Here is a 57671-nt window from a genome sequence, read left to right as displayed (position 1 = left end):
GGCTACAACTTTACGATCGTTGGCCTGCTTGAATCGCAGGGCAGCTCGCTTACGGGCTCGAATGACGAGAAAATATTAATTCCCGTAACGACGGCTCAAAAAATATTTCAAACAAGCGGTGTATCTACCATTAACCTAATCGTGTCAGATACAAAGCTGATGGATAGGACCGTTACGGGGATTGAAGCTGTTCTCTATGAGAAATTCCGAGGGAATGAGAATGCGTACCGGGTGCTTAATCAAGAAGAAGCGATGGAGACATTGAATTCGGTTAATGAAACGATGAATAGGCAGCTTATATATGTAGCAATCATATCGCTTATCGTTGGCGGAATCGGCATAATGAATATCATGCTCGTGTCAGTAACGGAACGGACGCGTGAAATTGGCATTCGCAAATCATTGGGAGCTAAGAAGCGTGATATTTTATTTCAATTTCTGGTAGAGGCGGTTTGCATAAGCGGTCTTGGAGGCGCACTCGGCATTGGTCTTGGTTATATCGCCTCTTTTACTATCGGAATGGTAATGAAGACAGAAACGGAGGTTCCAATAGATACCGTATGGCTGGCTTTTGTGTTCTCTGCTTTCGTCGGTGTCATATTCGGCTACTTGCCTGCGAATAAAGCGGCAAGCCTGCGGCCAGTTGACGCCCTTCGCCATGATTAGACGTTTAACGGTTCTACCCTATCATTCGCGCTCATAGAATGTACCATCAGGACCGGTTTAAGAGAGAGGGACTCCTCGCTAGCGGATTCTTATAAACTCTCCCCCGGCCAAGGTGGAAGGAGAGCTCATGAAGCGAAGGATAGGGATGTATTCAATAGTTTCGTTGATCAGTCGAGTGCGGACAAGCAGAGGGCTGGCTTTGTTTGCTGTAGGCGCAATGCTGGGAGCCTCTGTGCTGCTAGTGAGGCTTTCGCTGAATGAGCTCCGGGGCGCGCAAGCCGCAAGGTACATAACGGAGAATCATTTGGCGGAGAAGGATACACAAGCAGAGTCTTCTATTAATACTCCGAAGGACACCGAGGAGCGGCAGACTACTTCTAAAGAAGCCAATCCGCAGAAGACGAATCCAGCTGCAGGCGGTCAATCGAATGCGGAGACGCCTGCGATACTCGATCGTCTCGTGGTCCGTGTCTATATGACAGAGGAGAAACGAATTGAGCGTGTACCGCTCGAAACCTATGTCCGCGGCGTTGTGGCTGCGGAAATGCCAATCGGCTTTGAGCTGGAGGCGCTAAAGGCGCAAGCCATTGCCGCGCGTACGTATATGATACGGAGAATCGTTCAAGGCAATGACAGCGGGGTTCCGGTTGAAGGCGCAGATGTGACGGATACGATTGAGCACCAGGTTTATGTCTCTGTCGCGGATCTCGCCAAAAAATGGCCAAAGGCAGAACAGAAAACAAACATGAAAAAACTGAATGATGCGGTTGCAGAAACGAGAGGCAAGATCATTACGTATAAAGGTGATCCGATCGAAGCAACCTTCTTTTCCACCAGCAACGGGTATACCGAAAATTCGGAGGACTATTGGAACCAGGAGATTCCTTATTTGCGAAGCGTGGCAAGTCCATGGGATGAAGCCATTTCACCGCGATATAAGGAAACGGTAGAGCTGCCGCTAAAAGAGTTTTACAAGAAGCTCGGAGTTGCAAAGAAAAGCTCTGCCAAATCAGCTATTCGTATAGTAGAGAAGACCGCTGGCAATCGGATCAGCAAGATAGTGATAGGAGGAGCAACCTTTACGGGGCGGGAAGTGAGAGAAAAGCTCGGTCTCGCATCCTCTCAATTTACTTGGAATATAAAAGGCAGTTCGATATGGATTACCACCTACGGATATGGGCATGGCGTAGGTATGAGCCAATGGGGAGCGAACGGTATGGCGCAATCAGGGGCGAGCGCTGAGGAAATTTTGGCGCATTACTATTCTAGCGTTCAAGTGGAGCAAGCTTCAAAGCTTTCGGAACAGCTCGCCAGTCACTCTTAATTTAAACTCTTTCAATATTTCATTATCACCTCACGTATAAACCTAGCAGATCTGGTAACAATGGCTAGTGAGGTGATAGAAAATGAATGATCAAAATCAAAGTAAACCGAAGCAAAGACCAGAAGAAACTCCCAAAACCGTTCTGGGAGGAACGTCTGCCGCCAAATCTAGCAGTGGATGGAAGAGCCTTTTTGCAAAGCGATGGGTATCTCCAGCAATCTTCATGGCCGCGGCAGCAATTATCGTAACCTTAATGTGGATCTATCAGGGAGCGGATCAAACGAGTCCTACAACAGGAAAAGCCGTTACTACTGAAGATTCAAAAGAGGGTACGACTGAAACGCAAGGCAAGGATGATCAAGCGCAAGAAGTTATCGCAGGCAATGAATCAATTAAATGGCCGCTGGCTGACAGAGCCGCACTTCAAGTAGAACTGCCGTTCTATGACGAAAAAGCAAGCGATGAAGAACGCGAGGCTGCTCTCGTTCAAGTAGGAGAAACCTTCTCCCCGCATATGGGAATTGACTTCGTTGACCCAAGCGGTAAAACCTTCGACGTGCTGGCTGCACTATCGGGTAAAGTCACTTATGTAAAGGCTGAACCGACGAATGGCAATGTCATTGAGATTACCCATGAAGGCGGCCTTGTAACGGTTTACCAAAGCGTAACCGATGTTGCGGTTGAAGTGGGCGATGATGTTACGCAAGGTACCGTGATCGCAAAAGCTGGACGCAATGACTTGGAACGCGACCTTGGCATTCACCTTCATTATGAAACACGCAGCAACGGCAAGCCGGTTAATCCAAGCTCGCTAATCACGGAGTGAAAATTTCAAAAATAGGACTTTAGACGTACAGGCAGGGAGTAAATCCCTGCCTGTTTTACGTTTTTCTGAAAAATATTTCACATTCCGGCTTGTCAGGCTTGACCATAACGAATATATACGTGACCTACTCATATAATGTACCAAACTATCTCGAGTAGGGAGGCGGGAACGTGCACGATTACATCAAGGAGCGAACCATTAAAATAGGCCGCTGCATCGTGGAAACGAAGCACACGGTGCGAACGATCGCCAAAGAGTTCGGTGTATCCAAAAGTACGGTGCACAAGGACTTGACTGAGCGGCTTCCTGAAATAAACCCCGATTTGGCCGATCAGGTTAAGCACATTCTCGAGTACCACAAATCCATTCGGCATCTGAGGGGAGGAGAAGCGACCAAGATCAAATACAAGAAAACGAGCACGAAGAAGCGTGAGGTACTCGCTGCCGGGAAACTGTGAAGTTTTTTCTCGAATTATAGAGGAAATTTGTCTTTTTTGGCGAATAATAAACGTTAGCGGTTTCAGTGTCAAGGGAACCAAACGTACGTTTTGTAATTATTATTCGTTGGGGGACTTAAGCCTTATGTTGAGCAAGGATATCGGGATCGATCTTGGTACAGCCAATGTATCCATTCATGTGAAAGGTAGAGGCGTCGTGCTCGATGAGCCTTCAGTCGTTGCGATTGAAAGCGATACGAAGCGCGTGCTGGCCGTAGGTGAGGAAGCGCATCGCATGGTAGGCCGGACGCCAGGCAACATCATAGCGATTCGACCGCTGCGCGATGGTGTTATTGCGGATTTTGAAATTACGGAAATCATGCTAAAAGCATTTATTGACCGTGTCGAGGGACGGAAATGGTTTAGCCGTCCCCGAATACTGATTTGTGCGCCAACCAATATAACCTCAGTAGAGCAGAAAGCAATTCGTGAAGCTGCGGAACGCAGCGGTGCCAAGGAAGTTTTTCTTGAGGATGAGCCGAAAGCTGCCGCGATAGGGGCTGGAATGGATATCTTCCAGCCTAGCGGCAATATGGTTGTTGACATTGGCGGGGGCACGACAGACGTGGCCGTTCTTTCTATGGGCGACGTTGTCACTGCCTCCTCCATTAAGGTTGCGGGGGACAAGTTCGACGATGCGATCATGAAGTTTATCAAAAATAAATACAAGCTTCTCATCGGCGAGAGAACGAGCGAGGACATTAAGATCAAGATCGGAACAGTGCTTGAGGGTGGACGGCAAGAAGAGATCGATATTCGCGGCCGTGACATGGTCTCGGGGCTTCCTCTTACGCTCACGATTCGTTCGGGTGAGGTGCGCGAGGCGCTGTGGGATTCAGTTATGTCTATTGTATCGACAGCTAAAGCCGTACTCGAGCGCACGCCGCCGGAGCTGTCGGCAGACATTATTGACCGCGGCGTTATTTTGACAGGCGGAGGCGCTTTGCTCGGAGGTCTTGATGCGCTTCTTGCGGAAGAGCTGATGGTGCCGGTGCTCATTGCAGAGGATCCTATGCACTGCGTCGTTAAAGGAACTGGAATTTTGCTGGATAACTTGGACAAGCTCGGGAAGAAGCAAAGATAGATGCGGCCTAAAACAATAACATTTGCGTGGGTAGGAAGCCTTAGGGGGGCGTAGCCGAGACGTAAATGAGTCATAGGTCGCAGGACAAGCTATTCAGGCAGCCTTGCTTTCAACCGATAACATATATAGTAAGATCGATTGGAAGCATCCAGGGAGGTAACAACGATGTTAAGAGGCTTATATACCGCCGCGTCGGGCATGATTTCTCAGCAGCGCAGACATGATACCGTCACGAATAATATTTCAAATATAAATACGCCTGGCTATAAACAGACCAATGCGGTAACTCGTTCTTTTCCGGAAATGATGCTTTCTTTAACTGGAGCGGGAGAAGAAAATTATACGAAGATCGGGAAACTGACAAACGGCGTTTTTGCGGAGGAGAGCTTGTCTATTCATTTGCAAGGTGATTTAACGCAGACGAATAACTCATCGGATTTCGCGTTGATTTCCAACATTGAATTGAACGGACTGGCTTTTGATGCATCCGGCAAAAATGTTGGTCCGGACGGAGAAGTCACCTATCAGCCGCAAGCCTTCTTTACCCTGCAGGATCAAAACGGCGAGGTTCGTTACACGCGGGGCGGGAAGTTTACGTTGACGGAGGAAGGCTTCCTTATGGGCAGCGATGGATCAAGCGTGCTTGGCACAGACGGACAGCCTATTCAAATGCCTGCCGGCGTGGGGCTTGACAGATTGATGTTAACGGGAGATCAACGCTTTATCGATGCGAATGGACAGGATATAGGCGTACAGCTGCTAATTAGCCGCGTTGATAATCCGAATATGCTGGTTCGTGAAGGGAACGGAAGCTTTCGCCTTGCAGACGAGGACGGCGAAGCGGTTGCCATTGCTCCGGGTGAGCGCGTTGAAGTGAGGCAAGGCTATGTCGAGCGTTCGAATGTCGACGCGGCGCAAGCGGCTGTTGACCTGATGTCGGCGCTGCGGGCTTATGAAGCGAACCAGAAGGTTATCCAATTTTACGATCAAAGCTTAAGCAAAGCGGTTAACGAGGTCGGTCGCGTTTAAGCAACAGGTTGAAGCAGCGGAGGTGCACGAAACATGAACAGTTCAATGATCAACGCGATGGTATCGATGAATGGGCTTCAACAGAAGCTCGATCTTCTTGCTGATAATATTGCGAATGTAAATACGGTAGGATACAAGCGGAAGGAAGCGACCTTCGAGGATCTTCTAACGAACCTAAGAAGCCAGCCTGAAGCGTTCAGTCAGCCCGGCCGTAAAACGCCAATGGATTTCACGCAAGGCTGGGGCTCAAGAATGACGATGGTTCAACCAAATTTATCGCAAGGGCCCATGCAGGGAACGGATAAAGAAACGGATATTGCGATTGAAGGCAATGCGCTGTTTGAGGTAGAAGTGGACGCTGCTGGCAACCGTGCTTACACGCGAAACGGGGCGTTTCAGTTGACGGTCGGCGCAAACGGTGATACGATTTTGGCAACGGAAGACGGTTATCCGGTCGTTGCTAACGTGAGAGACCCCTTGACTGGGAACATGGTTGAAGGCAATATCGTATTGCCGCAAGGGTACAGTCTTCGCGTGAATCCGGATGGAAGCGTGCTTGGAGTATCTTCTGAGCGAACGATAGAGCTAGGCAGCATAAAGCTGCTGCAAGCTTCCCGCCCTGCGGCATTGACTGCGGTTTCCGACAATCTGTTTGTTGTTGCTAATGGAATTGACGCTGGAGATGTTGTACAGCAAATCGTACCGGATTCGGAAAATAGCATTGTTCTGCGTCAAGGGTACTTGGAACAATCAAATGTGGAGCTCACGGATGAAATGACCGAGCTTATTAATGTGCAGCGCGCTTATCAATTGGCAGCTAGAGCTTTATCATCAAGTGATACAATGATGAGCCTTACGAACGGGCTGCGCGCATAAGGATAGGATGATGGTGATGAGTATGGCCGATGAACGAATGGACCGCGAAGAAGGCGGGTTCGGGAGTACAGCGGAAGAGGGCAGAACCGGCAGAAAGAAGCGCAATAGCCGCGCTAAGGCTGACGGAGGCTCCAAAAAGAAGCAACGGTCCAAAGGGGTAAGCACGCTGCTGTGGATATTACGCAAAAGCATCGTGCCGCTTATAATGGTTATCATGCTTGTGGCAGGCCTCTATATAGGTTATGTCGTTTTGGGCAAGCAAGCAGAGGGCGAAGTATTCAGCTGGGCGACGTGGCGGCATTTGTACGATCTCGTGTTTGCTGAATCCTAATGAATATAGAAATAAAAAAAGGTTATCCGATAAACGGCTGCGGCTGCTTATGGGATAACCTTTTTTGATATAAAAGAAGCTATCCCAGGTCTGAATGAAGCCTGGGATAGCCCTTATCCGCTTTATTTGACAGTTACCCGTATTGTTACGCTCTTACCTGCATAGGTTGCTTTAATGGATGCCGTGCCTTTGCTGACGGCGACAATCTTGCCATCTACAACGGTCGCGACGCTTGCTTTGGAGGATGTCCAAACGGCGCTCTCCGTAACGTTGGCAGGATCGCCCGTCGTGAAATTAGCTTGCAGCTTAGCGGTATAAGTTCCGCCTGCACTCAATTGTACCGATTTGCTAGATAGAAGCAGCGATTTCAGCTTCTGAACCACTACGATGGGCACAACGACGGTTTTTCCTTGGTAGGAACCGGTAATCTTTGTCGTTCCAACAGCAATCGCTTTAACGGATGTGCTGCTGACGGTTGCGATACTCGGATTTCCGACTTCCCAATTCATTTTTGAGCCTAAAGAAACTTGTTTGCCGCTTTTATAGTATCCGGTTACTTTAACCGATTTGGTTCTTCCCGGATATAGCTCAACCGAAACGGGGTCGACGACAAGCTTAACGATTTCTTCTTCGACCTTCACCCGAACGGATACGCTCTTGGTCAAGTACGTGGCTGTCAGCGTAAGGCTGGCTACATCCAAGCCCTTCATGGTCGTATCTTTCAAAATGATATCCTCGGAGGTCGTTTTCCACTTGATCTTGCTTGAGACATCTTCTTCCTCGCCATCCTCATTAATGACGGTTACAGAAGGGAACGGTGTTTCTTTTCCTAAAATAATGCTCAGATCCTTCACATCAGCAATCAGCTTCAATGGCTTCACGTGAACGATTAGCTTCACTTCGAGTTTATGCCCTTGTACGGATGCGGTTAGCGTGGATTCGCCGAGCTCCTTCGCTGTCCATTTTCCGTCTTTGATGATTGCAATTTTCTCGTCGGCGGAAGTCCAGGTAACGATTTTGGAGACGTCTACCTTCGTTCCGTCAAAGGTTGTTGCGGTAACGGTCGGCAGGTCCCCGCTGATGCCTTTAAAGCCATCAATGGTCTCACTCTCCACGCTTAGCTCATTAACGCTTGGATACACGGTAATGTCGATGCTGCGGCTTACGCCTTTGTGGCTTGCCGTAATTTTGGTTGTGCCTACGGACTTAGGAGTCACTTTACCAGCGGAAACGGTAGCGACTACAACGTTCGAGGACGTCCATTCGGCTTGGCTTGTCACATCGGAGGTCACGTTGGAATTGTTTAGAACTTCCGCTTTTATTTGAATCGGCGAATCCTGCAGTAGCATGTGATATTCTTTCTCCGGCGACAGCTTGATCGATTGGAAAGCTGTACGGACGACGACATCGACAGTTGTGGATGCGCCCTTATAGGAGACGGTAATGGTTGTTTTACCTGCGCTTACCGCTGATACCACGCCTTTTTTTACGGTAGCGATCTTTTCATTGGCACTGACCCACTTGGCAACGTCCGTGACGGGCTCAGTACCGCCTGTTTTGGGAGCKACCGAGGCTGTTAATACCTTATCGTCATAGCCGATGTCTAACTCGACTAAATTGCCGGAAGCAGCGTTATCGATCGTTATCGACTTATAGGGTGATGTGACATTAAGCGTGATGGTGTCAGACTTGCCCTTCAGCTTAGCTGAAATCACTGCAGAGCCGACACCGATTAATGTAATCACACCTTCATCAACGGTTGCGACAGCGGCGTTTGAGGTTGTCCATACCGCTTCGGTTGTGACTGCTAAATCGGTCACGCTTCCTTTCGTTCCGTTCAGCGTGAAGGACAGCGGTTGTCCGATTTCAATATCCTTAGATACGGGAGCTGTTACTCCGTTCTGCATAAGGGTAATGGAATCATAAACATAATCAGAAGCTGCCTTGATGGAAATCGTAAAGCCTTTATAAGTAGCGCTTATCGTCGCGGTTCCCTTGCCAACGCCGGTTAAAACGCCTTTTTCTACTTTTACGTACGCAGTATTGGAAGATTTCCATGTAGCTTCCGTAGTAATATCCTTCTTTGATGACGAGCCTGAGATGGAGGCAAATACGGATAAGTTGACCTTATCATCTTCAACGAATACTTCGAGCGATGATGTGCTGCTGTTGTAATCCGACGCATCATAAGTAAATTCAATGCCGGTTACGGTGTCTTCTGCGGCGTTTACGACGCCCGTTGCCGAGGTCATAATCATTGCGATTGCAAGCACAGCTGCCAGCCACCTGCGAGTTTCTTTCAACGACATGCTAAAGCGTAAACTAAAATTCACTACATCCCTGTCCTTTCTTGTTTAAAGTAAAGTTTTCTTTTATTAACGGTAAAGGGACGGCGAAAATGAATAACGAAGGCAATATTTGTTATTTAAATTTTAGTAAACCTCGAGGCGATAAGGGCTTGTAACCGGCAGAGCGGGCATTGCGAAGCAGTGATAGTTTTATTTTTACGGGAGGTAGTTGTATAATAGTTGGGAACCATGGTGGACAGTCAGCAATAGGTAGAGGAGCGTGAGAGTTTGAATCTGCCGAATCTCTTAACATCATTGCGTTTTGTATTGATCCCCGTCTACATAGTGGTGTTCGTAAAAGGACATATGATTCCAGCGTTTCTGATTATGGTTGCAGCAGGTATTACCGATGTTCTTGATGGTTATATCGCCCGCAAAAGCGGTCAGGTTACGTTGGTCGGCATTATGCTTGATCCGCTCGCTGATAAGTTAATGCTCATCACGGTTATTGTATCGCTGCTCATCTCCGGCCATATTTCATGGGCTGCTGCTGCGGCGATGTTTTTGCGCGATTTGGGAATGATAGCCGGGGGATTGTATTTTCATTTTCGGGGAAAAAAGACGGTACCTGCGAATTGGATGGGCAAGCTGACAACTGTGCTCTTCTATGTAGCGATCATGCTCATTTTCTTCGAAGCGCCAAATGCTCATTCTTACTTGTGGGCGGTTATTGCTTTCTCGTTCTTGACTTCTATCATGTATATCGTTATGTTCAAGGCGCTGAACAAACCGATTGCAGAAACACCTACCGGACATACGTGAACTTCTGAGGCAACTACATATCATGCGTAAACGGCTGCAGCCGTCCTTTGGCGGCAAAAGCCCGCTTCGCAAACATATATAAGCACGTTTATAAGTGAGAACTTATAAAGTCATATATATGAACAAAGAGGCTTGGCGGAGGACACTTCGGGTCCAAGCAGCCAAGCCTCTTATCTTAACCTTCATAAACTGCAGTTTTATGATGGATATGTATAGTGTCGTACATTTTGACACTTTTTATACTATCTAACCATCGAAAGGGGATTTTTTTGACATGTTGGACATTAATCAAATTCAAGAAATTATTCCGCACCGCCCGCCGTTCTTACTAATCGACCGGATTCTAGAGGTTGAGCCGGGTGTACGGGCTGTCGGTCTCAAAAATGTGACGATGAACGAACCTTATTTTGTCGGCCATTTTCCCGGATATCCCGTTATGCCTGGTGTGCTGATTGTAGAAGCGCTCGCGCAGGTCGGTACCGTTGCTATGTTGATGATTGAGGCTAATAAAGGCAAGCTGGGCTTTTTTGCAGGCATTGACGGCTTCCGCTTTCGCGGACAAGTTAAGCCAGGCGATACGCTGACGCTTGAAGTCCAAATTACAAGACTCAAAGGTTCAATCGGCAAAGGGCAAGGGACAGCAAGGGTAGGCGATCAGATCGTTGCCGAGGGCGAGCTCATGTTTGCTTTATCTAATCCTTCATAAATCAAAATTCATGAATGAAAGAGGCTGCTAATTATGACGAATCCAACGAATACTACTGTTATTGCTAAATATGAGGCTTGGCTGAATGACCCGCTTATCGATGCTGCAACGAAGGAAGAGCTTCGCGGCATTGCAGGAGAAGAAAAGGAAATTACGGATCGTTTCTATCGGGACCTTGAATTCGGTACGGGCGGCTTGCGCGGCGTAATGGGCGCGGGTACGAACCGTTTGAACGCATACACAGTGGGGAAAGCCACGCAAGGACTTGCGAATTGGCTGCTGGCCGGCGCGAGTTCAGAGGGAGCCAGCCCATCGGTTGTTATTGCTCATGATTCCCGTAATTACTCGCCTGAATTTGCGCTAGATGCCGCGCTCGTGCTTGCAGGAAACGGTATTACGACATATTTGTTTACTGCTCTGCGCCCGACTCCGCAGCTTTCTTTTGCTGTGCGTGCGCTTAAAGCATCCAGCGGGATTGTTATTACGGCCAGCCACAACCCTCCTGAATACAACGGCTATAAGGCATACGGCGCCGACGGCTGCCAGCTCATTCCGGAAGAAGCGCAGCAAGTGATTGCCGCGATCGGTCAAATTGTCGGCTTTGATGAAGTGAAGAGGCTGAGCCGCGAGGAAGCGGAAGCTAAGGGCTTGCTGCGCTGGCTTGGAGAGGAAGCCGATCAACAGTTTATTGATACGGTCGTTGCTCAAAGCTTGAATGCGGAGCTTATTCAAGGGGAAATCGGCGAGAAGTTCAGTGTTGTCTTTACGCCGCTGCATGGGACAGGCAATATGCCGGTACGTGAAGTGCTGAAGAAGGTTGGCTTTAAGAACGTGCATATCGTACCTGAGCAAGAGCAGCCGGATGGTTATTTTAGCACGGTGAAATCCCCTAACCCGGAAGAGCGCGAAGCGTTCACGCTTGCTATTAAGCTTGCTCAGCAGGTGAATGCAGACATTATTATCGGTACGGACCCGGATGCGGATCGTATGGGCGCGGTCGTGAAAAATAACGAGGGCGAGTATGTCGTTCTCACAGGTAACCAATCAGGCGCGTTGATGGTCCATTATGTGCTGAGCCAACTGAAAGAGCGCGGACAATTGCCAGGCAACGGCATCGTCATCAAAACGATCGTGACAAGCGAGCTCGGGGCGGATATCGCACGCTCATTTGGCGTAGCCGTCGACAATACGCTGACAGGCTTTAAATATATCGGTGAAAAAATGACAAGCTATGAGAAAACAGGCGAGTATTCCTTCCTGTTTGGTTATGAAGAAAGCTACGGTTATCTAACGGGTACCTATGCACGCGATAAAGATGCGATCGTTGCCGCGTTATTGATTGCAGAAGCTGCGGCATACTATAGCAGTCAAGGAAAAACGCTGTATGATGTATTACTCGAGCTTTACGCTGAATTTGGCTTCTATTTAGAAGGCTTGGAGTCACGTACGCTTAAGGGCTTCGACGGGGTTCAAAAAATCGGAGCGATCATGGATGATTGGCGTCAAAACCCGCCAACCGAAATCGGCGGCGTCAAAGTAGAGCAGGTACTGGATTACGGCAAGGGCCATGACGGTCTTCGTCCAGAAAACGTATTGAAGTATTTGCTTGAGGATGGATCGTGGTTCTGCTTGCGTCCTTCTGGTACCGAACCGAAAATCAAAGTTTATTTCGCAGTGAAGAGTGAATCAAAGGATGCTGCCGCCGCTGCGCTGGAAACGTTGAAAACCGCCGTTATGGAACGGGTAGACCGTAGCGAATAGATCGACAATCACCTGTTTAGAACGGAGGAATTTCGTGTTTTTACGTTGGCAGCAATGGAATCGGCGCGCAAGATTCGTACTTTGGATTATTGCATTATTAGGGGTGGCGGCAGCATTGCCGCTCGGCGCTGTTCGCATGGAAATGGAAAAGTCGTCGAAACAAGTGGAGTATGTTTTTGATTACCGCGATATTGTCGATGTATCGGAACGTCAGGCAAGGCCACAGGAGTTCCTGACGGAGAAGCTCGCCATGTTAAAGGAATCGGGCATTACCACGATGGCCGTGTACGAAAGCTCGTTGAAGGAGCTACAGTTAGCGGGCAGGCTGACTTATTACAGCTCAAGGGATGCTGCGCTGCTGCAGGGTAAGTTTGAGCAGGCAGGCCAAAACTTTACTTATATTTTATTTAACGGTCCAGAAGAAGAAAAAATGATCGGTCCGATCGTGCGCCAGGCGCTTGATCGATCGGAGGCTGTGTATAGCAATTGGACCTATGGGGGCCGTAACGGGATGGTCGTCGAAATGCCGATTGCCGAAGCGGTTATGAAAACGATGGATTTTGACCCGATGTCCTTGCAAACGATTCGCGACGCAGGCTTTGGCATTCTGCCGCGTTTCTCCGACCGCGTACAGCCTTATAATCAAGACGAAACGGATGCAGTGCTTGCAAACTTAAAGGCGTACGGTGTGAACCGCGTGTTATTTGACGGCGATAAAGTGAAGGGCGCATCTGATCAAGCCGTGGATAACAGCCTGTATCAGTTCGGTGAATTGCTAAAAAAATACGATATGGGCATTGCCGCAATCGAAAATTTAAAAAAACCTCAGCAAGGCATAAATAAATTAGCATATATTACAAACTATAACGTAGTCAGATTATATTCCTTGTCGGATAACGACGGGATGACGATGACTTCCGACGCGATTAGCGACCGTTTTCTTCTAGCGGCTAAGGATCGTAATATCCGTATGTTTTTCATGAACGGGACAACCCAATCAAACACGGATAAGGCAAAGATCGTTCATTCCTTGGACAGGCTGGCTGAAGCCATGAGCGAGAAAAATGGCATAGTCGAAAAGCTGTCTAAGGCTGGATTTACGCCAGGCAAGGCAACGGCATTCGATTATGAACAGCCTTCTTGGAATAAGCCTGTCAGAGCTATTGTCGCTGCTGGCGCCATTGCCTTAATTGCTTTATTGGTAGGCGCGTTTATTCCAGGCGTATATATTCCTGTATTCGTTATCGGTCTCTTTGGCAGCGCCGGGTTGTACAAGCTGAACAGCTCTATGATGGAACAGGGCTTAGCATTAGGCGCGGCGATTGCCGCACCTACACTCGCGTTAGTGTGGGTCATGAACCGTATCTATTCCCGTACGGTAGGCGACAGGCGCGTGGTTGGTGGTCCTGACTGGACGGTGGGCCGAAGCAAGCATAGCCAGACGCCTCAGCAGCCCGGTGCCGTTTACGAAAACGGAAACCAGATGAAATGGATTTTCCCGGCGTTGTCGATGGGAAGGCGTTTTGGGCTCGCTTTGAATTGGTTTATCGTAGCGACGTTGATTTCACTTACGGCTGTACCGATTGTTTTCGGTTTGCTGAATAACATCACATACAATTTGGTGTTGGAGCAATTCCGCGGCGTAAGCCTGCTTCACCTCGCGCCAATTGCGTTGGTTGCGGTTTATGTGCTGCTGTATAACAGCCAAATGTCGCTAGGCAGACTGAGAATTCTGCTTTCAAAGCCGATTACGTTAACTTGGATTATCCTTGCAGGCGTTATCGGAATTATCGGCTATTATTACCTGTCACGTACAGGCAACAGTGGACAAGTATCCTCCGTTGAATTGGTTATTCGTCATTTCCTGGAGTCGACCTTCGGCGTAAGGCCGCGGTTTAAAGAGTTTTTGCTGGCGCATCCGCTATTACTGCTAGGACTATTCTTATCGCTTCGGTACCGTGCAGCTTGGCTGCTCATTATTATCGGATCGATTGGACAGCTCTCGATGGTGGATACGTTCGCACATCTTCATACACCGCTTTATATTTCAATGATTCGCGTACTGCTTGGCTTGGGTACAGGTGCGATAATCGGCTGCATTTTGATTCTGGCTTGGCAGCTAGTGGAAGGAGCAATTCGTAAATGGGCACCGGCAATCATCCGCAAGTTCGTCGCATAGTGATCTCGGGCTACTACGGCTTTCGCAACAGCGGCGACGAAGCGGTGCTACGATCGATATTGCTTGCTTTGGAAGAACAAAGCAGTTCCCAGGGCATTAAAATTCAGCCGGTCGTGTTATCGGCTGATCCGGCCTTGACAAGCAGTATGTATGGGGTGGAAAGTGTTCGGAGGATGCATCCAGGTGATTTGTGGAATGCGCTAAAGGGCTGTGACGGCCTCATAAGCGGAGGCGGAAGCCTGCTTCAAGATGCAACGGGTACCAAGACTATTCCTTACTACACGGGAGTCATGAAGCTCGCACAGCTGCTCGGCAAACCTACATTCGCCTATTCACAAGGCATCGGACCGGTAAACCGCCGCTTTATGGATCCGCTTATTCGCGGAGTTATGAAGCGCAGCGCGTATGTGTCCGTTCGGGATACTGAATCCGCAGCTTTGCTTGGCCGCATCGGGGTACCGGTAGAGATGATAGAAGTGGTGCCTGACCCGGTAATGGGCTTGCCTCTGCCGGCGGGCTCGGAAGAAGAAGCCCTTCGCTCCTCGCGTAATGCTGAGGACATGTCTTCGGAGCCGCCGCTAGTCGGCGTATCCTTGCGCCGTTGGCGCAGCGACGGCGCAGATCTCGCGCGCGCCGCGGAAGCGCTGGTCGCGCTGTCGAAGCGCATGCCTGTGCGGCTGCGCTTCCTGCCGTTCCACACCCCCTCCGACATAGAAGCTTCGGAGCAGGTGATGGAACGGCTGCGCGGCAGGCTCGGCATCGGTTCCACCGCCGAGCTGGCCGAGCCCGGCGACGACCCCCAGCAAATGCTGCTGGAGGTCAGCCGGTGCGACGCTTTGTTCGGCATGCGCCTCCATGCGCTTATCTATGCCGCAGGCCAAATGGTTCCCATGCTTGGCCTATCCTACGACCCGAAGATCGACCAATTTCTTGGCCGCTTAGGGCTGAAGGCCATCGGCACAACCGAGCAGCTGGACGCGGAGGCCTTTGCGGATGCGGCATGCCAGCTGCTCGCTGACAAAGCCGGCTGGCGAGCAAAACATAAGCCAGCAATCGACCTATTAAAACAACAATCGCAAAAACCGGCGCAACAAATCGTTCAATACCTGCGTCATACATTATCGAGGTGAGTTTCTCTTGTCGAAACAATTACCAACAGTGCCGATATACGGCATACCATTCTCCAAGGCGAGCATGGATGAAACGGTTCAATATTTAACGGCGGCAATCGAAGGAAGACGGTTAACGCATGTCATTACCGCTAACCCGATCATGATTATGTCGGCTGTCGAGAGCGCGAACTACAGCGCGATGATTCGTCGCGCGGATCTTATCGTACCCGACGGAGCAGGCGTGGTATGGGCAGCCAAATACGTTGGCAATCCGGTCACGGAGCGCGTAACGGGATTTGATCTGATGCACCGCCTTTTAGAGCAGGGTGAAAAACGCAAATGGAAGGCCTATCTGCTTGGCACCTCGCAAGAGGTTATCGAGGCGGCGGCCGAGAAGCTGCAGCTGCAATATCCTCAGGTAAAAATCGTAGGCTATCGGAATGGTTTTTTTGGCCCAGAACAGGACGAAGAAGTGGTGGAAGCCATTCGCGCAGCGGCGCCTGACTTATTGTTTGTCGCGCGCGGAGCGGATACGCAGGAGCCTTGGATTGTTAAGTTTAAGAAAAAGCTCGGCGTGCCTTTAATTATGGGCGTCGGCGGCAGCTTCGATGTCGTTTCGGGTAAGCTAAAGCGAGCTCCGATCGTGTTCCAGAAGCTTCGGCTTGAATGGTTCTACCGCTTGCTTCAAGAGCCGAAAAGGTACAAAAGAATGCTCGTTTTGCCGAAATTCGTAGTGAAAGTGCTTCGCGACAAAGAAAACGTAACAAAACCTCGGTCTACACCGTGAAATTCTCGTTAAAACCCGCTAAATTGGTTAAAAACGGGGTTGGAGTTTCTTTTTCAATCGGAGTATAATTCACTTCGGTAGAAAGAAAAGGGGAGTTGCACACATGCCGGTTGGCTTGCTGTATTCAATTGGGTTCATAATCGCTCTTGTTCTAGCCATTGCGATGACGCCGCTTGTTAAGAAGTTCGCATTCAAAGTAGGCGCAATAGACAAACCAAACCACCGCAAGGTACATACGCGCATTATGCCGCGTCTTGGCGGTCTAGCTATTTATATTGCATTCGTTGGCGCATTTTTTATCTTATCGCCATTTATACCGGACGGCTTGCTCCGTCCACAAGATTCAAACATGATCAATGCGCTGCTTGTCGGCGGGACGATGATCATTATTTTAGGTGCTTTCGATGACCGCTTCGAGCTGTCGGCAAAAGTGAAGCTTTTGGGTCAAATAGCTGCAGCATGCGTTGTCGTATTCGTTTTTGACGTAAAGATCGACCTGTTGAACATTCCGTTTGGTGAAACGATGCAGCCGATTGCCGGCTGGATCAGCATCCCGATTACGATTTTATGGATCGTTGGTGTAACGAACGCCATAAACTTGATCGACGGTTTGGACGGGCTCGCTGCCGGCGTATCCGGCATCGCGATTGCAACGATTGTTGTGATGGCCTCGCTCATGGGCTTCCAGCCCGTGATCCTGCTCAGCACGCTGCTGTTAGGCGGAATCGTCGGATTTCTCGTGTTCAACTTCCATCCCGCAAAAATATTCATGGGAGACTCGGGCTCGCTTTTCCTCGGCTTTAGCTTAGCAACGCTTTCGATGCTGGGTTTCAAGCAGGTTACGATTGTATCATTCGTCACGCCGCTGCTCATTATCGGCGTTCCGCTCTCAGATACTTTCTTCGCCATCGTTCGCCGCTGGGTGAACAAACGTCCGATCTTTGCACCGGACAAAGGCCACTTGCATCACAGACTGCGTGATCTTGGCTTCAGTCACCGCCGTACGGTTCTTATCATTTGGGGCGTTGCCGCAATCTTCGGCGCACTGGCAATCGTACAATCGGCTGTCGTGCAATCGAGTGCTGCGAACTGGATTACCTTTGCCGTTATTTGTATGCTCATGTTCTTCTTGCAAATAGGTGCCGAGGTTACCGGAATCGTAGACAAAACGCGCAGGCCGTTAATTAATTTTCTAAATCGAATGAGGCTTCGACTGAAGGTTGATGCTGAATCCCGTTCCAAATAATCAAGAGCTCTGAATCCCTTAGGGGAAACGGGGCTCTTTTTTTGTTTTTGTAAATGGCGTAATACACTAAAAAAATGGGAGCTGTTAGCCGATAACTACAGTACAGAACTTTTCTGCGGTCAGCACGTCTAGCTGCACAGCAAGTGATAACTGGCTAAAGAGGAAAAGGGAGGAAGGTTTATTCGTAAGCAAGCCGCAAAGTCGTCAGTCGAACTTTAATTCTAATACCCATGCTCGTTATATACATAAAGGAGGAACATTGTTTTGAAAAGATTACTTTCATTAGCGCTAACGCTGGCACTGTTGATTACATTGTTGCCGCCGTTCGGTTCGTCACAGGTGGCAAACGCCGCAACAGGCAGCTTCAGCTTCCCTACGGAGAAAGATTTATCTACGCAAGCAAGGGTAACGACGGATCCAAGCCTTACGCTGACAGGATCCATTACCGGGGTAGACCCATCGTCTGTTTCGTATAGCGTTACTCAAATTATCAATAACAAGGGCAATGATAATCCTACCGATGATCAAATTGGCTCGAAGCGTGAGAACATCACAAGCAACATCTATATCAACGGATTTTCTATCCAAGTCTATAACGTTGAGCTTTTCCCGGGTCTGAACCGCATTACGTTCAAAGGCGTTCAAGGCGGCGGCGAAGTGACCAATTCGATCTACATCGAATATCACAACGGCCCGGTATTTTATGATTTGGTTGCACAGCTTGACGGAAATAAATTCAACATCGAAGAAGCAGGTACTACGGTCGTTCACTCTGCGGCATCCGCTGGTCGTCAATCTGCGGATATTAGCATTACGGGCTTCGCTCCTAATGCGCAGCAGGTAACGGTTGACGTAAACGGCAGCAGCAAAACCTATTCCGTTAACAGCTCCAACAGTTATCAGTTTGCGGCATCGCCGATCACGCTCCAAAAAGGTAAAAACCTAGTTACGATTAAGGTGAAAAATGCGAACCAAACCGTAGAGACGACTCGCGAAGTAGCCTTTTACAACGGTGAAGTAACCTTTTATGATGTCAACTTGAACGGAGTTGCGAACGGTGCAGCAACATCTGAACCGCTCGAGTACAATCCTAATTTATTAGTAACGAATACAAATACGACATCCCTAACGGGTAAAATTATTGTTCCTAACTATTTGAAGGATGATTCCGCTCCAGCGGACGGCACGCTTGAGCCGCATCCGGATCCTAGTAAAAGCATCCCGATTAAGTACACAATAACAGCGAGTGGCGGAATCAGCTTTACGCAGCCAGTTGCTCCTCCAGCGAGCGTGCCTGTTGCAACTCCGGTGGGTACTTATACAGGAAATGAAGCGTTTTTCATCTATGAATTTACAACGGCTATCGGAGCCAACCATGCACTAGTTTTCGACAAATCCTATAATATTCAAATTACAGCAGAAAACGCGAAAAAAGATGCACTTGGCCAACCTGCCGATGAAGGAACCGGACTTATGGGTTTCTCGTTGAAGGATGCAACTAAGAAATTTATCGAGAATATTAACTATTTAAGTGGTTATAGAACAGGCAACGGGGAAGCTTTGACAGGAACTCCGCTTGAAGGCGCTAATCTTTATACTGTGCCATTCGCTATGGAAGTTCTTGTTGGAAATCCTGTTTTGACTGAAACTAACGGTTTGGTAACCGTAGAGGATATTAAAAATGTTTCTGGTACATCTGCACCAACAAGCTATGATTACGATAGTACCAGTAACATCGAGAACGTGTCCTCAAGTCTTGTCAATAAATACGTAAACGTCAATGGGAAAGTTTATAAGCGAGAAATTCTTATTTTCAAAAAACTTCCGTTCGAAGGTACGCAGACGGTTACGCTGGATGTTGGCGGAGTATCGAAGCAAGTTAAGTTCACGATGCTATTCGGACCGTATGTAAGCTATACGAGCGTATTTGATAATATGACGGTTTATGATGATACGAATAAGCTTAAAGCGGATCGTATCGCTGAGGCTATTACGGGAGCGTTGAGCGATTTCAAAGGTATTCTCAACAATATCAATAATACTTCTGAGATTCGTTACGATTTTAACGGTACAGCAGCGCAAACGGTGTTTTTCTATGTGAATAATACGCCAATCAAGCTCGCGCAAGGGACAAGCGGAGTAACAAGCTTTACGATTCTAAATGCTGCTGAGCGTACAAAAGCTTTCGAGTCTTTGTTCAGCGGTGAGAATGAGGTCAAATTCGTATTCCAAGGCAGTAAAAACTCCTATGAGAAGAAGATCAAGCTTTATCTCATTCCGACGAATATTCCTGTCATACCGGTAGAGGGAACTATCATTTATCCTTATGGCGCGCAATACAGTGAGCCGGTTCCGAATGATCCGAACTTTGTGAACCGCGGCAGCGTCTTTACGACAAATGAAGCATTCATGAATGTGTTCGGTACATTTGACTTCATTGATTTTACGGCAACTGGCGCTACAGATGCTGATATCGTCAGCAATATTCAAGCGAAAATTACACAGATGGATAATCCTATAAACGGTCTAACGGATCCGAGCAATTATATCCTGAAAATCGAGAACAGCAACTTCACGAATCCGATTGCTTGGGATTTGAGTAAAAAGCTTATTATTATGCGCGGCACCACCGTGATGGGCACCGTAAATAACGGAGCTGCTAATGAAGTAGCGAATCTAGCGGTTCGTTACGACATTTTAACTAAAACATTCTCGTTCATTCTAGTAGGACAAGAACTAAATCCAGACGGTAGCTCCAGTGTGTATACCTTTACGGTATTCAACAACGGCGAAACAGGTCCGAAAGCGTCTTATCGCTTAGAGGTTGACCCGACATCGCTGCCTTACAAAGTATTGCGTCCGATTTTGCCGGCCAAAAATATCGTCAATCAAAACTACGTTGAAGTAGTCATCGATGCTCCTGGAGCGCAGACGATAACGATTAATAAACAGGTGGCAGAGAAAATTGATTTCGATTCCGATAACAATCCGGCTACTGTAGAACAATTTTATAAAAATACGTACCGCGTATTCGTAAATAATCTAAAAGTAGGTAAGAACAAAATCGATTTCATAATCTCGAGCGCCAATGATAAAGTACAAAGCAGCATCGAAATTACGTATGCGCCAACCAATATTCCAGGCGCACAATTTCTTCAAACGATGGCAAGCAGCCACAAGATTTTTGATGGAGCACTAAATTTAAAGTTTGAAAAAGGCACAACGCTAATCAGAACTGATTTCAACGTGCCTGCGGCCCTGAAAAACCAAGTGTTCACCGGCCATAATCTCTTGTTTGCCATTGCAAACTCAGAAGATGGCGTCGTTGACCGCCGCGAGCTTGAAGCTTTGCCACCAAACTACAATATTATATTGGAAAGCTTTGGGACACGGTTCAGGCTTTCTTATCCAACTCGTTTCACCAAGGCTAGTCCGGTTTATTGGATTGACGCGGGATTAGCGGATGATCCGRCGACAATGAATGCTTACGATCCGCTGACAATGGGTGTCGACCCGTATCAATTCCCGAACGCGACTGGAAAGGGCGGAACGAAGATTCCTACCTACGATGAGCGTCCGGACAATAGAGAGCTGGTTACTTCCAAGACCGGCACGTTGACGCTTGCCTTCGATCCGAATATGAAGGATAGTATCGGGACAATCATCACGGTCTACCGTTACGATGTAAAAGCGAAGTATTGGGAAAATATCGGCGGAACGGTCGACGTGAAGAAAAACACAATTACGGTTCCATTCAATAAATTCGGTTACTATGTAGTTGGAAAAATGGTGTACTCGTACACTGACATGACATCGCATCCTTATGCGAGAAACTTCCTCGAAGCCATTTATTCGAAAGGCATTATGAATGCAGCGGGCTTTGACGATTTCGGCGCTAACATCTATATCTCACGCGGCGAGTTCGCGAGAATGATGGTTAAGGCGCTTGATATTCCTCTTAACTACGAGCTGAGCAAGCCGCATTTCGATGATGTGCCAGCGATCATTAACCCTGATGCGTTATGGGATTATCGATACGTAGAAACGGCAGCCCGAGAAGGGATCATCCGCGGAACCGGTCCGAGAACGTTCCAGCCTAGCGCCAACTTAACAAGAGAAGAGGCTTCTGTCATTATCGCAAGAGCGCTCGACTTGAAGCTGGCTACGGATTCGACGAAAATCGATAAGGATCTGGAGAAAACGTTCAAAGATGCAGGAAGCGTGAATTTCTATGCGAAAAGCTCGGTTATCGCTATCGCGAAAAAGAAATATATTATCGGTTCTCTAGTTGATCCAAGCAATCCGAAGGCAGGTTCTGTATTCGAGCCTAGATCCAACCTGCTTCGCTCTGATGCAGCTATCATTGTTGCTCGTATTTTAGCTGACTTGAAGAAGCTTCCGAGCATTGGTTAATTGGTTATATAAAGAAATTCCAAGCTGGTTGCAGACTTGTTCTGCATCCAGCTTTTTTCTTGCAGCCATGGGCGTTCCACGCCGCGTGAAACATTAAATTTGGAAAATGTTTATTATCGACGAGCTCTATGAAAACAAGCTATACTATCAAAGTACTTAACGTACACGAGCAAAGCATGCGAAATGAGGTACATACGACGCAAAACAAAAAACTTTAATTTTTTTTCAGAACATCGCAACTTTTTGTTGTGACGTGCGTTTAAATACATGACGTTATAACAAACGCATGTAATTGAATCGCTAGACCTAGTGCTGCTGGAAAGGAATTGGAATGAATTCTCAACTTCCTCTTTACGGTACGACCCGCCCATTGTATAATGTTATAGTGGTGGCGCGACTCTAGCATTTTTCTCGCATTTTTTACAAGTTTCTACGACATGATCTTACAAATGGGTTTATCATGATTGTAGACATTATTTATATCAAATCTATGCTCAACTCTGGAAAGGGGGTGAATCGACATGAGGGAAAAGAGCAATTCACTATTTAAACAAAACTCTCAACAACCGCACGTATTTAGAGGAGGAGAAATAAAGGTTATGAAGAAAAAAATAGCAGCATTTGTACTAGCTACAGCGCTAGTCATTCCATTATCAGTTCCAGCTTTCGCAGCAACACCATCTGATGTAGTGGGTAAACCAGTACAATCCGCAGTAGAAGAGCTTACTGCTCTTGGCGTAATCAACGGTTACGAAGATGGTACTTTCAAACCAGAAAACGATATTACTCGCGCAGAACTTGCTAAACTAATTGTTATTGCAACTGGTAATGCAAGCAATGCTGAGCTTTTGAAATCACAAAAACCTAACTTCAGCGACGTTAAAGCAAACCAATGGTACACTGGTTACATCAACGTAGCAGAAGCTAAAAAATTGGTTCAAGGCTTTAACGGTAAATTCCGTCCAAGCGAAAAAGTTAAGTTTGAAGAAGCAGTAGCAGTATTGGTACGCGCACTTGGATACAAAGACGCTAACCTTTCTGGCACATGGCCTAATAACGTATTGTTGCAAGCTAACTCTTCGGAACTCAACATGTTCAAAGGTGTTGACATCACTAAGGGTCAAGCAGCTAACCGTGGCGTTGTAGCGCAATTGGTTTCCAACACACTTGATGACAAATTTGTTTCTTACGACAAAGACCAAAACCTTGTTACAACAGGCACTAAAACACTGATTGAGCAAATCGGTGCTGTAACAACTGGCGTTCTTGAAAATGTAGCGCTTGAAAACAACAGCACGCAAATCCGTGTTAAAGGTCAACTTCATACTGTTGCTGCTAACTTTGTAGTAACTGGCGGCAAAAAGCTTTCTGAGCTTGCTGGACGTACAGTATCCATCATCAAAGTTAACGATAAAGTAGTAGCAGTTTCCGACAAACAAGATGCTGCTAAAGTTGCAACAGGCAAAAACAAAACAGCAATCGTAGATCTTACTGATGCTGGAACAATCACTTTGGATGGCGTAACTGCTCCATACCAAATCGCTCCTAACTTCTTCTTCATCAAAAACGGTGCACTAGTTACCGCTGCTGCTGCTAAAGACATTTCTGCAAATGCTAGCGTATCCTTGTACCTAAACACTGACAACAATGAAGTAAGTGCAGTAGTAGTTACTGAATACTCTGCAACAAACAAATTGTTCGTTAGCTATGATGCAAAAACAGCTTACCGTGCAGCACAAGTTACTTACAACGGTGGTATTGTATCTGTAGACGAGAACACAGTTATTACTCTTGATGGTAAAACTGCTCTTGCAACTGACCTGAAAAAAGACGATGTACTTGACGTTGTTGCTAACGGTTCGAAAGCTGTATCCGTTGAAGCTGTTCGCAAAACAGCAACTGGTAAAGTAACGTCGACTTCTACTACTGGCACTGACAAAGCTTATGTTGTTAATGGCACTAGCTATGTAGAAGCTTCCGCTCTTAACCTTGTAATCGGTACTGAGTACAACTTCATTCTTAACAAAGACAACAAAATCGTGTCTGCTTCTGTAGTTACTGCTGGTGAAGGCGCTCCTGCATACGGCGTTATCACTAAAGTTGTTAACAACGTAGCTGTACTTGATGGCGTACAAGTAAGCACTAAGGATAAAGTTGAATACTTCTCCTTGAAAACAAATGCTAAAGAAGTAGCGTACCTTGCTGATACTTTTGCAACTGCTGACAGCGATGCTGATGCAATTGCTAAGTTCACTTATGACGCTGCTGGTAAAGTAACAGGTGTTACTGCAGCACAAAATCTAGCTGTAGGCGCTTCTGCTGATGTTACAGAAATCTCTGCATCTGCTATCAAAACAAATTCACTTTACAACATTACTGCAAGCACTGTAGTTGTAAACGGTCTTGACCTTGTTAACAACAACGTTTCGATCGGTACTCTTGCAAACATCACTAAAAACGATAAAGTAGTCATCGTTAACGACAGCATCAACGCTTCGTATATCGTAGTGACTAAAGACAACGAAGCAACTTCTGAGCTTGCTAAAGTGTCTGGACTATTCGTTTCGAAAACTGAAGGTGTAACTGCTACTGGTTCCACTTACAGCGTGAAATTGAATGTTGCTGGCAAAGAAGAAACTTATGTTGTTTCTGAAGCTGCTTTCGGTACTGCTGTAGCTGCTAAACAATTGGTAACTCTTGTTGATTCTACACCTGCAACACTTGGTTATGAAACACTTACACCAGCAGTATCTGGTAACAACCAAGTTAGCGATGTAAACACAACTACAAAAACATTTGAAATCAATGATGTTAAACACGTAGCAACGGCTAACACGCTTTACTACGTAATCGACAAAGACGGTGTAGTATCTGTAGCTGGCTTTGATGCAGTAACATTTGCTGGTACTGGCGATGCTGGTACACACTACAAATTGGCTTTCACAGTAACTGGTAACCAAGTTGGCGGCGCGTTCGCTGAAGTGGGCGCTATCGTTATCACTCAACTTCAATAATAGAAGTTGAATCAAGAAAGAAAGAGTCGCCGGATTACCGGCGGCTCTTTTTTTTGTGTTCATTATATTATATCTTACGAGCAATGTTTCGAATCGTTCATATGCTGTTCACAATAAACAGCTATAGTTGAACTAACATAATAACACTATCACTTGTAAGAATAAGGGGGCTAAAGTTCCGCCAATGAATTAAATTCTTTTTGTTAGACGTTGATATTGCGAAACTATTGCAAGGTTTTTATCGTCTAAATATGAAACGCTAAAATAATAGGAGTGATTATCACAATGCGACACAGCTTTAGAAAAGCATCCGTACTTATATCTGCCATAGTCGCTTTAATCGTAATGGTAAGTGCGATTCCAGTCAGTTTCGCTGCTAGTACACCAGCTTCAGCAGCTGTGAACAAGAAAGTCTACATAAGCGGAGCTTCTTACGTACAGCTCATTGATGCAAATTTAATCCCAAGCTCAAGTGGAGCAACGGCAAGTTTCACGTTTACCTTTTATAATGGAGACAGTAAGGATCTTGTCTTAAACGATTATTGGGCCAGACTGAAATCAGTAGGAGGGACAAAATATACGTTAACCCTACTTGATCAAACGAAAAAAAGAATAGCTCCTAAATCGTCGGCAACGTTGACCTTCTATAGTCAGGTCGGCTCTAAGATGACGTTAGACCAGCTTGTTGTAAATATAATAAAGTTTGATTTCTCTGTTGCTGGCTATGAGCGTACTGTAGCGAAATACACCTTCCCTAAGGGATATGCTAATTTTATAAAAGCAGGCGGCTTCAAACCAGTTCAAATCAATAATTCCAGTGTAAATGTAAGAGTGGATCAAATTAACGTAACCAAAAAAGAGAAGTATTATGAGTTTAATTTGAGTTACGTGGCAAGAAATACAAGCAAGTTTGGTGTAACTCTTCCGGTATACAATTATTATGTACAAACATCAGCTGGTTTATATAAGCTGAATTTAAAAAACAAAACGGATGAAACACTATTGCTTGAGCCTTCAGTTTTGAATGCTATACGTTTGACAGGAAATATTCCATCCACATTAGCTACTACAGGCTGGAAGCTCATCATTACAAATTCGGTAGGTGCTGAAACGAATAAAGTGGAGCTGCCTGTCGGTACATTTGATATTCCGTTCAAGCTTACAACTACGCCAGTAGGCTCATCTGTTACTACATTTACGAATGATAGCGGAACTTACGAGGTAACGCTTAAATCGGTGCAAAGATTGCCGTGGACGACAAAGGATCATGTCATTGCAGAACTAGTCATTCGTAACAAAGAATCAGTATTCGTACCGTTACCTGATTTAACAGGGCAATATGTGGTCGATGAGAACATAAAACTTGAATCCAAGAAAGTAACGGGTACAGATACGATTGGCCTCGCTCCTGGAGCATCGGCAACCGTTCATTTTATTGGAGACATTCCTTTTACTTATTCTTGGAAGCAATTTAAATTGCAATTAAGCGAGAAAACTGGAGAAGAAACTTCATTGCTCGCTGAGCTAACCAAATCAGCAATCACCTCAGTACCCGTTGTGAAATCGGGCTCTGTATATACACAATCCGTTGCCGGATCACAGTTAACGGCGCAAGTTACGGATGTTCGAACTTATATAAACGAAGATAGTGAGTTATTTGCAGTATATATGGATGTTACGAATAAACAAAACCGCAGTAATATTTTGCCGGTGTGGGCAGGCTATTTCAAAACGGCTGACGGAAATTATTATGAAGTGAAGACGGTTAAAGCAAACAATACAATTAAGCCATCCAATAAAGAGCAAGTTATTTTGTATGCGGATTTGCCGATAAACGCGAATAAAGAGGGCATCCAGCTACTTATCGGTGAAGCTTATGATGACAATGGCGTTATTGTGGGAACCGGAACGGCTAAAGGATATATCAGACCGATTCAGCTTGAGCTGCCAATTGAAAAAACAGACATTTCAAGTTTCAAACAATTGAAGGTTGGTCCGTATACCGTTGATATGACTTACTTCAATGCTTATATGATTGAAAGAATTCTTGAAATTAGTATGGGAGCAACAGTTGCAAAGGATCGCGCTTATGACGGCTTCACGCAAAGTAAGCTAACCATGGTGCTAGAGAAAGAACGAACTAATGAAATCATTCTTACTCACACGATTGATCTTGAAGGGAAGTCCGAAGGCGGGACGACTTGGAAGGTTGGAGATAACTTCAGTGAAGTAAGCAAAGACATGTCTTCAACGCCAGTGTGGGATAATTACACACTAAATATTTACGAAACATTTGAAAATCATAAGAAAAAGCTTGCCTCTGTTGATATTGAATGGTCATCCTTTGTGAATTGGCTGGCAGACAAATAATCAAAAGAGAAAAAACTGGTTTCTCCTACTTAAATCTAGTATCTTTATAGGAGATGCGTGATAGAGAGGAGATTGCTAAGTGAAACAAAAAGTACTACGAGGAGTCGTTGCTGCTGTTTTAGTAGGAGCTGGCGTGTGGGTCGGCGTGAACTTTGCTTCACCGCTTGAAGCGGAATCAAATGCGCTGACTCCAGGCTCTGCCGAGGATCCGGTTGTTACGAAAAGCTATGTAGACGAGCAGCTTGCCAAAGCGGGCGGCGGTCCTATAGAAACACCTGGCACAAATACGGCGCTTGAGGTTGTTACTGTACCTGCAGGCAAGACACTCATGGCAGGACAAGGTACTGAAGTCATTGTACGCGTCGGCAAAGCAATTGCTTACAGCTCCGATGCCAGCGGTATTGCGGATCTGACTGGCGGTACGGATTTGACGAAGGGGAAAGCAGTTCCGACGAATCATTTGCTGCTGTTTCCTCGTGAAGGACGCGGCATACTGCCTGATCCGAACCAAAAGAATGGTTTGACTGTATTGGTAAAGGGTAGTTATACCTTGCAATAATATGGATGGATGATCTACATTTTACCCGAACTGACAATAGATTATACGCTTCAAAAAGGATGGAAGGATGCACAATACAAGTGTATTCAACATTCTATGGAGGTGCTATTCATGAGTCGTTCGAATAAAGTGGTTGTTCCTACAAGCAAAGCTGCGTTAAACCAGCTGAAGTATGAGATTGCTGCAGAATTTGGATTAACGTCTGGAGCCTATGCAGGCACCGGTGCTGACACAGAATTCGCTGGAGAGCTGGGTGCGTCTTCGGGTGCTGGCGGCGGAAATAGCGTACATTGGTCTTCCTTATCCACACGTCAAGCAGGCTCAGTGGGTGGAGAAATCACAAGAAGACTGATTGCGCAAGCGGAATCAGTGCTTGGCGGATACCAATAACTGGTTAAAAACCCGGCGTCCATTGACACAAAGCGACATTTTCGGTATCATACTGTTTTAGAAGAGTTGTCAAACAACCTTTTCCTTCGGGGAAAGGTTCATTTTTTGTGTAGAATGTCCGCACTTATTTCATACTAAGGTTGTAGGAGGTTGATACGAATGTCGGTTAAAGGACGCCACTTGTTCACATCGGAATCCGTTACTGAAGGCCATCCGGATAAGATCTGTGATCAAATATCCGATGCTGTCTTAGATGCATTCCTAGAAGCAGATCCACACGCGCGTGTCGCTTGTGAAGTTTCAGTAGCAACAGGACTTGTTTTGGTTATTGGGGAAATTAGCAGCAGTGCAGATTATGTTGATATTTCAGCAATCGCACGCCGTACGATTAAGGAAATTGGCTATACGCGTGCCAAATACGGCTTTGACTCCAGCACTTGCGCAGTATTGACATCGCTCAATGAGCAGTCAGCTGATATTGCACAAGGCGTTAACGCAGCGCTTGAGACTCGTGATGGCAAGGACATGAAGCAAGAGAACGAAGATATCGGCGCAGGCGACCAAGGTTTGATGTTTGGTTTCGCAACAAACGAAACACCTGAGCTTATGCCGCTTCCGATCGCTTTATCGCATCGTATCGCTCGTCGCTTGTCTGAAGTACGTAAGAACGAGACGCTTGCATACCTTCGTCCAGATGGTAAAACACAAGTGACAATCGAATACGCAGACGGCAAGCCTGTTCGTGTAGATACTATCGTTGTGTCCACGCAGCATGCGGAAGAAATCACGCTTGAGCAAATCCAACAGGATATTCTTGAGCATGTTATTAAGCCGGTTGTTCCAGTGGAATGGCTTGATGCGGAAACAAAATATTTCATCAACCCAACTGGCCGCTTCGTAATCGGCGGACCGCAAGGTGATGCTGGTCTTACAGGCCGTAAAATTATCGTTGACACGTATGGCGGCTATGCTCGTCATGGCGGCGGCGCATTCTCCGGCAAGGATCCTACAAAAGTTGACCGTTCAGCTGCTTACGCGGCTCGTTATGTAGCTAAGAACATCGTAGCTGCAGGACTTGCTGATAAATGCGAAATCCAATTGGCTTATGCCATTGGTGTTGCTCAACCGGTTTCAATTAACGTGGATACGTACGGCACTGGAAAAATTGGTGAAGATAAGCTCGTTGATCTGATCACAAGCAATTTTGACCTTCGTCCAGCAGGCATTATTAAAATGCTTGACCTGCGTCGTCCTATTTACAGACAAACTGCTGCTTACGGTCACTTTGGCCGTACGGACATCGACCTTCCTTGGGAACGCGTTGACAAAGCCGAGAAGCTTAAAGCAGACGCTGGCGTACAAAGCGGCGTATAATTTCATTTAACGACAAATAACGCCTTAATCGGCGTTCTAAGCTGTCCACAAAGTAGCTCCGCTGCTTTGCGGGCAGCTTTTTTGTTTGTCATGCGACACAAAAAAGTAGTTTAACCTAAATTTTTCATGTTAACTAACCGACAAATAAGGTACGAGTGTAATTTTTTGAGGAGTGAATTGAAATGAATCGAACCAGCAAGCTGTCATCGTTTATCGCCGTTATGCTGCTGCTCCAACTAAGCTTGGCAGGCTGGGCAACAGATCCGCAGCAATCGTCTGCCGCATCTGCAGGTCCGGTCGTATTAAGTCTCAGTCCAGCCGATGATCTTATTAATGTATCGCTTACGGCTGATTTGAAGATGACTTTTGATGAAAATATTTTCAAAGGATCCAGCTCAACGTCTGTGTCTATTTATGATTATGCCACGAGCAATTTAGTAGAAAGCATTCCTTTATCGTCTGGTCGTATAACCATTGATTCCACGCAACGCACGGTGACTATAGACCCGACTAATAATTTCGTTTTAAATACGAATTATTACATATTGGTTGATACCGGCGCTTTTGTGAATCAGTCGAACGGTGCAGGTTATGCGGGGATCAATAGCGCAAGCAGCTGGAATTTTCGTACGGTTGCAGCAGTGGATTCGACTAGGCCCAATCATACAGCATTGATGCCAACTACAGTGCCTGCTGCGGTTACAACCCCGATTACCATCACATTTGATGAACCCGTCTATGTGGCAAGCGGGAGCATACAAATCAACTCCCCAGAAGATAACAGAACGGTCGCCGTAACTTCCAATGCAGTAAGAGGCAGCGGAACCAACCAAATTATCATTCAGCCGCCAGCTGCGCTGCAGCCAAACACCGCGTACTCGGTTGTCATTCCGAATACGGCATTTCAAGACGCGGCAGGCAATCTTTATTATGGGACATCGTGGAGCTTTACAACCGCATCGGCGCCTGTGAACGTAGCGGCTCCATTCGTGCCTGCAGATAATGCAACATCTGTTCCGGTTAACGCGGCGCTAACCATTACTTTTGATAAAAACGTGCAAGCACGACCAAACAAATATATTGAAATACGCAGGATCAGCAATAATACAACCTTTGAACGCTTTAATGCAGCTTCATCTAGAGTTGCTGTAACCAATAATACGGTCAAGATTACACCCAGCACTAGTTTGGAACCCAATACTGCTTATTATGTATTAATTGACGCTGGTGCCTTTACTCAACCTGATCCAAGCGGGGATCAATGGTATCATGGCATTTCGGGTGCGTCGGTTTGGAACTTCAGTACAGATCCGGGCAATGAAAACGTTCCGCCAATTGAATCTGCCTTTTTTCCGACAACGGGAGGATCGATCAGCAGTCTAAGCTCTGTATTGAAAATAACCTTTAATGAGCCTGTTTTTCCAAGCAGCGGAGCCATTGAAATTAGGGAATCGGCGACTGGGGCATTATTCCGCTCCATTCCTATTACATCCGAGCGCGTAACAGGCGGCGGAACCTATCAGATGACCATTGATCCGAATAAAGCGATTAACGGTGAAGCCGAGAAAGCTTTCGTCAATAATACGAAATATTATGTGACGATTGGCAATCGTGCAATTCGTGATGCGGCAGGAAATTATTACGCAGGACTTGCGTCATCAACATCATGGCAATTCACCGTTTCGCAAGATACGGTAAGACCGACTTTAGCACTCTTGAACCCGGTTAATAATGCGGTTTCTGTTGGGCTTAACCAAGCCTTTACCGCAACATTCAGCGAGGCGGTTAAGAAAGGTGCCACCGGATCTATAACATTTAACCCGATTGGCAATAACCTGCTGTCGCCTATCCCCGCTAACTTTTATGTAGACGGTAACAACAATAATGTGCTGGTCATTGCGCCAACGCAGGCCTTCGAAGCTAATACCGGTTATTATGTATCCATCGATGCCAGCGCAGTGACTGATCTGGCAGGCAATAGCTTTGCCGGGATATTAAATGAGTATCAATGGACGTTCCATACGTTTGGTTCGGATACCACAGCCCCCAGCTTGAGTAAGCTGGAGTGGAGCGGATCCGCGATTACGATGAGCTACAGTGAAGAGCTGAACCCTAATGTAATTCCTTCGACGGGCAGCTTTTATGTAACGGTTAACGGAGCGCCTCGCGCAGTAATCGGGGTGCAAGTTAAAGGGGAAGCGGTTATTCTTCAGTTACAAAGCCCTATTGTATCAGGACAGCAGGTAAAGCTTTCCTATTCAAAAGCAGCAGTTGGGCTCATTCAGGATACTTCTCGAAATGAAGCGGCAAGCGTTGCGTACCAAGATGTAGCCGGCGCAAAGGATGTTACGCCACCAATACTTGTGAGCGGGAATGCTTCAGGCGCCGCTATTACGCTATCGTTTGACAAGGATTTAACGGCTGTAAACAGCTATGCCTATCTGCAGTTTTCGGTTAGCGTCGGTGGTGTGAAATACAGCACGACCTCGATCTCAAGCAAAGGCAGCAATATTTTGTTAACCGTTAACGGCAATATACAAAACTATCAAACCGTCAATGTGTCATATACGCCTGGCTCCTATCCTATAAGAGATTCGGCAGGCAATTATTTGGCAGCCATTCAAAACTACAGTATGTACAGCATGCCTGATACAGGGTTGCCTACGCTGCAATCCGTTAGCTTTAGCAGTACAGTCGTTACCTTGAAATACAATAAAAGCTTGAATTCACAGAGCGTTCCTTCTGTTGGTCAATTCGGCGTATTGGTCGACAATATCGCGCGTTCCGTTCTGCAGGTTCGTATTACAGGAGATTCGGTCCTATTGACACTATCGTCGGCTGTAAATGCCGGACAAGTGGTTTCGGTGTCTTATTTAGCCTCTATGACCTTGATCACAGACCTGGCAGGCAATGCAGCCCCCTCCTTTAACAACGCAGTAACCGGTGGGACTTCGGGCGGCGGCCAGAACGGCAACATTTATGGAGTCATTGCAAAGGGCTCAACACTTACGATTAATTTTTCTGAAACGTTAAATAGCAGCTATGTGCCGAGTTCAATCCAGTTTCTCGTAAAAGCCAATGAGTCCGTAAAATCGATATCCAGAGTGGATATAAGCGGAGCATCCGTTATCTTAACGCTAGCAGCTCCATTTAACGTTGGGGAAACCGTTAATGTTACTTATTACTCAACATCCGTTGGACTTCGAACAAACAGCGGAACAACCATAAACAGCTTTTCAAACATAAGTGCAGCAAATCAAACGACCATTCTAGATGGTTTGTCCGGTGATTACGAGGCTGCCGACGGCGGCGGTATCGGTCTGAAAACGTCGGCAGCCTCCATAACAGGGGATATCTCTCCTGCTGGCGTACAGGCTAATCGCTATACCGTATCAGGCGAGAAGGTGCTTACGGCTTTCCAAACGGCCCGCACTGCAGGCTTGGCTATTCCACGCGTGGCGTTTAAAGTGCCGTCAACGGAACGAGCAGCAATAGTTGCAGTTCCAATAAGTGTGCTGGATACGGCATATCGGCTAAACGCCAGATCTGTATTTGCCGTACAATTCGGCGATGCTTCCTACGAGCTGCAGCTGAATGCGGCGGATTTTGTGAAAATCAATTCCTTGCTCGGCGGCAGCAGCAGTTCCGGTCAATTGCTTATTCGCATCGATCAAGGACTGTCTACGCTGACTGGAAATATCAGTTCCAAAATAAACAGCTCCAATACGAGCCTGATCGCAGGGCCATACCATTTCGATGTAACGGCAGTGAGCGGTTCTATACAGCAGGCAGTTAATGAATTTAACGGTTATGTGTCGCGAACGATTCAAACTTATCAGAATATCGATTCCAGCAAAACAGCGGTCGTATGGTTTGATCCGATCACTGGAGGGATCTGTTATGTTCCAACGGTGCTATCGACTAGCGGCGGCAAGACGACAGCTACATTTAAAAGAAAGGGTAACAGCTCCTACGCGCTTGTAAGTAACTCAAACAGCTTCACGGATCTATCCAAGCACTGGGCGGCGAGCTCCATCCATACGCTGCTGCGGAAATTCATCGTGGAAGGACGCACGGCAGCGAAGTTTGAGCCGAATAAAAACATGACGCGCGGTGAATTCGCAACGTATATTGCGAAAGGGCTCGGACTGAGCAGCAATCGCTCGGCAGCGGCTAAGTTCAAGGACGTGAACACGAATACGGCTATGGGCGCCTATATTGGAGCGGCTTCAGCCGCAGGAATCGTCGCAGGCAATACCGATGGCACCTTTAAGCCGAATAATCCGATTACGCGTCAGGAAATGGCGGTTATGATGATTAGGGCAGCGAAGGTAGCTGGGGTTACTGTTCAACTTCCGCAATCGACTTCCGCCTATTTGCAGAAGTTTACGGATCGCGGCAAGGTTGGCGCGTGGGCGAAGGAGGATGTCGCAAAATCGATATACCTTGGCGTTATTGGCGGCAAAACAGCTACGACATTAAGTCCGCAAACGAATGCCACTCGCGCAGAAGGAACGGTTATGATTATGCGTTTGCTGCAAAAGGTGAATTTTTTATAATATAATTTAATTCTTAGAAAAAGGCACAACTCGCCATGGAGACGGGTTGTGCCTTTTTTCACTTTTCCATCATAGATAAAATTTATCGTTTAAAATAAAGAGATAACAGTCTTTTATCGTACGTAACTTTTCTACTACTCTTGTAGTCTATAACTATTAGATTAATGGATGGGAGAGTTGCAAATCTAATGGTTAAGTTTCAAAAAATGATAGGACTGCAGTCGGAGAGCTTAGGAAAACGCGTCATAGTCGTTATGTTAGGCGGAGCATTGCTGGTACAGCCCATGGCATCGCTTCTGCCTGGAAGCCTGCAGAAGGCAGCTATAGAGACTACAGAGGCTGCTGCAAGCGATCCCGTGCTTAAGCTATCGCAGCAATCTTATATTACTGCAGGGGCTAAACGACTAGACTACGTATTTCATACAACGCGCGGAAGCGCAAAAGCACAAACCGATGTGCATGTCATTGAGATAGATCTAACGAATCCCTATGTATCTTTAAATGCGATGAGCGGAAAAAATAACAGCATTGGTCAGGTTAATACGATCCTAAATATGACAAAAGAAAGCGGAGCGGTAGCGGCTATCAATGCGGATGTGTTTGTCATGGGCAATGAAGGTGCACCTATGGGTGGCCAGGTCATAAGCGGCATGTTTATGTCGAGTCCTTCGAAGCTGAAAGGGATGTACGCGTTTTCGGTATCAAAGGATCGGAAGCCCATGATCGATAACTATTCTTTTGACGGCATGGTAACAGCGGCGGATGGCTCATCTTTTGAGATAGAAGGTCTTAATCAATCCGCGTATGCTCCCGAAACAACAGGCTCGATCTACAGTCATGTTAATAAAATGTATATATATACAAGTGCATGGGGCGGAACGGAGCGCCCGAAAAATTCAGGCACCACGCCGACGGAGGTATTGGTCCGCAACGGGATGATTGAAGAAATCTCGATAGACAAGGCGATAGCGGGACAAGCGCCGGAAGACGGCTACATACTTCGTACGCACGGCACGGCAGCTGCGTACGTGAAGGAACATCTGCAGGTTGGACAACCGATAACGGCTGATTATTCGCTTGAGTCGCAAACAACGGGAGCGAAAGTTGATCCCTCCTCTTTTGAAATGATGGCCGGGGGACATACGCTGTTAGTTAATGCGGGTGTGGTGGCGCCGTTTTCGCGTGATGTCACCGGTGTCAGCGGATCGTCGTATACATCTCGTTCGGGGGTTGGCTATTCAAAGGACGGAATGAAAGTTTATCTCATCACGAGTGAGCGTTTCGGCGGTAATACAGGGCTCAGCCTGAAAGAGCTTCAACAAGTCATGCTGCAATTGGGTGTATTTAAAGGCGTCAATCTTGATGGCGGCGGCTCAACAACGATGATCGAGCGCCCGCTTGGGGACTTTTCCTTACAGCTGGCCCATTCCACGCAGTATGGTTCAACTCAAAGAAGCGTCGCAAATGGAATTGGCGTATTCACCACGGCTCCAAAAGGAACGTTAAAAGGCATTTCTGTGAGTGGTTCTAAAGCCATGTTCATAGGTCAGAAGTCGTCTTATTTAATAAAAGGTTATGATACGTATTACAATCCTTACGAGGTAGACAACGCTTCTGCGGTATGGAGCTCGGAGAAGGCAATCGGCACTTTCAACGGGAATGAGTTTACAGCGACTAAAGCAGGTAAAACGACGCTTAGCGTGAAGTCCGGGGCTATTACTACCAAGCAGGAAATTGAAGTAATCGGCCAGGATCAAATTGCCTCACTTTCCATTGATACGGCGGCCGGCGTATTGGCAAAAGGAGCCACGATTTCTGTTCCGCTAACCGTTAAGCTCAAAAATGGCACAACGTATAAGTTAAGCGGAGACTCAGTGAAATGGGAGTTTATCGGGTTTACCGCAGTTCAAAATGGCGACAGCGTAACCGTACAATCGGTGAATGCGGGAACATCCACAGGTTATGCGATCGCGCGTTATGATGGTTTTCCAGCCATGATCCCCTTTACGCAGGGCGAAGCGGTTAAGACCTTCGAGGATTTCGAGAAATCAACGTATCCGATCACTTCCCAGATCACGCCCGCAACGACAGTGGGCAGCGTGAGCTTGGTAGCAGACTTCCCGGGACAAACCTCTGCAAAGGCTTTGAAATTGGATTATGATTTCACGAACGGTACGGGAACGAAAGCCTCTTACGCCGTGTTTAATACAAATGGCCGTGCAATAGAGGGCTCTCCTACGTCAATGACGGTTGACCTTTACGGAGATAACAGCCTGAACTGGGTACGCGCAGAGTTTGTCGATGCCGATGGGAAAGCCCATCTTCTTGATCTGGCTAAACAGCTGGACTTTAGCGGATGGAAAAACGTAAAGGTAAATCTATCGTCCGCAGGGATGAAATTCCCGGTTAAACTAAAGCGGATCTACGTTGTAACCATTGCGGAAGGCCAGGATGAGCGGTCGTCTTCAGGTGCAATCGGACTAGACAACATGAAGCTGCAATATCCGCCTTCGGTAACGGTAGATACAAACACGAAGGTCGAAATGACTGTAGGTAAAACAACGGCTATGGTTAATGGAAAAGCGATAAAGCTGGATTCAGCACCGCTCGTGCTGAACGGGATAACCTTCGTACCGGTTCGATTTGTATCGGATGCTATGGGCTCACGTCTGTTATTTGATGGAAATACGGGTCAGGTCACGGTGCTGCGAGGCAATAAGCTGATGGAAATGACTCTAGGTAAAAAGGATCTCATTTTAAACGGCGTACGGCAAAGCTCAGAGGTAACGCCGATTATCCGAAATAACCGCACGTTGATCCCGGTACGCCTATTTTCCGAAAAATTAGGTCTAAAGGTGGGTTACGACGGAAAAACGAAAAAGATTACCATCGATTAACGATGGACGAATGATATCCAATCTGTGGTATGATAGAGTAGATTAACCTTTAATACAGAAAGGTTGCCGATCTACAGTGGACCACCTTACAGGCGATATAAATCGTGTAATCAAAAATGCTATCGAAGTCATGGAAGACAGCAAATATCAAATTTATGAAATATGTGAATCAGCGCGCACGGAGATGGAGTCTTTGGAGCAGGAGCTTGAAATCGTTCTTCAAGAAACAGTGAAGACGATTGATAAGGTCGATCAGCTAGAGCAGGACTACCGCCGTGCGCGGATAAGGCTGACGGAGGTTAGCCGGGATTTTGTACGCTACAAGGAAGAAGACATTAAGTCTGCTTATGAGAAAGCCACCCAGATCCAGCTGGATCTGATGGTATACCGCGAGAAGGAGTCTTACCTGAAGGCACGTCGCGACGATTTGCAAAAACGTGTCCGTAATGTAGAAAACTCCATTGAACGGGCTGAAACAATCGCATCGCAAATAAATGTTGTGCTTGAATATTTAGCGGGGGATTTGAACCAGGTTACCCGTATTATTGAATCTGCCAAAACCAGGCAGCTGCTGGGTCTGAAAATTATATTAGCGCAGGAGGAAGAGCGTAAGCGGATCGCTAGGGAAATCCATGACGGACCGGCTCAATCACTCGCTAATATCGTGCTTCGAACAGAAATCGCTGAGCGAATGCTTATCAAGCAGGAATTTGTGATGGTACAGGAAGAATTAGTAGATTTGAAAGGGCAGGTGCGCTCCGGACTAGAGGAGATACGCAAAATTATATTTAATTTGCGTCCGATGGCTTTGGATGATTTGGGACTTGTGCCGACTCTTCGGAAATTCACGCAGGATTTTGAAGAGAAAACAAAAATACATACCGTGTTCGAGCTTATTGGCAAAGAGGCTAGAATGCCATCGGCAATGGAAGCGGCGATTTACCGTTTAGTTCAGGAAGCTTTTTCTAATGCACTTAAGCATGCGAGCGCTACCCATGTCTCACTCGAAATTAACTATCGGCCACAGCATATTTCACTCGTTATTCAAGACAACGGCGTTGGTTTTCACAGCCAACTCATTGAGCAGGATGCTAGTCGAAACGCGCATTTTGGATTGGTGGGGATGAGAGAACGGATTGAACTGATAGAGGGAAGGATGGATATAGACTCAAATCCCGGTAGAGGGACGAAAATTATAATAGATATACCAACTACTGCCGAATCTAGAAAGGAGTAAGATGATGATGATCCAGAAAACTGCAAGCAATGTGAGTACAATCAAAATTTTACTTGCGGATGACCACCAGCTGTTTCGTGAAGGTCTTAAGCGGATTCTAAATATGGAAGACGATCTTGAGGTCATTGGCGAGTGCGGGGACGGCATTCAAGTGTTAGAGTTTTGTAATCATACGATTCCAGAAATCGTTTTGATGGATATCAATATGCCAATCGAGAACGGCGTTGTCACGACAGAACGTTTGAAGAGCATGTTTCCTGACGTAAAGGTTATCATTCTATCTATTCATGATGATGAGAGCTATGTGTTTGAAACGCTTCGAAAAGGGGCAACCGGCTATTTGCTGAAGGATATGGAGGCTGAATCGCTGATTAATGCTATTCGCTCCGTCGTTCAAGGCCATGCCTACATCCATCCTAAAGTAACTGGCAAGCTGATCAATCAGCTTCGCCGTATGACTTATTTAGACGAGATGGGAATCGTTTCAGGCGCAGCAGCCGCCCAAGAGCCGGGAGTGAAATTCGTTGCAGGCGATGAGAGCCCGTTAACACGCCGTGAGGCGGAGGTTCTTAGATTAATGGCCGAGGGCAAAAGCAATAAGCTGATTGGGGAGTTTTTGTTTATCAGCGAAAAAACGGTAAAAAACCATGTGAGCAGCATTTTGCAAAAGATGGAAGTAGACGACCGTACTCAAGCCGTTATTCAGTCCATTAAATATGGCTGGGTGACCTTGTAATCATTATTAATTGCAGAGCAAAATCCCGTATCTTCTGATGCGGGATTTTTTTGTATATAAGAATACAAGAAAATGATGCTAAACCACAGTGAATGAGAAGCACTCCGAGGCTGCTCATAACGCAGCGCCGGAGCACGAGGGAAAGAGACTTTATTTTCTTTGTCTTTGCTTACGAAGCGAGATAAAGCCGGCTGTAAGCGCAAAGGCACCGATTAAATAATAAGGAGTCGGGCTGGAATCGCCGGTTTTCGGAAGCGTAGCCAGCGGAACTTGCTCATCCTGGGAATCGATAACGGTATCAACTTCGGAATCGATCTCTCCGCCTATGCCTCCGATTGGGGGTTCCTCATCGTCAATTTCAATTAAGGGCGTTACTTCGGGCGATGGCGAGACGGTCGGTGATGAGGTTGCTGTTGTAGTAGGCGTCACAGTAGGCGTAGACGATGGTGTGGTTTCAGGTGTAGATGAAGGCGTAGACGATGGTGTCGTTTCAGGTGTAGATGAAGGAGTGGACGATGGTGTGGTTTCAGGTGTAGATGAAGGCGTAGACGATGGTGTCGTTTCAGGCGTAGATGAAGGTGTAGACGATGGTGTCGTTTCAGGTGTAGATGAAGGCGTAGACGATGGTGTCGTTTCAGGTGTAGATGAAGGTGTAGACGATGGTGTGGATTCAGGTGTAGATGAAGGTGTAGATGATGGTGTGGTTTCAGGTGTAGATGTAGGTGTTGGCGTTGGTGTAGGAGTCGGTGTTGGCGTCGGCTCCGTGCAAGTGTTTTGAAGCTTTAGCTTCCAGGCTTTAATTTTGTCGCCGTGGGCGCCAACGCCTAACTGGGTAATCAGATCACCGCTATAAATGTCCAGCTGATAAGGAAGACATACCGGAATGTCAATGGTGATGGAATAGCTGCCAGCCTTCGGATATACAATGGACGGCCCATCAAAATACACTTGTTTGAGGTAAGGTATTGTCGTATCGCCTGGACCTGGAGTCCAGTCAGCAGGGCCCGCATAGGAGGAGAAGCTTACTCTTACGCAATCCTGTGTGGTCCTAAAGGACGCAGTCGCCGTGCCGTCGCCATTGTCTACGATATTGGTTTGGTTTGCTAAGACATGATCCCGGTTGGATGAGTAGCTCTCGCAGGTGTTCTCAATTAAGGGGTCTGCTAAAGTCGCACCTCCATTATCCTGACCTTCGGCCATAACAAGAGAACCAAGCGCTAAGGAAAAAATCAAGATCAGGGCCATGCTTAAAGAAAGCTGCTTTTTAAAATAACGCATCATTCACTCTCCTCTTAGATAGGTAGTGGGTTCTAAGAGGGCCGGTTACACTATTAGCTCCATATAATCCAAGTGTCCATATGCAGATTATACTTCATCGCTTCCCTAGCTATTCTGAAAATGTGTAAGACGCCGCTTCCTTTCCATTCGCGTGCATATCTTATATATGCAAGGATACGTAGTAAAATGATAACATATATTGTAAATTGCTCAAGGGTGTTTCTTTGTCGGAATTTGACTATTAATAATCGAGAGAAAAGACCTTTTTGATACAACATACATTTTTCGCCTTGTCCTCCCATTGCGGAACCAGTGGGCTCTTCCTAGCATATAGTGTCACAAAGAGGAGGTGGCCGCCATGTTTGAGCTTCTACTTTTGGTTATTGGCATTTATGCCGTGGCTGCATTGTCGGTGCATCTGGCTTATCGGATTCGGCGAGGAAGGCAGCAATCCAGCAAACATTACGTACTTGTTGCGGGCGTTCGGCAAAAAAATATGGAATGGTATGTGCGCTCGTTGTTTTCTTTTTCGCGGCGGATGGGCAAGGATGTTCGGTTGACGATTGTCGACCACGGGGTAACGGATGAAACGCTTGCTATTGTTGAGCGCTTATCGAGAGACGGCAAGGAAGTCAGGGTGCATGCCAAAGGGTCGGAACCTCTAACCGAAAACGAGGATAGTAAGCGTTCGCAAACGAAAGCTGTGGATGGTACCCAACTGCTGTGGCTGCTTCAGGCAGAAGGAATCGTATCGAATGCAGACCACGCGGTGCTGATTGATTTGCAAAACCCGTCGGATTTGTCGAAAATGCCATTTTAGTATATAATTTGCCGTAATTGAATATTCGGAGTGAAGCACACTCAATGACGCATTCTGCGTGGTTGGGTGTGCTTTTTTTTATATATAAGACTTTATAAGTTTTTACTTATAAATCTGCTTATATATCTCCGCGAAACGAGCTTTTGCCGACAAAAGACGGCTACAGCCGTTTATGCTTGTGTTCATTTATAAGAATTTATACGTTTCGTTTATAAATGAAAAGCGCCGGATGATGAAGGAACAGAGGGGGAAGGAAGATGAAGGCTCAGGTGTATGTTGTAAAGGTACGCGGATGCTGGCAGGCACGCGCGACGATTCAAGCAGCTCTGGATAAGCATTTCTGGATGAACGGCGATTTCGGTGAGGCGGGCTGTCTGAATGAGAAAACTGCGGATACAGGCTGGCTGCTGCTTGAAGCGCTGCCGCTTGGTGATGCTTGCCTTGTGGTGGAGCTTTGGGAAGCAGCGATGAAGCGAAAACGCGGGAAAATCGTGCATTTAGAGCAGTATATCTTCGATGAGGGAAGGTCGGATATCGGCTGCGATGCGTTGGAGCTGCTGATGGCTTGTGCGAAGGAGGCGAAGAGAAATGCGCAAAATGAAGAAGGGACAGCAGGTTCTGGCCAGTGGTGGCGGATTGGAAGCCGGACAAAGCGGCAAACGGGGCTGGGCATAGAGGGTTTGCTAGGTTTGGCTGAGCGGTGGGATCGGCCAAAGGGGGAGATCAAAAGCGCAGCGGAGCTGGGAGAAACCACGGCTGGAACTAAGCGTGCAGCGGAGCTGAGAGAAATCGCGGCGGGGGCGAGCCGTGCGGTGGAGCTGGGAGAAATCGCGGCAGGGGCGAGCCGTGCCGCGGACATGCTGCAGGGACGTGCGCTGTTGCGAAGCGAGGCGCACGCCCTGCTCTCTGGCGCAGGCGGGCCCGGTGCCGCTGCAGGCTGGAGCGAAATGCTGCAGCTTGCGGCGCTGCTCGGGCGGGTGCGCCTGAGCGGATCGATCGCCGCCGGAGACGGCGGGCGGGCGGACGCATTGGGGCGCCGGAGGCGCGAGCGCAGCTGCCTGCGCTGCGGGAGCGGTGAGGCGTTTATGAACCGCACGGCATGTGCCGCGTGCGGTCGGATATGCGCCTACTGCACGGCGTGCATTGGGATGGGGCGGAGCCGGGAATGCGAGCTGCTGGTTACGGGGCAGCGTTATGGGCCCGCAGGTGTAGAAGCGGGAGCAGGGGCGGCCAAGGAATTTATATTGCCGGCTAGTGATCTGCGGCTTGAGCGTTGGAAGCTGAGTCCCGCTCAAACGGCCGCCGCAGAGAAAGCACTGCGATTCCTAGAGGAGCCGGAGCCGCATACTGGGCGTACCCGAATGACAAAGGGCAAAACCGCCAGGGCCAGAGAGTTTCTCCTATGGGCGGTAACGGGAGCGGGCAAGACGGAAATGATTTTTCCGCTAGTGGAATCTGTCTTGCTGCGGGGCGGAAAGGCACTGATCGCAACGCCGCGCCGCGATGTCGTCATTGAGCTTGACCCGCGAATCCGCAAAGCGTTTCCAGGAGCTACTGTAGTCACGTTATACGGGGGCAGTGAGCAGCGCTGGGAAAACGGTGACATTACGCTGGCTACCACGCATCAACTGCTGCGCTTTTATCAAGGTTTTGATCTCGTCGTGGTCGATGAGCTTGATGCGTTTCCGTTTGCGGGCGATCCACTCCTTCATTTTGCGGCGGATAAAAGCTGTGCGCCGGGCGCAGCTCGCCTGTTATTGTCGGCTACGCCGCCAAGCGATTTGCAGCGGGCAGCGAAACGCGGGAGGCTTCCGCATGCAAGGGTGCCTGTGCGCTATCACCGTCATCCGCTGCCGGTTCCGAGGCTTATTCAAACACCGATAGTGAAGCAAATGCTGCAGCAACACAAATTGCCGACAAAGCTGCTGGCGGCCATGCAGGCATCGCTTGTTCGCGGCGCCCAGCTGTTTGTGTTCGTACAGCAGATTGCACAGACAGAACCGATGGCAGCCCTGCTGCGCATAGTTCTGTCTCACGCTGCTGTTGCTGCTACCTCCTCGCAGGATGCGGAGCGGTCGGCGAAGGTTCAGCGTTTTCGGGCGAGGGAGATTCGCGTGCTTGTCACGACTACCATATTAGAGAGAGGGGTAACCATTCCCAAAAGCGATGTTTATATCCTAGATGCAGATGGTCGGCTCTTTGACGAAGCTTCCTTGGTGCAAATGGCAGGAAGGGCAGGAAGATCGGCTGAGGATCCGTTTGGGCAGGTCTATTTCTGCAGCCGAGAACGCAATCGAGCGCAGCTGCAAGCCGTACATCATATCCAAAGCATGAACCGAATGGCTCGCAAGCAGGGCTATCTGCTCTCCGCAACCAAAGGAGGCTCGCCCAAATGACAGTCCCGCCCCAAGACTGGCTCCGGCGACTGCAATCCGCCTTCGCCGGAGCCGCGCAGCTGCTCGCACCGCGGACTGCCGCATGTCTCCTATGCGGCAAACCGCAAACCGGCTCTCGCAGCGCGGACAGCAGCAGCCCCGCGAAGCTGACTCCCCAGCTTCGGCAATCCCTTTGCGGAGCGTGCCTCTCCGCAATACCGTGGCTCACCCGCATCGCCTGTACTAGATGCGGGCGCGGCATTCCCTGCGAGGACTGCATACGCAGTCCGCATGGCTCTTTTGTGTGCAACCGCAGCGCGGTTCACTATAATCAAACGATGCGAGCGATGCTCGCTCTATACAAATATCGGGGAAACGAGCAGCTTGCTCCATTGCTTGGCGACATGCTGCTGCCTGCTTTCGAGGCTTTGACAGCCGAAATTGTTCAGCGGACTAACGCACCCAATAGTCGAGAATCTAAATTGAAAATAAGGATGACCGAACACTGGGATGCCGTAACCTATGTGCCTGTCAGCGCGGAACGAGAGGCCGATCGGGGCTTTAATCAGGCAGAGCAGCTGGCAGGTCGGGTTGCGCAGCGCTATCATTTGCCGCTTAAGCAGCTGCTCGTCCGTTCTCGTCATTCCGAGAAACAAAGCTTCAAGACGCGCTCTGAGAGAATGCGCGATACAAGATATCTTTTTACTAGCAATCCAGCCGAGTTTCACAAGCTGCATACGAATGGAGTAAAAGACCTCAAACATCCTTCTCCGACACGCAAAGCGCTTCGTGTTCTATTGATCGATGATATTTATACGACAGGAAGCACGGTGGAGGCTTGCTCGCAGGCACTCAGCCAGCATGCGGAGCTTCCACTTGAAATATACGTGTTGACATGGGCAAGGTCCTAATTTGTTTGTTTTGTGTCAAATTGACCTTCTTATTAACTAATGAAAATAATAGCGTAACCCAGGAACTTGCAGAAAAATGACATAATATATTACTTTAGACCTATTAACGCTTATGGGCCAATGGGATTATAATACACTCATAATATACTATGTGAAGGGGCAAATCATAGGAAACTATGAGACGCAAAGCCATGGGCCTTACCCAAGTATTTTTTTAGTTACTTGAAAGGCAGCCGGTTACCACAAGGAATCATAGCCCTTAATGCTAGTGAACCTTGTCAGAGGTTCTCTTTTTTTTGGACTATTTTCCTCTTTTCACTATGAGAGGCAGGACTTAATCATGATAAAACGTTCTTCCAAGCTCTTATCTTTACTAGTCGCATTGATGCTTTTGGTACAGCTGGCGATTCCAATGGGAAGGGTGGCTGCTTCGACGGATAGCACAATGCTACCGCCAAGCAACCTTACAACGAATTTGTTGGCGCCAGAGAATGTAAGACTAACTTGGTCAGCAGTCACGGGGGCCACGGGCTACAATATTTATGAAATATCGGAAGGTCAACTTAGAATGCTTGGTACCGTGGCCAATACCACTTACCAGGCTAGCAATTTGCCGGAAGGGTCTTATAGCTACGCCGTATCGACACTTAGTGAAACAGGTGAATCAGGTCCAAGCGCACCGGTTGCTGTTGATATTGTTTATCCGGATATGCAAGCACCCGAAAGTTTGACGAATACACTGCCAAATGGTAATGACATTGCACTGAGATGGACAGCTTCAGCATACGCTGGAAGCTATAATTTGTACAAAATCGCAGAAGATGGGCAGCAAGTACTTATTTATTCCGGCACCGGACGGAGCTATACCATCACCAATGCTTCAGAAGGAATATACAAATATGCAGTTTCGGCTGCTAACGCTCTGTACGGTGAATCTCCGATATCATCACCTATAGAAATTCAGGTGGTTTATCCGGTTATGACCGCTCCAAACAACCTGTCATTCACGGTAACAAACGGCAGTGACGTGGATCTGAACTGGTCTGCTGTCAGCTATGCAACGGCCTATAGAATCTATCAAATCGTTGATGGCGAGCCTAGCTTGCGTAGTACGGTTACTGGAACCAGCAGTAAGCTGAGCAATATGCCGGCGGGTGATTACATTTATGAGGTGCGTTCCTACAGTGAAAGATTCGGGGAATCTGCCGGGGGAAGCCAACTTTCCGTCACCGTGGGCACTGTGACTATGACGGCTCCGACTAATTATACTTTTAAGCTTCAGAATATCAATGATATTGTTTTAAGCTGGGATGCTGTGGCAAATGCCACCCAATATAACGTTTATGAAGTGATTAACGGTGAAAAGGTTCTGAAAAGCACAATCACCAAAACAACGATTACATATGCGAAAATGGCTCCCGGAGACTATGTCTATACGGTACACGCATATAGCGACCGCTTTGGTGAATCCGCGGAAGGCAGCCAGGTCTCACTCACTATTGAGCAAGTGACTATGGATAAGCCGAGCAGTGCAGCATACGAATTGAAGAATGGTAATGATATTTACTTGAGTTGGGAAAGCGTCGCGAATGCGGACGACTACAAGATCTACCAAATTGTCGATGGACAAAAGGTTTTGAAAAGAACAGTGTCCCCTACTACAGCCGCATTTGCTAATATGCCAGCGGGTGATTACACGTACGAGGTGCATGCTAACTCAGCCCGTTTCGGGGAATCAGTTGAGGGCACCCGGGTTTCAGTAGCTGTCATTTTTCCGATTATGCAAGCACCGGAGAATGTGACACAAACAATCAAAAGCGCTACCAGCTTTAGCTTGAGCTGGACTGCCGCTGAGTACGCAGCCAGCTATAAGGTTTACCAAATTATTGATGGGGAAAAGGTATTAAAAAGTACGATAACAGGAACGACAGTAACCTATTCCAACGTACAGCCAGGCGAGTATTCATATGAAGTTCACTCCTTCTCCGCAAGATTCGGAGAGTCATCGAATGGAAGTTCAGTAACTGTCACCATGAACGGACAAACGATGGAAACGCCGTCAGGTCTGACTCAGAGTATTAATAACGGCAATGACATTGCCTTGAAATGGACAGCGGTTCCTTACGCCGCGAGCTATAAAATCTACCAGCTTATAGATGGTGAGAAAGTATTGAAAAGCACAGTGACGAAAACAAATGTCACCTATACTAACCTGCCTTCGGGCGACTACCATTACGTTGTCCACTCCTTTTCAACGCTTTTGGGAGAGTCTCCGGAAGGAGCTGAAGCTATCATCGCATTGATTCACCCGACGATGGAAGCCCCCGTCAATTTCGCCTCCAAAGTCCAAAACGGTAATGATGTCGTTTTGACCTGGACAGCAGTGCCATATGCGAATAATTATAAGGTGTATGAAATTGTAGACGGTCAGCCAGTGCTTAAAAATACAGTTACGGCTTTGAGTGTAACAATCGCCAAGGTTCCGGTAGGTGAACACACGTATGTTGTTCATTCTGTAAGCACGCGCTTTGGCGAATCTTTAGAAGGCAGCAGTCTTTCCTTAACCGTGCAGGAGCAGCTTATGCAGCCACCGACGAATTTGACGCAAACTCTGTCAAACGGTAACGATATTACGTTAAAATGGACAGCGGCCAACTACGCAACCGATTATAAAATTTACGAGATTATTGGTAGAGAACGTGTTTTGCAAAAAACGGTAACCGGCACATCCTCGGTGTTCGCCAACATGGGGGAGGGTGAGCACACGTTCCAGGTTTACTCTTACAGCGACAGATTTGGGGATTCCACAGAAGGAAGCGACGTTTCTTTTACAATCATTTTCCCAACGATGCAGGCTCCGGTTAATTTTACGAACAGCATTGCAAACGGGAATGACATCGTCTTAAGATGGGATGCTTCCGCATATGCAACATCTTACAATGTTTATCAGATTGTAGAAGGCCAAAAGAGTCTAGTTAAGACAGTCACCGGCAGGTCGGTAACGCAGACCAATATGCCAGAGAGTGATTATGTATACGAGGTGCATTCTGTAAGCAACAGATTCGGTGAATCACCCAACGCGAGTAAAGTAGAATTTGCGTTGGTTTGGCCAGTCGTACAGGCTCCAACTCTAACAGCAGCCGTGTTTAACGCCAACAATATCATGCTGTCATGGAAAGGGGTTACTTGGGCCAACGAGTATCATGTCTACGCAGTTAAGAATGGTGAAAGACAATTAATCTACACGGGAAAAGGGTTGACGACAAACGTTTATAATATGACGGAGGATATTCACTCCTATGAGATGACTGCTTTTAGCTCGCGATTTGGAGAGTCAGTTACATCCAACAGGATCACTGAGAATATCATATATCCGGAAATGTTGCCGCCGATTGCCAGTCTGAAGGTGCTCACTCCAACGAGCGCACAGATCTCCTGGGATTTTATAACTTATGCCAACGGATACAATATATACGAAATAATCAATGGTGAGCCGGTACTTCTAGTACAGAATGTTAATAATCTATCATATACGGTTTCTGATTTGTCCTATGCGAACCATGAATATGTCGTAACTTCGTATAGTAATTCATTTGGTGAATCAAGTAACTCTAACACCGTATTGGCGAAGCTTATTGTCGACACAGAGGCGCCGGTCACGACGGCAAATGCGCCAACAAGCTGGATGAACCAAAGCACTGTTGTCGTATTGACGGCAACCGACAATGAAACAGGGGTCGCAAATACGTACTACTCGCTGAATAATGGAGATTATGTAAACGGAGCATCGTTGAATGTCACGGAAGAAGGCGTCAACCATATTTCATTCTATTCGGTTGATAAAGTAGGTAACATCGAGGTTGCTCAAACGATCGATATCAAAATTGATAAAATAGCACCGATAACCGAGGTTTCACCAATTCACGGCTGGTTGAGAGAATCGGTCACTGTAAATTTAAACGCCTACGATACCCAAAGTGGTACGGCTAAAACCTTCTATTCGATTAACGGTACGGACTATGCGGAAGGTGCTTCATTTAATGTAGATAAGGAAGGCATCAATCAAGTTTCCTTCTACTCTGTTGATGAAGCGGGTAATGTGGAAGAGGCGAAAACGGTTGAAGTGAAAATTGATCGAACAGCTCCTGTCACCACGTCTGACGCTTCGGAAGGCTGGTTCAAGGAACCAGTGACTGTTAATTTGCACACCGAGGACACTCAAAGCGGAGCAAATAAAACTTTTTATGCTATTAATGGTTCGGAGTATGAGGAAGGTATCTCTTTCAACGTAGACGAGGAAGGAATCAACAACATTTCCTTCTACTCAGTAGATCAAGCAGGCAATGTGGAAGAAGTCAAAATGGTCGAAGTGAAAATTGATCGTACGGCTCCTATTACCACGACAGACGCATCAACGGCATGGTCTAAGGAAGAAGTAACTGTGAAATTGAGTGCGGCCGATACGCTAAGCGGAGTCGTACAAACGTTATACGCTGTAAACGGTTCGGACTATACCGAAGGAACTGCTGTAAAGGTTAACGAGGAAGGCATTCATAGAATTACATTTTATTCCGTTGATATCGCGGGAAATATCGAGATTACCAATACGATTGAAGTGAAGATCGACAAAACGGCTCCGGCTATTGCGATGGATATGCAAGCCGAGTACAAGCTTGGCACTGTATTACCGCTTGTGTATACTGCAACTGATGAGTTGTCAGGCATTGTTTTTGAGCAGATGGTTATTATCGGACCAGATTCAGCTGCAGGAACAATCGCAGCAAACGGTTCCTCGATGACGTTAAATAAACCGGGTGATTATAATGTTACTGTTACAGTGACGGATGCTGCGGGTCTTATTACTACGATTCAGAAACAGATAACGGTCTATATTGAGGCAACTATGGAAGTATTGCCGCATGTCATTAAGGGCAATAAGGGCGTGTTTACGGTTCAAGTTAATCTGCCGGATTGGCTGAACGGTTCCGGCATTGTCCTGGATACGGCGACGGTAAATGGGGTTCAAGCGCTGAACGATAACAAAGGATACTACATGATGGCCAAATTGGGACACTTTAAATTTGAGCGGTCCGACTTCGACTGGAAGACCAGTGAGGTAACGCTTGAATTCCGAGGCTATGTAAATGGTAACCTTGTCGTTGCGCAAAAAAAGGTGAAGGTCCAGACTGATCTAACAGGCATCAAAGGTGGTTATAAAGACGATGATCGCGACGATCATGATAGTGACAACGATGATCGTGAAGACGATAACCGTAAAAAAGACCGTTCTGCGGTCATATCCCCGTCAAGAAGATAACTATAAAAAGGCTTCAATGCAGCGGCTGCTTCCCGGTATACTACCGAGAAAACAGCCGCTGATTTTTTTCGGCATTTATAATTCGTAGCCACTATCGGAAAATATTAATGCAACACGAGTGAAAGTATAGATTCATAGTGAAATTGTTAGCGTTTTCGATTAGAATATACATACTAGACAGTATATAGCGATAAATAGGGGGGCTCAGAGCGATGAACTTGGATAATTGTCCTCGCTGCGGTAAGCTTTTTGCCAAAAACTTTAGAGACGTATGCCCGACGTGCATGCGTGATATTGATAAAGAGTACGAACTTTGCGCAAACTATTTGCGTGAATATAAGGGCTCCATTATCACAGAGGTAGCAGACGCTACAGGCGTATCGATCAAGCAAATTACGAAATTCATTCGCGAAGGCCGTATCTCCATAATGAATGCTCCTAACATGTCCTACCCTTGTGAATCCTGCGGCACTCTTATTCGCGACCATCATCTTTGCGACACCTGCCGCCAACGAATTGAGAAGGATAAGAAGCAAATGTTCCAGGATATAGCGAAGAAAGATGAACTGAAAAGCGCTTTAAATCCGACTGGCGTATACAAAGGATTAAACAGATACAAAGATAAATGAATTTTCTCTAATATTTCCTTGACTATAAAATTTCACTTGACTGAAGCCGATAATACTTGTAAAGGTAATCGGCTTTTTTAGTTCCTGTAGATAATGAGGTGGATAAAATGAAAATAAACGAGACGAATCGAATTGGTGCGGTTAATCCCTATCAGAAGCAAAAAGATGCACGGGTAGGCGCAGCGGAAAAGGCAAAGCAGAAGGACGAGGTCCAAATCTCTGCAGCTGCCAAGGAGCTGCTGACGACAAGCAAGGCAAGCGGAGCGGACAGAACAAAGCACATCGAAGAGCTCAAAAACGCGGTGGCATCGGGCACATATCATGTGGAAGCCGGCAAGATCGCTGAGAAGCTGCTTCCATACCTAAAGGAGTAGTGCTCTAAATGAATGAGTATATCCAGCAAATACTTGTGATTTTGCAAGAGCTCTTAGACGAGCATCGGCAGCTGATAGAATACGGAAATGCGAAGACAGCGGCTATTACAGCTGACAATGTGGAGTCGCTGTCCTATATTTCAAACAAAGAGAAGAAGAGTCTTCAGCGCATTTTGGAGCTTGAGCAGCAGCGGATCTTCTTGATCGGAAAATATATGCTGGATCAGAAGCTGACTGCTCATCGCTCGTTCAAAATGGAGAAGCTGATTCAAGCCGTTTATCATGCGAATGAAAAGCAGCAGCTTCAAGCCATATGGCAGGAGCTATCGGCAACTCTTAAGAAGCTTCAGGACATAAACGAATTCAATCAGCAGCTCGTCAGAATGAATTTGGAGCATTTGCATTTCACGCAGGATTTGCTGCTCGGACCGACTGAGGAAGAAGCGACCTACCATCGTGCTGTTCAAGGTATGGCCTACAATCGTAATGGCCGCTTTAATATGAAAACGTAAGAAGAGAGGACAATAGACGATGGCATCGACTTTTCATGGCTTAGAGACGGCAAGGCGGAGCTTATTTACGACGCAATCGGCTTTAAATACAACGGGACATAACATTGCAAATGCCAATACGGTAGGCTACTCGCGTCAAGTTGTGAATATGACGGCTTCAAGACCGATAGATGCGGTAGGCTTCTCCAAATCAACTGCAGCCGGTCAGCTTGGAACGGGTGTAGAGGCTTCCTCGATTACACGTGTCAGAGAGAAATTTTTAGACAACCAATTTCGAAACGAAAATAAATCGAACGGTAATTTTACGGTACAACTAGATACATTATCTAAACTAGAAGGAATCGTAAATGAACCGAGTGACACCGGCCTAAGGACGGTCATCTCAAACTTCTGGAACTCATGGTCGGATTTAAGCAAAAACCCGGAGAACGCGGATGGCCGCAAAGTGGTTATGGAACAAACGATGGCATTGGTTGATTCGTTCAACTACACAGCCAAACAACTAGGTGATCTGAAATCAGATTTGACGGAAAACGCAGAGATTAATCTTAGCACAGTTAACTCGATTACTACGAGCATTGCACAGCTTAACGGCGAAATTAGACGTATTGAAGGACTAGGGGACAACGCAAATGATTTGCGTGACCAGAGGGATTTGCTTACCGATCAATTATCGGGTCTAGTAAACATTCGTGTTGAAGAACAAGCAAATGGGTACAGGATTACTATGGGCGGTACTGAGCTTGTTCAAGGGACAGCAAAAACAGATCTTAGTATGGCCGCAATTGATACAGCGATTGCTTCAGGCGAGTTGAATAGCGGAGCTATTTACGGAACGCTTTATTCGAGAGATCATTATGTTAATGGTTATATCGGAGAGCTGGATAAGCTCGTTCAAACGATGGCAAACGGTGAGTTCGAGGTAACGTTGCCCAAAGGCTCTGTTTTACCGGAAGGTACGGTATTGAATAACGTTACATATACGGGGGCTAATCGTACGCTTACCGCAGATACTACCGTTAAGGTGAATGGCTTGAATGGATTGCATCAGCTTGGCTACTCATTAGCAGGCCAAGATGCAGGGTTGCCCTTTTTTACGGACAGTACCGGTGGAACGACTGGTTTGACAGCAGGTAATATTACGCTTAACCCGTCGATTGTTGCTAACTCCAATCTGATTGCCACATCTATGCGCTTGGTCACGAATTCAGATGGCTCTGAGTCTGTAATTACCGGAAATAACTCATTGGCCGTCCTTTTCTCGCAAATGCGGGATACTCGGTTTGATTTTGACGCAGGAACTGGCGATAACAAAAATACGGTCGATGCCTACTTTCGATCCGTTGTCGGTCAGCTTGGCGTTCAAGCTGCTGAAGCTACTCGTATGCAAACCAATCAGCAAATTATAGTCGACCAGGTGGACTCTCGGAGACAATCCGTAAGTGGGGTTTCTCTCGATGAGGAAATGTCTAATATGATTAAATTTCAGCACGCATATAATGCTGCTGCTAGAAATATGACGATGATTGATGAGGTATTGGATAAAGTCATTAATGGAATGGGACGCGTAGGCTTATAAAATAACTGGAGGTGAACATTATGTCTTTCCGCGTTACGCAATCCATGATGAATACACAATTGCTTCGTAATATTTCTAACAACATGGGTCGTATGAACAACCTGCAAAATCAGCTATCGACGGGTATGAAGATTAACAAACCATCAGACGATCCTGTCGGTATTACTTTTGCACTCCGTTATCGGAGTGAGCTTGATGCAAATGATCAATATACGGAAAATGTAAGCAATGCGTTGTCATCATTAGAATATACAGATACAACAATAGGCCAAGCCGGTGACATTATGCAGCGTGTACGTGAGCTGATGGTTCAAGGTGCTAACGGTACTTATGAACAGACGAGCTTGGATACGATTAAGTCGGAAATTTCACAACTCTACAATCAAATGATTGATATTGGAAATAGTTCGTTTAACGGCAAGCAGGTATTCAACGGCCAAATGACCGGAGATAAGCCTTATCCTATGATGCAGTTGGACGAGACGGAGGATGTGTTGTCTAATCCGCCCAAACTGAAAGCTTTTCATGTTGCTACGGATACCGGTAATATTAAATATGAATTATCTTCCGGGATGAGTATGGCTGTAAATCTTACAGGAAACGAGGTTTTCGGCGAGAAGCTTGCCACGAATGYGACACAAGCGGAGATTGAATCAAGCGACAATGTGTTTATGCTATTGCAACGGGCACATGATATGCTAGGCTCTGGTGATCAAGTGGGCGTCTCGCGATTAATCGGACAATTCGATACACGAATGAACACGATGTTGACGAAGCGAGCAGAAATTGGAGCAAGAATTAATCGGGTTGAGATCGTTGAGAACCGTTTGGAAGATATAAATGTTAACCTCAAGACCGTTCAATCCAAAACAGAAGACGCAGATATGTCTATGGTTATTACGAATTTGAAAACGGAAGAAAATGTTTATCAAGCTTCCTTGTCGGTGGGGGCTCAGCTCATTCGTCCAAGTCTGGTTGACTTTTTACGCTAGGGGTTTAATTAAATGGAAATTCCGCAAATTCAAATTCGTCAGTTGACCGCCCAATTGTCTATCGATGCAGATAATGGACGCCAACATATAGTACAACCTAGGGCAACGATTAACATGCGCCAAATACGAACTGAGCAACAATATTCGACGACACCTGGTCAACTTGACATCAATCAAGATAGAGTATGGGATGCTTTGTCAGTTGGAAATCATTTAGATAYGATGAAACGAATCTATTCCAATGCGTCTAATCTAGCTTTGCAAGGAATTGCCCGCATCATCGAGAAGGGTGATCAAATGGCAGCAATTCATCTTGGGAGTAATCCGATTGCTACAATGGCTCGAGAGTGGCAGCGAACTTTTCCGGAATATGATTTCGCTGGTGAGGCTTCATATGATAACATTGATTTTCATTATACACCTAGTGAACTGTCGATAAAAACCATTCCAGGTCAAGTGCAAATGGATGTTGAAGTTAATCGACCAATATATGAATATGAACGAGGTAAGCTCAATATTATTATGAGTCAATACCCGAAAGTAGAAATTATACCACCACAAATTGAACTATTGGTGTAATAACATAAATCTTAATCTAACTATAGGTCGACCCTATGTTCATTAAACATAGTAAGGTCTATAGTCTTTGTTTTTGATAAAACTAACGTCGCTTTAGTATCACTTCGTATAGTCGTATATCTATCCACACAAACATTCCTCCTGAGACGTTTGTAATTGCCGTTTACTATTAGAAATAGACTATTGGACATTACATAAATCAACCTCATTCCATCCCATGGTTATTTATTAACAACCAGAATAGTATTTTTGGAATTCCTCTCAAAACATGCATGAAACAGTGTGTTAAGATTTTGATTTTTTTTTATATTGTTATAGAAAAGTATAGGATTATATTACGTTATGATAGTGTTGTTGACTTCTTCACATGTCTATTTTGGTGGGATATTATATGATTGTCTCTTAAATGAATGTCGAAGGATGTCGTATTTGCAACTTTATTATTATTGAATTTCTCAATATTCAAGGAGGTTGAAATAATGATTGATAAACCGAGTACTATTTTCTTTGAGCAAGGTATACCGGGCTTTGAAAACTTACGTTATTTTACTTTTGAGTATGTAGAAGGTGATTTACCGATGAGGCTTATGAAGTCAGTCGAGAATCAAGAAGTTAACTTGCTTGTTACTAGCCCATTCTATTTCTATCCAGAATATGAATGGGAACTTTCAGAAACTATGAAGGATGAACTGTCAATTAAAACGGAAGCGGATATTGAGATATGGTCTATCATTACTGTACCGGAAGATCCGGCTAAATCTACGCTTAATTTACTAGCGCCTGTCGTTCTGAACATTAATGCAAAAATAGGGATGCAGCTTATCCTTCATGATAGTTCATACAGCTCGCGAACCCCGCTCATTCGAGCATAAGGAGGGAACGGTATGTTAGTTTTGTCTCGGAAAAGCAATGAATCAATAATAATTGCTGGGAATATCGAGGTCGTTATACTGGGTATTGAAGGTGATAGTGTGAAAATAGGTATCCGCGCACCCAAGGAAGTAGATATTTATAGAAAAGAGATCTATCAAACGATTCAAATGGAAAATAGGGCAGCAGCAAACAATGTGACGACACTAGAAAATATGTCTGCTCTATTCAAAAAAACATAATATATTTTAAAAAAGCTATAAATTAATTGATGGCTTTGCCGATATATATATTAGCGCGGTGTAGGACAGCCGAACTACAACCGTTAGCTTCCGCAAGGATGCGGAAATCCGAAATTTCAAGGAGGAAATATTTATGCGTATTAATCACAATCTTGCTGCTCTAAACACTCATCGTCAATTGGGTGCAAACAATGGGGCTGCAGGAAAGAACATTGAAAAATTGTCTTCGGGTCTACGTATCAACCGTGCAGGCGACGATGCTGCTGGTCTTTCGATCTCCGAAAAAATGCGTGGTCAAATTCGCGGTTTGGATATGGCTTCCAAAAATGCTCAAGATGGCATCTCAATGATTCAAACAACTGAAGGCGCATTGCAAGAGGTTCACTCGATCCTGCAACGTATGCGTGAGCTTGCAGTACAGGCTTCAAATGATACGAACGTAACGGCTGACCGCGATGCAATGGGTCAAGAGCTTACTGAGCTTGGTAAAGAAATTACTCGTATTAAAGATACGACTCAATTTAATAAACAAAACCTGCTCGATGCTACTGCAGGTGACGGTGCTGGTTCTGTTACTTTCCAAGTAGGCGCTAACACGACTCAAGTTATGACAGTTGACTTTGCTACAGCGGGTATTGATCTTACTGATGTTGAAACTAACGTTGGTGCTTTGGCTGCTGCTGATGTAGTAGATTCCGCAACAGCAACAGCATTGATCGCAACAATCGATACTGAAATTGAAAGTGTATCGAAAGGACGTTCTTTGCTGGGTGCAACACAAAACCGTTTGGAGCACACAGTTAGCAACTTAAATAATGCTTCGGAAAACCTGACTGCTGCTGAATCTCGTATACGCGACGTAGATATGGCTAAAGAAATGATGGATTTCACAAAGAACAACATCCTTACGCAAGCTTCGCAAGCGATGCTGGCTCAAGCGAACCAACAGCCACAAGGCGTTCTTCAATTGCTTCGTTAAGTTTTAATTTCAAAAGGACCCTATACTGTATAGGGTCTTTTTTTTCATCCATTTACTAAATGTCACAGGGGGCTTATATGAATCGAAGGAACAAGGTCATAGCGAAATGTTTATCATTATTTCTAATTTTGGCATTAATTAGCTCACCTATTGCTGTATTTGCGGATACAGAGGTCATTATTGATGATCCTACTCCCGATTCGACGGCACCGGTACTCCATAGCTTAATGTTAACTGATAAGAAAGTCTCGCCCGATAAATCCGTGCAATTAATCGCCGAAGCATTTGACGATTTATCCGGGATTGGGACTATCCACGCTAGCTACAGAAAGCCAAGCGGTGCAGCTAAGAATGTTTCTTTTCAATTTGATTCAGTATCCAATAAATATATTGGTACAATAAGCATTGGCAGGTACGAAGAAGCGGGAGACTATGTTCTTAGTTCGGTGACGCTTAGAGATAAGAAGGAAAATGTAAATTCGGTTGTCGACAACTCTAATACGGGCAATGGCAACAAAATGGATTTTAGTCCTTACACCATTTCGGTAAGCGGAGTGGTTAAGGATATTACCCCCCCTGAACTAGAAGATGCTAGTATATCCGCTAGACAAGCGGTGCCGGGGAATTCTATTCAGATCACTGCAGGCGCAACGGATGATTACTCAGGTGTTTCCYATGTGAGGCTCTCGTATGTGAAGCCAAGCGGAAGAGGCGGTTCGTCTACGCTGTATTTCAATCAAGCAGCAGGCAAGTATGTGGGATCAATATCGATCGATCAATATGACGAACTGGGCATATGGAAAACAACAAGTATTCAGGTGCAGGATAATGCCGGAAATAGCAAAGTTGTATACGATTCCACGGAAACTAGTTCCGGCTCGGCTGAGAAAAGAGATTTTAGTGAAATGAGCTTTCAGGTTATGAATACCACGCCAGATTTAATTGCTCCTACATTAGATAATTTAGGTATCTCATTAGAACAGGTCTCGAAGAATGAGGCTATTATTAAACTGACAGCAGGAAGCAGTGATGCTTTGTCTGGAACTAACAGAATCTCCGTCYATTACAAAAAACCAAATGGTCAGACATTATCTGTATATATGGGTCAGGACAGCAACGGTATGTATGTGG

Annotated in this window: 41 protein-coding genes and 2 riboswitches (2 of these 43 cut by a window edge); of the genes, 39 read left to right on the top strand and 2 right to left on the bottom strand. The window is 46.4% G+C overall.

What is annotated here, in order from left to right; all coding sequences use genetic code 11:
• From AC1DLI_RS06665 to AC1DLI_RS06630, 8 genes are all read left to right on the top strand, one after another.
• Positions 1 to 666: the 3' portion of an ABC transporter permease gene (locus AC1DLI_RS06665; protein WP_477600809.1), read on the top strand. It extends 525 nt beyond the left edge of the window; only the last 666 of its 1191 coding nucleotides appear in the window; the start codon falls outside the window, past its left edge; it ends in the stop codon at positions 664 to 666.
• Between the two features lie 127 nt (positions 667 to 793).
• Positions 794 to 1990, top strand: coding sequence for a stage II sporulation protein D (spoIID, locus tag AC1DLI_RS06660; protein WP_477600807.1), 1197 nt, complete (start codon positions 794 to 796; stop codon positions 1988 to 1990).
• Positions 1991 to 2072: 82 nt separating this feature from the next.
• Positions 2073 to 2816 (top strand): peptidoglycan DD-metalloendopeptidase family protein, encoded by a 744-nt coding sequence (locus tag AC1DLI_RS06655; RefSeq protein ID WP_477600805.1) that lies wholly within the window; start codon positions 2073 to 2075, stop codon positions 2814 to 2816.
• Positions 2817 to 2986: 170 nt separating this feature from the next.
• Positions 2987 to 3274, top strand: a complete 288-nt coding sequence (gene spoIIID, locus AC1DLI_RS06650; RefSeq protein WP_053373789.1) for a sporulation transcriptional regulator SpoIIID — start codon at positions 2987 to 2989, stop codon at positions 3272 to 3274.
• A gap of 124 nt (positions 3275 to 3398) precedes the next feature.
• Positions 3399 to 4397, top strand: a complete 999-nt coding sequence (mreB, locus tag AC1DLI_RS06645) for a rod shape-determining protein MreB (RefSeq protein WP_477600803.1) — start codon at positions 3399 to 3401, stop codon at positions 4395 to 4397.
• A gap of 165 nt (positions 4398 to 4562) precedes the next feature.
• Positions 4563 to 5426 (top strand): flagellar hook-basal body protein, encoded by an 864-nt coding sequence (locus AC1DLI_RS06640; RefSeq protein ID WP_477600801.1) that lies wholly within the window; start codon positions 4563 to 4565, stop codon positions 5424 to 5426.
• Positions 5427 to 5459: 33 nt separating this feature from the next.
• Positions 5460 to 6302: a flagellar hook-basal body protein gene (locus AC1DLI_RS06635; protein ID WP_477600799.1), complete on the top strand. Its 843-nt coding sequence runs from the start codon at positions 5460 to 5462 to the stop codon at positions 6300 to 6302.
• 16 nt (positions 6303 to 6318) lie between these two features.
• Positions 6319 to 6633 (top strand): DNA-directed RNA polymerase subunit beta, encoded by a 315-nt coding sequence (locus tag AC1DLI_RS06630; protein WP_477600797.1) that lies wholly within the window; start codon positions 6319 to 6321, stop codon positions 6631 to 6633.
• 122 nt (positions 6634 to 6755) lie between these two features.
• On the opposite strand, the gene AC1DLI_RS06625 is transcribed toward AC1DLI_RS06630, so the two are convergent.
• On the bottom strand, positions 6756 to 8966 hold the full coding sequence (locus tag AC1DLI_RS06625) for an Ig-like domain-containing protein (RefSeq protein WP_477600795.1): 2211 nt from the start codon (positions 8964 to 8966) through the stop codon (positions 6756 to 6758).
• A gap of 243 nt (positions 8967 to 9209) precedes the next feature.
• On the opposite strand from AC1DLI_RS06625, the gene AC1DLI_RS06620 reads away from it, so the two are divergent.
• From AC1DLI_RS06620 to AC1DLI_RS06540, 17 genes are all read left to right on the top strand, one after another.
• Positions 9210 to 9743 (top strand): CDP-alcohol phosphatidyltransferase family protein, encoded by a 534-nt coding sequence (locus AC1DLI_RS06620; protein ID WP_308995222.1) that lies wholly within the window; start codon positions 9210 to 9212, stop codon positions 9741 to 9743.
• 274 nt (positions 9744 to 10017) lie between these two features.
• Entirely contained in the window at positions 10018 to 10449 is a 432-nt protein-coding gene (gene fabZ, locus AC1DLI_RS06615; protein ID WP_138753720.1) for a 3-hydroxyacyl-ACP dehydratase FabZ, read from the top strand.
• 33 nt (positions 10450 to 10482) lie between these two features.
• Positions 10483 to 12210: a phospho-sugar mutase gene (locus AC1DLI_RS06610; protein ID WP_477600792.1), complete on the top strand. Its 1728-nt coding sequence runs from the start codon at positions 10483 to 10485 to the stop codon at positions 12208 to 12210.
• A 34-nt stretch (positions 12211 to 12244) separates the two neighbouring features.
• The gene (locus AC1DLI_RS06605) at positions 12245 to 14389 is read left to right on the top strand and encodes a DUF5693 family protein (RefSeq protein WP_477600790.1); all 2145 of its coding nucleotides are present in this window, start codon (positions 12245 to 12247) and stop codon (positions 14387 to 14389) included.
• Positions 14353 to 15519, top strand: a complete 1167-nt coding sequence (csaB, locus tag AC1DLI_RS06600; protein ID WP_477600788.1) for a polysaccharide pyruvyl transferase CsaB — start codon at positions 14353 to 14355, stop codon at positions 15517 to 15519. Before AC1DLI_RS06605 ends, csaB begins: the two co-directional genes overlap by 37 nt.
• Positions 15520 to 15583: 64 nt before the next feature.
• A complete protein-coding gene (locus AC1DLI_RS06595; RefSeq protein ID WP_477601181.1) occupies positions 15584 to 16288 on the top strand; it encodes a WecB/TagA/CpsF family glycosyltransferase in 705 nt (234 codons plus the stop codon).
• A 103-nt stretch (positions 16289 to 16391) separates the two neighbouring features.
• Positions 16392 to 17534 carry a glycosyltransferase family 4 protein gene (locus tag AC1DLI_RS06590; RefSeq protein WP_477600786.1) on the top strand — a complete coding sequence of 381 codons (1143 nt, stop codon included), beginning with the start codon at positions 16392 to 16394 and terminating at the stop codon, positions 17532 to 17534.
• Between the two features lie 264 nt (positions 17535 to 17798).
• The gene (locus AC1DLI_RS06585) at positions 17799 to 21947 is read left to right on the top strand and encodes an S-layer homology domain-containing protein (RefSeq protein ID WP_477600784.1); all 4149 of its coding nucleotides are present in this window, start codon (positions 17799 to 17801) and stop codon (positions 21945 to 21947) included.
• Between the two features lie 521 nt (positions 21948 to 22468).
• Entirely contained in the window at positions 22469 to 24961 is a 2493-nt protein-coding gene (locus tag AC1DLI_RS06580) for an S-layer homology domain-containing protein (RefSeq protein WP_477600782.1), read from the top strand.
• Positions 24962 to 25246: 285 nt separating this feature from the next.
• The gene (locus AC1DLI_RS06575; RefSeq protein ID WP_477600780.1) at positions 25247 to 27331 is read left to right on the top strand and encodes a hypothetical protein; all 2085 of its coding nucleotides are present in this window, start codon (positions 25247 to 25249) and stop codon (positions 27329 to 27331) included.
• Positions 27332 to 27410: 79 nt separating this feature from the next.
• Positions 27411 to 27890: a hypothetical protein gene (locus AC1DLI_RS06570; protein WP_477600778.1), complete on the top strand. Its 480-nt coding sequence runs from the start codon at positions 27411 to 27413 to the stop codon at positions 27888 to 27890.
• Between the two features lie 111 nt (positions 27891 to 28001).
• Positions 28002 to 28280 carry a small, acid-soluble spore protein, alpha/beta type gene (locus AC1DLI_RS06565; protein WP_477600776.1) on the top strand — a complete coding sequence of 93 codons (279 nt, stop codon included), beginning with the start codon at positions 28002 to 28004 and terminating at the stop codon, positions 28278 to 28280.
• A gap of 159 nt (positions 28281 to 28439) precedes the next feature.
• Positions 28440 to 29654: a methionine adenosyltransferase gene (gene metK / locus AC1DLI_RS06560; protein WP_477600774.1), complete on the top strand. Its 1215-nt coding sequence runs from the start codon at positions 28440 to 28442 to the stop codon at positions 29652 to 29654.
• Positions 29655 to 29836: 182 nt separating this feature from the next.
• On the top strand, positions 29837 to 34213 hold the full coding sequence (locus AC1DLI_RS06555) for an Ig-like domain-containing protein (RefSeq protein WP_477600772.1): 4377 nt from the start codon (positions 29837 to 29839) through the stop codon (positions 34211 to 34213).
• 188 nt (positions 34214 to 34401) lie between these two features.
• Complete coding sequence (locus AC1DLI_RS06550; protein ID WP_477600770.1) at positions 34402 to 37110, top strand: stalk domain-containing protein; 2709 nt, start codon at positions 34402 to 34404, stop codon at positions 37108 to 37110.
• Between the two features lie 76 nt (positions 37111 to 37186).
• Complete coding sequence (locus tag AC1DLI_RS06545; protein WP_477600768.1) at positions 37187 to 38347, top strand: sensor histidine kinase; 1161 nt, start codon at positions 37187 to 37189, stop codon at positions 38345 to 38347.
• A gap of 7 nt (positions 38348 to 38354) precedes the next feature.
• A complete protein-coding gene (locus AC1DLI_RS06540; protein ID WP_477601179.1) occupies positions 38355 to 39083 on the top strand; it encodes a response regulator in 729 nt (242 codons plus the stop codon).
• A gap of 150 nt (positions 39084 to 39233) precedes the next feature.
• Here AC1DLI_RS06540 and AC1DLI_RS06535 read toward each other — a convergent pair whose 3' ends face one another.
• Positions 39234 to 40361 carry an LPXTG cell wall anchor domain-containing protein gene (locus AC1DLI_RS06535; protein WP_477600766.1) on the bottom strand — a complete coding sequence of 376 codons (1128 nt, stop codon included), beginning with the start codon at positions 40359 to 40361 and terminating at the stop codon, positions 39234 to 39236.
• A gap of 30 nt (positions 40362 to 40391) precedes the next feature.
• A riboswitch (cyclic di-GMP riboswitch) is annotated at positions 40392 to 40475 on the bottom strand.
• A gap of 244 nt (positions 40476 to 40719) precedes the next feature.
• On the opposite strand from AC1DLI_RS06535, the gene AC1DLI_RS06530 reads away from it, so the two are divergent.
• From AC1DLI_RS06530 to AC1DLI_RS06465, 14 genes are all read left to right on the top strand, one after another.
• Positions 40720 to 41181: a hypothetical protein gene (locus tag AC1DLI_RS06530; RefSeq protein WP_477600764.1), complete on the top strand. Its 462-nt coding sequence runs from the start codon at positions 40720 to 40722 to the stop codon at positions 41179 to 41181.
• A gap of 257 nt (positions 41182 to 41438) precedes the next feature.
• Complete coding sequence (locus tag AC1DLI_RS06525; protein ID WP_477600762.1) at positions 41439 to 43577, top strand: ATP-dependent helicase ComFA; 2139 nt, start codon at positions 41439 to 41441, stop codon at positions 43575 to 43577.
• Positions 43574 to 44467, top strand: coding sequence for a ComF family protein (locus tag AC1DLI_RS06520; protein WP_477600760.1), 894 nt, complete (start codon positions 43574 to 43576; stop codon positions 44465 to 44467). Before AC1DLI_RS06525 ends, AC1DLI_RS06520 begins: the two co-directional genes overlap by 4 nt.
• 148 nt (positions 44468 to 44615) lie before the next feature.
• Positions 44616 to 44712: riboswitch (cyclic di-GMP riboswitch) on the top strand.
• Between the two features lie 95 nt (positions 44713 to 44807).
• The gene (locus AC1DLI_RS06515) at positions 44808 to 49784 is read left to right on the top strand and encodes an OmpL47-type beta-barrel domain-containing protein (protein ID WP_477600758.1); all 4977 of its coding nucleotides are present in this window, start codon (positions 44808 to 44810) and stop codon (positions 49782 to 49784) included.
• A gap of 212 nt (positions 49785 to 49996) precedes the next feature.
• Complete coding sequence (locus tag AC1DLI_RS06510) at positions 49997 to 50413, top strand: TIGR03826 family flagellar region protein (protein WP_477600756.1); 417 nt, start codon at positions 49997 to 49999, stop codon at positions 50411 to 50413.
• Positions 50414 to 50520: 107 nt separating this feature from the next.
• Positions 50521 to 50787, top strand: a complete 267-nt coding sequence (gene flgM / locus AC1DLI_RS06505) for a flagellar biosynthesis anti-sigma factor FlgM (protein WP_477600754.1) — start codon at positions 50521 to 50523, stop codon at positions 50785 to 50787.
• 8 nt (positions 50788 to 50795) lie between these two features.
• Positions 50796 to 51299 carry a flagellar protein FlgN gene (locus AC1DLI_RS06500; RefSeq protein ID WP_477600752.1) on the top strand — a complete coding sequence of 168 codons (504 nt, stop codon included), beginning with the start codon at positions 50796 to 50798 and terminating at the stop codon, positions 51297 to 51299.
• A gap of 19 nt (positions 51300 to 51318) precedes the next feature.
• The gene (gene flgK / locus AC1DLI_RS06495) at positions 51319 to 52878 is read left to right on the top strand and encodes a flagellar hook-associated protein FlgK (RefSeq protein WP_477600750.1); all 1560 of its coding nucleotides are present in this window, start codon (positions 51319 to 51321) and stop codon (positions 52876 to 52878) included.
• Positions 52879 to 52898: 20 nt separating this feature from the next.
• On the top strand, positions 52899 to 53870 hold the full coding sequence (gene flgL / locus AC1DLI_RS06490; RefSeq protein ID WP_477600748.1) for a flagellar hook-associated protein FlgL: 972 nt from the start codon (positions 52899 to 52901) through the stop codon (positions 53868 to 53870).
• A gap of 12 nt (positions 53871 to 53882) precedes the next feature.
• Positions 53883 to 54449, top strand: coding sequence for a DUF6470 family protein (locus tag AC1DLI_RS06485; protein WP_477600746.1), 567 nt, complete (start codon positions 53883 to 53885; stop codon positions 54447 to 54449).
• A 479-nt stretch (positions 54450 to 54928) separates the two neighbouring features.
• On the top strand, positions 54929 to 55321 hold the full coding sequence (gene fliW, locus AC1DLI_RS06480) for a flagellar assembly protein FliW (protein WP_477600744.1): 393 nt from the start codon (positions 54929 to 54931) through the stop codon (positions 55319 to 55321).
• A 12-nt stretch (positions 55322 to 55333) separates the two neighbouring features.
• A complete protein-coding gene (csrA, locus tag AC1DLI_RS06475) occupies positions 55334 to 55561 on the top strand; it encodes a carbon storage regulator CsrA (RefSeq protein ID WP_477600742.1) in 228 nt (75 codons plus the stop codon).
• 133 nt (positions 55562 to 55694) lie between these two features.
• Entirely contained in the window at positions 55695 to 56540 is an 846-nt protein-coding gene (hag, locus tag AC1DLI_RS06470; protein WP_477600740.1) for a flagellin Hag, read from the top strand.
• 77 nt (positions 56541 to 56617) lie between these two features.
• Positions 56618 to 57671: the 5' portion of an Ig-like domain-containing protein gene (locus AC1DLI_RS06465; protein ID WP_477600738.1), read on the top strand. The gene runs 2984 nt beyond the window's last position; 1054 of the gene's 4038 nt are visible here — the first part of the coding sequence; it begins with the start codon at positions 56618 to 56620; the stop codon falls past the right edge of the window.

It is taken from the genome of Paenibacillus sp. 01T443, assembly GCF_056398325.1.
This window is presented reverse-complemented; position numbering and strand designations above follow the sequence as displayed.

What these genes read in the sequence shown, in the direction of transcription:
- spoIID (WP_477600807.1), top strand. Translation starts at nt 794, where the DNA reads ATGAAGCGAAGGATAGGGATGTATTCAATAGTTTCGTTGATCAGTCGA.
- AC1DLI_RS06655 (WP_477600805.1), top strand. Translation starts at nt 2,073, where the DNA reads ATGAATGATCAAAATCAAAGTAAACCGAAGCAAAGACCAGAAGAAACT.
- mreB (WP_477600803.1), top strand. Translation starts at nt 3,399, where the DNA reads ATGTTGAGCAAGGATATCGGGATCGATCTTGGTACAGCCAATGTATCC.
- AC1DLI_RS06640 (WP_477600801.1), top strand. Translation starts at nt 4,563, where the DNA reads ATGTTAAGAGGCTTATATACCGCCGCGTCGGGCATGATTTCTCAGCAG.
- AC1DLI_RS06635 (WP_477600799.1), top strand. Translation starts at nt 5,460, where the DNA reads ATGAACAGTTCAATGATCAACGCGATGGTATCGATGAATGGGCTTCAA.
- AC1DLI_RS06630 (WP_477600797.1), top strand. Translation starts at nt 6,319, where the DNA reads ATGAGTATGGCCGATGAACGAATGGACCGCGAAGAAGGCGGGTTCGGG.
- fabZ (WP_138753720.1), top strand. Translation starts at nt 10,018, where the DNA reads ATGTTGGACATTAATCAAATTCAAGAAATTATTCCGCACCGCCCGCCG.
- AC1DLI_RS06610 (WP_477600792.1), top strand. Translation starts at nt 10,483, where the DNA reads ATGACGAATCCAACGAATACTACTGTTATTGCTAAATATGAGGCTTGG.
- csaB (WP_477600788.1), top strand. Translation starts at nt 14,353, where the DNA reads ATGGGCACCGGCAATCATCCGCAAGTTCGTCGCATAGTGATCTCGGGC.
- AC1DLI_RS06595 (WP_477601181.1), top strand. Translation starts at nt 15,584, where the DNA reads ATGGATGAAACGGTTCAATATTTAACGGCGGCAATCGAAGGAAGACGG.
- AC1DLI_RS06590 (WP_477600786.1), top strand. Translation starts at nt 16,392, where the DNA reads ATGCCGGTTGGCTTGCTGTATTCAATTGGGTTCATAATCGCTCTTGTT.
- AC1DLI_RS06580 (WP_477600782.1), top strand. Translation starts at nt 22,469, where the DNA reads ATGAGGGAAAAGAGCAATTCACTATTTAAACAAAACTCTCAACAACCG.
- AC1DLI_RS06575 (WP_477600780.1), top strand. Translation starts at nt 25,247, where the DNA reads ATGCGACACAGCTTTAGAAAAGCATCCGTACTTATATCTGCCATAGTC.
- AC1DLI_RS06565 (WP_477600776.1), top strand. Translation starts at nt 28,002, where the DNA reads ATGAGTCGTTCGAATAAAGTGGTTGTTCCTACAAGCAAAGCTGCGTTA.
- metK (WP_477600774.1), top strand. Translation starts at nt 28,440, where the DNA reads ATGTCGGTTAAAGGACGCCACTTGTTCACATCGGAATCCGTTACTGAA.
- AC1DLI_RS06555 (WP_477600772.1), top strand. Translation starts at nt 29,837, where the DNA reads ATGAATCGAACCAGCAAGCTGTCATCGTTTATCGCCGTTATGCTGCTG.
- AC1DLI_RS06550 (WP_477600770.1), top strand. Translation starts at nt 34,402, where the DNA reads ATGGTTAAGTTTCAAAAAATGATAGGACTGCAGTCGGAGAGCTTAGGA.
- AC1DLI_RS06540 (WP_477601179.1), top strand. Translation starts at nt 38,355, where the DNA reads ATGATCCAGAAAACTGCAAGCAATGTGAGTACAATCAAAATTTTACTT.
- AC1DLI_RS06535 (WP_477600766.1), bottom strand. Translation starts at nt 40,361, where the DNA reads ATGCGTTATTTTAAAAAGCAGCTTTCTTTAAGCATGGCCCTGATCTTG.
- AC1DLI_RS06530 (WP_477600764.1), top strand. Translation starts at nt 40,720, where the DNA reads ATGTTTGAGCTTCTACTTTTGGTTATTGGCATTTATGCCGTGGCTGCA.
- AC1DLI_RS06525 (WP_477600762.1), top strand. Translation starts at nt 41,439, where the DNA reads ATGAAGGCTCAGGTGTATGTTGTAAAGGTACGCGGATGCTGGCAGGCA.
- AC1DLI_RS06520 (WP_477600760.1), top strand. Translation starts at nt 43,574, where the DNA reads ATGACAGTCCCGCCCCAAGACTGGCTCCGGCGACTGCAATCCGCCTTC.
- AC1DLI_RS06515 (WP_477600758.1), top strand. Translation starts at nt 44,808, where the DNA reads ATGATAAAACGTTCTTCCAAGCTCTTATCTTTACTAGTCGCATTGATG.
- AC1DLI_RS06510 (WP_477600756.1), top strand. Translation starts at nt 49,997, where the DNA reads ATGAACTTGGATAATTGTCCTCGCTGCGGTAAGCTTTTTGCCAAAAAC.
- flgM (WP_477600754.1), top strand. Translation starts at nt 50,521, where the DNA reads ATGAAAATAAACGAGACGAATCGAATTGGTGCGGTTAATCCCTATCAG.
- AC1DLI_RS06500 (WP_477600752.1), top strand. Translation starts at nt 50,796, where the DNA reads ATGAATGAGTATATCCAGCAAATACTTGTGATTTTGCAAGAGCTCTTA.
- flgK (WP_477600750.1), top strand. Translation starts at nt 51,319, where the DNA reads ATGGCATCGACTTTTCATGGCTTAGAGACGGCAAGGCGGAGCTTATTT.
- fliW (WP_477600744.1), top strand. Translation starts at nt 54,929, where the DNA reads ATGATTGATAAACCGAGTACTATTTTCTTTGAGCAAGGTATACCGGGC.
- csrA (WP_477600742.1), top strand. Translation starts at nt 55,334, where the DNA reads ATGTTAGTTTTGTCTCGGAAAAGCAATGAATCAATAATAATTGCTGGG.
- hag (WP_477600740.1), top strand. Translation starts at nt 55,695, where the DNA reads ATGCGTATTAATCACAATCTTGCTGCTCTAAACACTCATCGTCAATTG.